Source organism: Candidatus Borrelia fainii (assembly GCF_027925085.1).
In the GTDB taxonomy this organism is placed as follows: Bacteria; Spirochaetota; Spirochaetia; order Borreliales; family Borreliaceae; genus Borrelia; species Borrelia turicatae.
In genome coordinates this window covers 634,384-692,054 of sequence record NZ_AP027070.1, presented here as the reverse complement: position 1 = coordinate 692,054, position 57,671 = coordinate 634,384, and the positions used below count along the sequence as shown (strand labels likewise).

Annotated in this window: 57 protein-coding genes and 1 pseudogene (2 of these 58 only partly in view); 8 read left to right on the top strand and 50 right to left on the bottom strand. The window is 29.6% G+C overall.

The window, feature by feature from the left end; genetic code table 11:
* Both leuS and QMG63_RS03190 read left to right on the top strand, forming a co-directional pair.
* Positions 1 to 538, top strand: partial view of a leucine--tRNA ligase gene (leuS, locus tag QMG63_RS03195; RefSeq protein WP_281861665.1) — the final stretch only. Its footprint begins 1,991 nt before the window's first position; the window shows 538 of its 2,529 coding nt (coding positions 1,992-2,529); its start codon lies off the left edge, out of view; it ends in the stop codon at positions 536 to 538.
* Between the two features lie 10 nt (positions 539 to 548).
* A complete protein-coding gene (locus QMG63_RS03190) occupies positions 549 to 2,825 on the top strand; it encodes an efflux RND transporter permease subunit (protein WP_281861664.1) in 2,277 nt (758 codons plus the stop codon).
* 29 nt (positions 2,826 to 2,854) lie between these two features.
* On the opposite strand, the gene lon is transcribed toward QMG63_RS03190, so the two are convergent.
* Entirely contained in the window at positions 2,855 to 5,302 is a 2,448-nt protein-coding gene (lon, locus tag QMG63_RS03185; RefSeq protein WP_281861662.1) for an endopeptidase La, read from the bottom strand.
* A 67-nt stretch (positions 5,303 to 5,369) separates the two neighbouring features.
* On the opposite strand from lon, the gene QMG63_RS03180 reads away from it, so the two are divergent.
* From QMG63_RS03180 to rpsU, 4 genes are read left to right on the top strand one after another with little or no spacing between them, the layout of a single operon-like run.
* Entirely contained in the window at positions 5,370 to 6,056 is a 687-nt protein-coding gene (locus tag QMG63_RS03180) for a hypothetical protein (RefSeq protein WP_281861661.1), read from the top strand.
* A gap of 22 nt (positions 6,057 to 6,078) precedes the next feature.
* Positions 6,079 to 8,187 (top strand): single-stranded-DNA-specific exonuclease RecJ, encoded by a 2,109-nt coding sequence (recJ, locus tag QMG63_RS03175; RefSeq protein ID WP_281861659.1) that lies wholly within the window; start codon positions 6,079 to 6,081, stop codon positions 8,185 to 8,187.
* A gap of 5 nt (positions 8,188 to 8,192) precedes the next feature.
* Entirely contained in the window at positions 8,193 to 9,131 is a 939-nt protein-coding gene (locus QMG63_RS03170) for a M23 family metallopeptidase (protein WP_281861638.1), read from the top strand.
* Positions 9,132 to 9,150: 19 nt separating this feature from the next.
* On the top strand, positions 9,151 to 9,363 hold the full coding sequence (gene rpsU / locus QMG63_RS03165; protein WP_281861636.1) for a 30S ribosomal protein S21: 213 nt from the start codon (positions 9,151 to 9,153) through the stop codon (positions 9,361 to 9,363).
* A gap of 36 nt (positions 9,364 to 9,399) precedes the next feature.
* Here the strand turns inward: rpsU and QMG63_RS03160 are convergent, their stop codons facing one another.
* The 4 genes from QMG63_RS03160 to QMG63_RS03145 are packed head-to-tail and all read right to left on the bottom strand — an operon-like array spanning position 9,400 to position 15,902.
* On the bottom strand, positions 9,400 to 11,757 hold the full coding sequence (locus QMG63_RS03160) for a DNA translocase FtsK (RefSeq protein WP_281861634.1): 2,358 nt from the start codon (positions 11,755 to 11,757) through the stop codon (positions 9,400 to 9,402).
* A gap of 13 nt (positions 11,758 to 11,770) precedes the next feature.
* Positions 11,771 to 12,565, bottom strand: coding sequence for an undecaprenyl-diphosphate phosphatase (locus QMG63_RS03155; protein ID WP_281861631.1), 795 nt, complete (start codon positions 12,563 to 12,565; stop codon positions 11,771 to 11,773).
* Between the two features lie 15 nt (positions 12,566 to 12,580).
* Positions 12,581 to 14,764, bottom strand: a complete 2,184-nt coding sequence (locus tag QMG63_RS03150; RefSeq protein ID WP_425592801.1) for a flagellar assembly lytic transglycosylase — start codon at positions 14,762 to 14,764, stop codon at positions 12,581 to 12,583.
* Positions 14,703 to 15,902 (bottom strand): hypothetical protein, encoded by a 1,200-nt coding sequence (locus QMG63_RS03145; protein WP_281861629.1) that lies wholly within the window; start codon positions 15,900 to 15,902, stop codon positions 14,703 to 14,705. Before QMG63_RS03145 ends, QMG63_RS03150 begins: the two co-directional genes overlap by 62 nt.
* A gap of 189 nt (positions 15,903 to 16,091) precedes the next feature.
* Between QMG63_RS03145 and QMG63_RS03140 the strand changes: the two genes are divergently transcribed.
* Positions 16,092 to 17,462, top strand: coding sequence for a tetratricopeptide repeat protein (locus QMG63_RS03140; protein ID WP_281861627.1), 1,371 nt, complete (start codon positions 16,092 to 16,094; stop codon positions 17,460 to 17,462).
* A gap of 5 nt (positions 17,463 to 17,467) precedes the next feature.
* On the opposite strand, the gene QMG63_RS03135 is transcribed toward QMG63_RS03140, so the two are convergent.
* Positions 17,468 to 18,721 (bottom strand): peptidoglycan DD-metalloendopeptidase family protein, encoded by a 1,254-nt coding sequence (locus QMG63_RS03135; RefSeq protein ID WP_281861625.1) that lies wholly within the window; start codon positions 18,719 to 18,721, stop codon positions 17,468 to 17,470.
* A gap of 64 nt (positions 18,722 to 18,785) precedes the next feature.
* Here QMG63_RS03135 and lepB point away from each other — a divergent pair, with 64 nt between their 5' ends.
* Positions 18,786 to 19,289, top strand: coding sequence for a signal peptidase I (gene lepB, locus QMG63_RS03130; RefSeq protein ID WP_345741255.1), 504 nt, complete (start codon positions 18,786 to 18,788; stop codon positions 19,287 to 19,289).
* Between the two features lie 46 nt (positions 19,290 to 19,335).
* Here the strand turns inward: lepB and QMG63_RS03125 are convergent, their stop codons facing one another.
* From QMG63_RS03125 to QMG63_RS02910, 44 genes and pseudogenes are all read right to left on the bottom strand, one after another.
* Entirely contained in the window at positions 19,336 to 20,844 is a 1,509-nt protein-coding gene (locus QMG63_RS03125; RefSeq protein WP_281861621.1) for an Hsp70 family protein, read from the bottom strand.
* Positions 20,786 to 21,341, bottom strand: a pseudogene (locus tag QMG63_RS03120) (DUF6115 domain-containing protein). The gene QMG63_RS03125 and the pseudogene QMG63_RS03120 overlap by 59 nt, the downstream one beginning before the upstream one ends.
* Positions 21,342 to 21,362: 21 nt before the next feature.
* Entirely contained in the window at positions 21,363 to 21,674 is a 312-nt protein-coding gene (locus QMG63_RS03115) for a hypothetical protein (RefSeq protein WP_281861619.1), read from the bottom strand.
* 24 nt (positions 21,675 to 21,698) lie between these two features.
* A complete protein-coding gene (locus tag QMG63_RS03110) occupies positions 21,699 to 23,597 on the bottom strand; it encodes a FapA family protein (RefSeq protein WP_281861617.1) in 1,899 nt (632 codons plus the stop codon).
* A gap of 2 nt (positions 23,598 to 23,599) precedes the next feature.
* A complete protein-coding gene (locus QMG63_RS03105; protein ID WP_281861616.1) occupies positions 23,600 to 24,091 on the bottom strand; it encodes a hypothetical protein in 492 nt (163 codons plus the stop codon).
* Between the two features lie 5 nt (positions 24,092 to 24,096).
* Positions 24,097 to 24,984, bottom strand: coding sequence for a MinD/ParA family protein (locus QMG63_RS03100; protein ID WP_281862100.1), 888 nt, complete (start codon positions 24,982 to 24,984; stop codon positions 24,097 to 24,099).
* A 12-nt stretch (positions 24,985 to 24,996) separates the two neighbouring features.
* Entirely contained in the window at positions 24,997 to 26,163 is a 1,167-nt protein-coding gene (gene flhF, locus QMG63_RS03095; RefSeq protein WP_281862098.1) for a flagellar biosynthesis GTPase FlhF, read from the bottom strand.
* Positions 26,164 to 26,167: 4 nt separating this feature from the next.
* The gene (gene flhA / locus QMG63_RS03090) at positions 26,168 to 28,258 is read right to left on the bottom strand and encodes a flagellar biosynthesis protein FlhA (RefSeq protein WP_281861614.1); all 2,091 of its coding nucleotides are present in this window, start codon (positions 28,256 to 28,258) and stop codon (positions 26,168 to 26,170) included.
* A 9-nt stretch (positions 28,259 to 28,267) separates the two neighbouring features.
* The gene (gene flhB / locus QMG63_RS03085; protein WP_281861612.1) at positions 28,268 to 29,389 is read right to left on the bottom strand and encodes a flagellar biosynthesis protein FlhB; all 1,122 of its coding nucleotides are present in this window, start codon (positions 29,387 to 29,389) and stop codon (positions 28,268 to 28,270) included.
* Positions 29,386 to 30,174, bottom strand: coding sequence for a flagellar biosynthetic protein FliR (gene fliR / locus QMG63_RS03080; protein ID WP_281861610.1), 789 nt, complete (start codon positions 30,172 to 30,174; stop codon positions 29,386 to 29,388). Before fliR ends, flhB begins: the two co-directional genes overlap by 4 nt.
* Positions 30,175 to 30,189: 15 nt before the next feature.
* Positions 30,190 to 30,453 (bottom strand): flagellar biosynthesis protein FliQ, encoded by a 264-nt coding sequence (gene fliQ, locus QMG63_RS03075; RefSeq protein ID WP_011772231.1) that lies wholly within the window; start codon positions 30,451 to 30,453, stop codon positions 30,190 to 30,192.
* Between the two features lie 9 nt (positions 30,454 to 30,462).
* Positions 30,463 to 31,227, bottom strand: coding sequence for a flagellar type III secretion system pore protein FliP (gene fliP, locus QMG63_RS03070; protein WP_281861607.1), 765 nt, complete (start codon positions 31,225 to 31,227; stop codon positions 30,463 to 30,465).
* 9 nt (positions 31,228 to 31,236) lie between these two features.
* Positions 31,237 to 31,881, bottom strand: a complete 645-nt coding sequence (locus QMG63_RS03065) for a flagellar biosynthesis protein FliZ (RefSeq protein ID WP_281861605.1) — start codon at positions 31,879 to 31,881, stop codon at positions 31,237 to 31,239.
* Positions 31,874 to 32,218, bottom strand: a complete 345-nt coding sequence (gene fliN, locus QMG63_RS03060) for a flagellar motor switch protein FliN (protein WP_281861603.1) — start codon at positions 32,216 to 32,218, stop codon at positions 31,874 to 31,876. Before fliN ends, QMG63_RS03065 begins: the two co-directional genes overlap by 8 nt.
* A gap of 49 nt (positions 32,219 to 32,267) precedes the next feature.
* On the bottom strand, positions 32,268 to 33,326 hold the full coding sequence (gene fliM, locus QMG63_RS03055; protein WP_281861601.1) for a flagellar motor switch protein FliM: 1,059 nt from the start codon (positions 33,324 to 33,326) through the stop codon (positions 32,268 to 32,270).
* 19 nt (positions 33,327 to 33,345) lie between these two features.
* On the bottom strand, positions 33,346 to 33,879 hold the full coding sequence (gene fliL / locus QMG63_RS03050; protein ID WP_281861599.1) for a flagellar basal body-associated protein FliL: 534 nt from the start codon (positions 33,877 to 33,879) through the stop codon (positions 33,346 to 33,348).
* Positions 33,880 to 33,920: 41 nt separating this feature from the next.
* Positions 33,921 to 34,706 carry a flagellar motor protein MotB gene (motB, locus tag QMG63_RS03045; RefSeq protein ID WP_281861598.1) on the bottom strand — a complete coding sequence of 262 codons (786 nt, stop codon included), beginning with the start codon at positions 34,704 to 34,706 and terminating at the stop codon, positions 33,921 to 33,923.
* The gene (locus tag QMG63_RS03040) at positions 34,706 to 35,491 is read right to left on the bottom strand and encodes a motility protein A (protein ID WP_281861596.1); all 786 of its coding nucleotides are present in this window, start codon (positions 35,489 to 35,491) and stop codon (positions 34,706 to 34,708) included. The genes motB and QMG63_RS03040 overlap by 1 nt, the downstream gene beginning before the upstream one ends.
* Positions 35,488 to 35,709 (bottom strand): flagellar FlbD family protein, encoded by a 222-nt coding sequence (locus QMG63_RS03035; RefSeq protein ID WP_281861595.1) that lies wholly within the window; start codon positions 35,707 to 35,709, stop codon positions 35,488 to 35,490. Before QMG63_RS03035 ends, QMG63_RS03040 begins: the two co-directional genes overlap by 4 nt.
* A 16-nt stretch (positions 35,710 to 35,725) precedes the next feature.
* Positions 35,726 to 37,054 carry a flagellar hook protein FlgE gene (gene flgE, locus QMG63_RS03030; RefSeq protein WP_281861593.1) on the bottom strand — a complete coding sequence of 443 codons (1,329 nt, stop codon included), beginning with the start codon at positions 37,052 to 37,054 and terminating at the stop codon, positions 35,726 to 35,728.
* A gap of 4 nt (positions 37,055 to 37,058) precedes the next feature.
* Positions 37,059 to 37,493, bottom strand: coding sequence for a flagellar hook assembly protein FlgD (flgD, locus tag QMG63_RS03025; RefSeq protein ID WP_281861591.1), 435 nt, complete (start codon positions 37,491 to 37,493; stop codon positions 37,059 to 37,061).
* A 12-nt stretch (positions 37,494 to 37,505) separates the two neighbouring features.
* Positions 37,506 to 38,675, bottom strand: coding sequence for a flagellar hook-length control protein FliK (locus QMG63_RS03020; RefSeq protein WP_281861589.1), 1,170 nt, complete (start codon positions 38,673 to 38,675; stop codon positions 37,506 to 37,508).
* 3 nt (positions 38,676 to 38,678) lie between these two features.
* Positions 38,679 to 39,293: a periplasmic-type flagellar collar protein FlbB gene (locus QMG63_RS03015; RefSeq protein ID WP_281861587.1), complete on the bottom strand. Its 615-nt coding sequence runs from the start codon at positions 39,291 to 39,293 to the stop codon at positions 38,679 to 38,681.
* Entirely contained in the window at positions 39,290 to 39,718 is a 429-nt protein-coding gene (locus QMG63_RS03010) for a flagellar protein FlbA (protein ID WP_281861584.1), read from the bottom strand. Before QMG63_RS03010 ends, QMG63_RS03015 begins: the two co-directional genes overlap by 4 nt.
* On the bottom strand, positions 39,715 to 41,022 hold the full coding sequence (locus QMG63_RS03005) for a FliI/YscN family ATPase (protein ID WP_281861583.1): 1,308 nt from the start codon (positions 41,020 to 41,022) through the stop codon (positions 39,715 to 39,717). Before QMG63_RS03005 ends, QMG63_RS03010 begins: the two co-directional genes overlap by 4 nt.
* Before the next feature lie 16 nt (positions 41,023 to 41,038).
* Complete coding sequence (gene fliH, locus QMG63_RS03000) at positions 41,039 to 41,959, bottom strand: flagellar assembly protein FliH (protein WP_281861581.1); 921 nt, start codon at positions 41,957 to 41,959, stop codon at positions 41,039 to 41,041.
* 14 nt (positions 41,960 to 41,973) lie between these two features.
* Positions 41,974 to 43,008: a flagellar motor switch protein FliG gene (gene fliG, locus QMG63_RS02995; RefSeq protein WP_281861579.1), complete on the bottom strand. Its 1,035-nt coding sequence runs from the start codon at positions 43,006 to 43,008 to the stop codon at positions 41,974 to 41,976.
* Positions 43,009 to 43,023: 15 nt separating this feature from the next.
* On the bottom strand, positions 43,024 to 44,730 hold the full coding sequence (gene fliF / locus QMG63_RS02990; RefSeq protein ID WP_281861577.1) for a flagellar basal-body MS-ring/collar protein FliF: 1,707 nt from the start codon (positions 44,728 to 44,730) through the stop codon (positions 43,024 to 43,026).
* A 13-nt stretch (positions 44,731 to 44,743) separates the two neighbouring features.
* Complete coding sequence (fliE, locus tag QMG63_RS02985) at positions 44,744 to 45,073, bottom strand: flagellar hook-basal body complex protein FliE (protein WP_281861576.1); 330 nt, start codon at positions 45,071 to 45,073, stop codon at positions 44,744 to 44,746.
* Between the two features lie 15 nt (positions 45,074 to 45,088).
* Positions 45,089 to 45,547, bottom strand: a complete 459-nt coding sequence (gene flgC / locus QMG63_RS02980; RefSeq protein ID WP_281861574.1) for a flagellar basal body rod protein FlgC — start codon at positions 45,545 to 45,547, stop codon at positions 45,089 to 45,091.
* 25 nt (positions 45,548 to 45,572) lie between these two features.
* Positions 45,573 to 45,980, bottom strand: a complete 408-nt coding sequence (gene flgB, locus QMG63_RS02975; RefSeq protein WP_281861572.1) for a flagellar basal body rod protein FlgB — start codon at positions 45,978 to 45,980, stop codon at positions 45,573 to 45,575.
* Between the two features lie 33 nt (positions 45,981 to 46,013).
* Positions 46,014 to 47,366, bottom strand: a complete 1,353-nt coding sequence (hslU, locus tag QMG63_RS02970; RefSeq protein WP_281861570.1) for an ATP-dependent protease ATPase subunit HslU — start codon at positions 47,364 to 47,366, stop codon at positions 46,014 to 46,016.
* Positions 47,366 to 47,908, bottom strand: a complete 543-nt coding sequence (hslV, locus tag QMG63_RS02965) for an ATP-dependent protease subunit HslV (RefSeq protein ID WP_281861568.1) — start codon at positions 47,906 to 47,908, stop codon at positions 47,366 to 47,368. The genes hslU and hslV overlap by 1 nt, the downstream gene beginning before the upstream one ends.
* 11 nt (positions 47,909 to 47,919) lie before the next feature.
* Positions 47,920 to 48,864 (bottom strand): DNA-processing protein DprA, encoded by a 945-nt coding sequence (gene dprA / locus QMG63_RS02960; protein WP_281861566.1) that lies wholly within the window; start codon positions 48,862 to 48,864, stop codon positions 47,920 to 47,922.
* 5 nt (positions 48,865 to 48,869) lie between these two features.
* Positions 48,870 to 49,559: a tetratricopeptide repeat protein gene (locus QMG63_RS02955; RefSeq protein WP_281861565.1), complete on the bottom strand. Its 690-nt coding sequence runs from the start codon at positions 49,557 to 49,559 to the stop codon at positions 48,870 to 48,872.
* Positions 49,560 to 50,756, bottom strand: coding sequence for a cell division protein FtsZ (ftsZ, locus tag QMG63_RS02950; RefSeq protein ID WP_281861563.1), 1,197 nt, complete (start codon positions 50,754 to 50,756; stop codon positions 49,560 to 49,562).
* Between the two features lie 20 nt (positions 50,757 to 50,776).
* Positions 50,777 to 52,018 carry a cell division protein FtsA gene (gene ftsA, locus QMG63_RS02945; protein WP_247065476.1) on the bottom strand — a complete coding sequence of 414 codons (1,242 nt, stop codon included), beginning with the start codon at positions 52,016 to 52,018 and terminating at the stop codon, positions 50,777 to 50,779.
* Positions 52,018 to 52,761 carry a cell division protein FtsQ/DivIB gene (locus QMG63_RS02940; RefSeq protein ID WP_281861561.1) on the bottom strand — a complete coding sequence of 248 codons (744 nt, stop codon included), beginning with the start codon at positions 52,759 to 52,761 and terminating at the stop codon, positions 52,018 to 52,020. The genes ftsA and QMG63_RS02940 overlap by 1 nt, the downstream gene beginning before the upstream one ends.
* 39 nt (positions 52,762 to 52,800) lie before the next feature.
* Entirely contained in the window at positions 52,801 to 53,895 is a 1,095-nt protein-coding gene (ftsW, locus tag QMG63_RS02935; RefSeq protein WP_281862096.1) for a putative lipid II flippase FtsW, read from the bottom strand.
* A gap of 16 nt (positions 53,896 to 53,911) precedes the next feature.
* Complete coding sequence (gene mraY / locus QMG63_RS02930) at positions 53,912 to 54,967, bottom strand: phospho-N-acetylmuramoyl-pentapeptide-transferase (RefSeq protein ID WP_281861559.1); 1,056 nt, start codon at positions 54,965 to 54,967, stop codon at positions 53,912 to 53,914.
* Between the two features lie 17 nt (positions 54,968 to 54,984).
* Positions 54,985 to 56,376 carry a UDP-N-acetylmuramoyl-tripeptide--D-alanyl-D-alanine ligase gene (murF, locus tag QMG63_RS02925; RefSeq protein ID WP_281861557.1) on the bottom strand — a complete coding sequence of 464 codons (1,392 nt, stop codon included), beginning with the start codon at positions 56,374 to 56,376 and terminating at the stop codon, positions 54,985 to 54,987.
* 18 nt (positions 56,377 to 56,394) lie between these two features.
* Positions 56,395 to 56,676: a hypothetical protein gene (locus tag QMG63_RS02920; protein ID WP_281861555.1), complete on the bottom strand. Its 282-nt coding sequence runs from the start codon at positions 56,674 to 56,676 to the stop codon at positions 56,395 to 56,397.
* Positions 56,669 to 57,562, bottom strand: coding sequence for a 16S rRNA (cytosine(1402)-N(4))-methyltransferase RsmH (gene rsmH / locus QMG63_RS02915; protein ID WP_281861553.1), 894 nt, complete (start codon positions 57,560 to 57,562; stop codon positions 56,669 to 56,671). The genes QMG63_RS02920 and rsmH overlap by 8 nt, the downstream gene beginning before the upstream one ends.
* Positions 57,555 to 57,671, bottom strand: partial view of a hypothetical protein gene (locus QMG63_RS02910; RefSeq protein ID WP_281861551.1) — the 3' end only. It continues 714 nt past the right edge of the window; only the last 117 of its 831 coding nucleotides appear in the window; its start codon lies beyond the right edge, outside the window; it ends in the stop codon at positions 57,555 to 57,557. Before QMG63_RS02910 ends, rsmH begins: the two co-directional genes overlap by 8 nt.

Sequence of the window (57,671 nt, the reverse complement as noted above, 5' to 3'; positions counted from 1 at the left end):
TGGAATTTTTAGATTCTTAAACAAAATATGGACTATTAAAAACAAAGAACTAACAAAAGAATCAGCATCAAAAGAAATCATATCCGAACTTCACAAAACAATAAAAAAAGTAACAGAAGATATAGAAAATTTAAATTTTAATACTGCAATTTCATCATTGATGATATTTATAAATGAACTTTTAAAACATGATAAAAATTATTTGGAAATTTTCAAACCCCTAACCATTATCCTATCACCATTTGCGCCTCATCTAGGAGAAGAACTATGGGAGTATATGGGCAACAAACCTAGTATATTCAAAAACGCAAAATGGCCAAAATACGATCCAACTCTCATTATTGATAATACAAGAGAGATTGTACTACAAGTTAACGGAAAAATTAAAGACAAAATTATATTAAACAAAGGCATAAATGAGGACACTCTTAAAGAGATTGCACTTAAAAATCACAAAATCATGCAAAATATACAAAATAAGCAAATAATAAAGATCATTACGGTCAAAGATAAACTTATAAATATAGTAACAAGATAACGAGGCAAAAATGGATTTGGAAACCCTAAGCATTAAATACAGAGTTTTTATATTAATAATATTTACATTAATAACAATTTATTTAGGATTTTTCCTAAAAAACATAAAATTCGATTCCAATATTTTAAAACTTATCCCAAAAACAGAAAAAATAATAGACATAGACAAAAGTAATTCTCTCTTATCAACAATAGTTATGTTTAAAGACAAAAAAAGTATTTTTAATAAAGAAACCTTTGGAAAAATTAATAAAGTAGCAAATGATATAACTAAAATACTCAAAGTAACACCCAACTCTGTTACAAGTATATTCACTTACTTTCCACAATTTAAAAAAGATGTATATACAGATGAAGATATAACTGAAATAAGAAATAAAGTAAATGAATCATCATTCATAAAAAATATATTCTTAAATAAGAATGAAACTTTAATATACTTTATAGTCATATCAACAACAGATGACAAAACAAATTTTAGCCGAAGTTTAAAGAATGAACTTGAAGAAATGGAAGCGGTAATTAAAAGATATGAGACTGATGATCTTAAACTTTACTTAACAGGGGATCTTATAGTAAGGGAAAAAATACTTAACTACATGGCTGACGATTTTAAATTGTTAGGTCCACTTGCTACCCTTATAGTAATTTTATCACTCTATTTTATTGTAAAGAATGTATTGGGAGCAATAATTCCTGTACTTATTGCAACATTTGCACTAATTTGGACATTTGGAATTAAAAGCATTGTTATGTCCCCCATTACTGTTCCAGAAACAACAATGATAGTTCTCCTTATTTCAATTGGATGTGCTAATGCTGTACATATAATAAATGGAATATCAAAGAGAATTAAAAACGAGCCTTTCACTAAAAAGACAATAATAACTACAATTAAAACTCTAAGAACACCAATAATTTTAACTTCTCTTACAACAGCTTTCGGATTTTTATCATTAACAAGCTCTTCAATTCAGGCATACAAAACAATGGGAATTTTCATGTCAACAGGAGTTATTATTGCAATGCTTATGTCCTTATTAGTGCTTCCTGGAATACTAACCTATATACCATTTAAATATAAAAACAAAGAGAACAAAAATGCAAAAAACGATTTTCTTGAAAAACTTTCACTGATAAACCAAACAGTTATACAATGGATATTAAATAATAAATATCTCTCATCTATCATAACCTTAATTATTTTATTAATCTCAATTATAGGTCTTTTTAAAATAGAAATTAACTTTGACGAAAAAGATTATTTTAAAGAAAATACAAGTGTCAAACAAACACTCAATTTAATGAAAAAAGAAATAGGGGGAACATCCATCATTAAAATTGAAATTAATGGGACTACTGGTGAATTCAAAAATGAAAAAAATATAAAAAATTTGGATTTAATTACAGACAATTTGGACAAATTTACTAAAAAAACCCAAGCCAGTTCAATAAATGGAATTATAAGACTGATGAATTTCAAATTCAAAAAAGAAAATCCAAAAGAATATAGACTTCCTGAAAATCAAGCTATTTTAAATAAATTAATACTATTAATTAGTAGAAGCAATTCTATTAAGAACATGACTAAGATGTACATTAATGATGATTGGTCTCAAATATCAATTATTGTAAGAACTGACCAAAATTCAACTGAAGAAATCAAAAATTTTGCCAACTATGCAAGCAATTTGATTGAAAAATACATGCCAGGACATGAATATAAATTCTCAGGAGCGTATGACAAAATATTAATATCTAAAACTATGGTGGTAGAACAAGTTACAAATATTATTACAACACTAAGTGCAATAACAATATTGCTAATGTTATTCTTCAAATCCATTAAAACCGGAATAATAATTGTAATCCCAGTAGCATGGTCAATATTTTTAAATTTTGCCGTAATGAAACTTTTTGGAATAACACTAAATCCTGCAACAGCAACAATTGCATCCGTTAGTATGGGTATAGGAGTAGATTACTCCATTCATTTCTTTAATGCATTTATATTAAATTATCAAACAACTAAAGATTATAAAAAAGCTTTAATTAAATCAATTCCCAACGTATTTAATGGAATATTTGCAAATTCAATATCAGTAGGAATAGGATTTTTAACATTAATATTTTCTACTTATAAAATAATCGCAACACTTGGCGCAATCATAGCCTTTACAATGTTAACAACATCTCTTGCATCATTAACACTACTTCCATTACTAATTTACCTATTTAAACCCACAGTAAAAATACTAAAGACAACAAATGAAACATTAACAGAATGAAATAATTCTGCTCAAAAAATAGTAAAATTCTAAAATAATAATTTAATAACTTCTTTCATATTATCTACAAGATGAAAATTTATGCCATTCTTGATGTTAATAGGAATATCATCAAGATCCACTTTATTTGATTTAGGAATAATAACATGCTCAATACCACTTCGTTTAGCAGCAATTATTTTCGCTCTCAATCCCCCAATAGCCATTACATTACCTGTTAATGATAACTCTCCAGTCATAGCCAAATGAGGTCTTACCACTTTATTAAGAGCTAAAGATATAAAAGCACTAGCAATAGTAATTCCAGCCGAAGGTCCATCCTTTGGTATAGCCCCTTCTGGAATATGCAAATGAATCATATATTTTTCAAAAAAAGACTTATTTAACTTAAGCTCATTACTAATGCTATTTACATAAGTAAACGCAATATTTGCAGACTCCTTCATTACATCTCCAAGTCTACCTGTTAACTTAATACCAGGGGACTTAGACTCAGTTTTCACAGTTTCAATTACTAAAGTTGATCCACCATAATTAGTCCACGCAAGACCCATTACCATACCTGGAGACATGACTTTATTTAAAAATTCTTCTTTTCTAAATACAGGAATACCAATATATTCTTCCAAATTTTCCTTAGAAATTTGGTATGCTTTAACAGACTTATCTTCAATAAGCTTTCTTGCAACTTTTCTAACAATTTGTTTTAAATATTTTTCAAAATTCCTAAGTCCATTATCTCTTGCATATTCCCTAGCAATTTGAACAAGGGCTGAACCTTGAAATTTTAAGGAATCTTTATTAACACCATTTTCATTTAAGACCTTTGGTATTAAATACTTTCTTGCTATCTCTATCTTTTCATCATCAACATATCCTGAAAGCTGAATTATCTCCATTCTATTTAATAAAGGAGTAGGTATTGTCTCAAGAGAATTGGCTGTCAAAATAAAGAATATATTAGAAATATCAAAAGGCAAATCAAGATAATGATCTCTAAAATTAATATTTTGCTCAGGATCTAAAACCTCAAGAAGAGCTGAGAATGGATCTCCATAATTAGATGCTGAAACCTTATCAATTTCATCTATTAAAAAAACAGGAGAGTTGGTCTTTGTAATTCTTAGCCCTTGGATAATTTTCCCAGGTAATGCTCCAACATAAGTTCTTCTATGCCCTTTAATCTCTGACTCATCTTTCATACCACCTACAGAAAATCTAAAAAATTTTGTTTTAAGAACTTCAGCAATAGCTGCTCCTATCGAAGTTTTACCAACTCCAGGAGGTCCAACTAAAAGCATAATAGCTCCTTTTTGAGATTTTCTTAATTTAAGAACAGAAATATATTCAATAATTCTATCTTTAACTTCTCTCATACCATAATGCGTCTTATCTAAAATTTTTTCTGCCCTTTGCAAATTAAATTTATCAAAATTAATTTTAGATTCTCCCCAAGGAAGGTTAGTAATAAGTTCAAGATAATTTCTAACCACAATATACTCAGATGAATGCTTTTCAAGAAATGAAAATTTTTCAAGTTCCCTCTCAACTGCTTCTAAAGCTTCTCCTTTTAAAGCTAAAGAGTCGATCTTGGCTTTAAGCTTTAAAAATTCATTACTCTTTTCATCTCCTACACCAAGTTCAGCCTTAATAGCTTTAAGTTGTTCCTTTAAAAAAAATTCTTTTTGCTGTTTTTCTAACTTTTCCTGAATGCCTTTAGCAATTTTATTTTGAATCTCAATTAAATTTAATTCTTCATAAATCAATTCCAAGACCTTTTTAAGCCTATCCTTAACACTTAAAGTTTCAAGCACTTCTTGATGAGCATCTTTTGAAGATGAAAGCATTCCTGCAACAACATCACATAATCTACCCTTATCTTCAATGTTAACCATATTTAATTGAAATTCAGGCATCTTTCTATGTGAGAATATTTCTTTAGTTCTAAGCAAAATACTACCATAAACCGCCTTTGACTGAATATCATCTTTTTTAATCGGAATTTGCTTTAAATACTCAACTTCAATTATTGGAAAATCTTCATTAAGAACAACCTTGACAAACTTCACTCTATCAATAGTTGAAACAAAAATATTATATCCACCATCAGGAAGATTAATTTTTTTAACTATTTTAGCAGTAATACCAACAGAATAAATATCCTTTTTATAATTGATAATCAATTTATCATTCTTACTTTTTGATTTTTCTAAAAATTTATCACGTAATACAAATAAGGAGATAATGCCATTACCTTTAATCACATAATCAACAGCCTTCATATCAGTATCAGAGACTATAACAATTGGAATAAACATACCTGGAAACACAGGATGTGATGGTACCGCAATTAAAGGTAATCTCACAGGTTTATCAAAATGCGGCAAAATGCCCCCAGAGTTTTTTGAACGCTTCTTTCCCTTAGAAACAGTATTTTTTACTTCTTCCATAGAATATCCAATCTCCTTAAGCTTCATTATAACAAAAGAAAATTTTTCTGAGAATTTATTTAACAATGAATTCTTTTATTATACAATAGTTATAATGCGGTTTAATAAAGTTAATGCTATCATAACAAATTTATATCACAAAAAAAGTTATTCTCTATTAAACCTATTTCATCCAAAAGGAATTATTCACACAATAATTTATAATTCTACTATAAAAAAATTTAAATCAAACATCAATAACCTAGTAAAGGCCAATTTTGAGATAGTCAAAGAAAATAATTTATGCAAAATAATAGAAGTTAATGATGAAGAATTTATAATGCAAGATTTAATCTATGAAAAACTAATAATTATTTATCTTTGGGTCAAGCTTATTAATTTAAGCTTTGATAATGGAGAATGCTTTAAGTTATTTACCGAATCAACAAAGATACTAAACACCGCAAGCTTAGAAAAAGCACAATTAATTGACTTACAATACAAGATAAGATTTTTAATAATAAAGGGATTTTTATACTTATCAAAAGTATGTTTTCAATGTAATAAACAAATAAACAAACATTACTACTATGATATCCACATTAACGGATTTAATTGCATAAATTGCACAAGTAATCAAAATAACTATATTAATACAGGTAGTTTTAAATATTTAGAATATACAACTCAAAAAAACATCAAAGAAACCTTAAATGTAAATTTAATCAGTAAGTCAAAAGAACTTATCAAAAGTATGATCAAAAATAAGATCAATACAGAATTTGAACAAACGCTACTTTAAATAAAGCAAACTGGAATAAGACATGAAAATTTGGGAAAAAAAAGAAACTGACATCAAAAAAGAAAATATAATCAATATTGCAAAAAAATATAATATTAGTCTTCTTGAAGCAACACTGCTACTTAGAAGAGAAATTAAAGAAGAAGACTTTTTATTTTTTATTGAAAGTAGCGTAAATTTAATGCACAATCCATTTCTATTAAAAAATATAAACAAATTCATTTACAGAATGAATAAAGCCATTACAGAAAAAGAAAATATATTAATCTTTGGGGACAAAGATGCCGATGGAATCACAGCTACAATAATAATGTATGAAACCCTTAAAGACTTTGGAATCGATGTAACCTATAAAATACCCTCTAATGGAGAATTCTATGGCCTTACAAAAGAGATCATTGATAAGGCATTTGAAGATAAAATATCAATAATAATTACCGTTGATTGTGGAATTTCTAACATTGAAGAAGTAAATTATGCAAGATCAAAAAACATAGAAGTAATAATTACAGATCATCATCTTCCAAACAAAGACATTGACATAGAAAATATAATTATTGACCCTCATTTAAAAGGTGACCTTTCTCCATTTAAAGAAATAGCTGGATGTTATGTCAGTTTTAAAGCATGTCTTGCGCTATACCTCTCCACTACCAATCTTTATAATAAAAACATAGTATTTTTATTCCTAGAAAGATTAAATAATAATATTACACTTCATGCAATAGAAATAAACAACTACATTTTTAAAAAGTATATAACTCTAGAAAGCAATAATGACTTACAAATCAATATCAATAAATTAGAAGAATTCTCACAAAATAAATACATAATTGTATTTAATAAAGATGAACAGAATAAACTTCTAAATGAATTCTTTAATCAAAAAATCGATATTGAAACAACTGATATTAGTGAAAATTTTGTCAAAAAATATCCTAAATTCGCTAAAAAAACACTAAAAGAACTTATGCAAATTATCAAATATTTTAAATATAGAGAAATTAATATTAAAGAAAAACTATATTATATATTTTATAACATAATACTTGAAATAAATAAAGATTTACTAAAAAACTGCCTTAAGAGACTTAAATTTGTCGCAATAGGAACTATTGCTGATAATATGCCAATTATTAATGAAAATCGAATAGTTGTAAGAGAAGGACTTAAAGAAATCGCACTAAGAGAAAACATATCCATTAATTATCTATTAAAAGAGGTCAATATACTAACAAAACCAATGATCACTGCAACAGATATTGCGTTTAAAATTGCCCCAATATTAAATTCAACAGGAAGACTTGAAAAAGCAGATATTACAATTCAATTTTTATTAACCGAAGATATTAATCAAATAGAAAATAAGTTTAAAGAAATTAAAAACATAAATATTTTAAGAAAACGCAAAGAAGATATATCTTGGAATACACATAATGATAATATTATTTTCAAAAATGATAAATTCATAGTATGTTATGACAAACATACTCCAAAAGGAATTAGTTCTCGAATGGCAACAAGACTTTCTACTTATTATCAAAAAGTTGCTGTTTTCTTAACAAAACAAGAAAATATAATTAAAGGATCCATAAGATCAAACAATAAAGTAAATTCAAAAGAATTAATTTCAATGATACCAAACTCTTTAATAATAAATTCTGGAGGACACAAAGCCGCTGCCGGATTTACTCTTTATGAGAGTGTATTAAATGAATTTATAAAAGAACTTGAAAACGCCCTTGAAAAGATAGAATACAAAGAATTATATGAAGATTCAATACTCATAGATGCGATTATACCTAAAGACTTTAATAAAAAAGAACTTTTTAAAATAGTAAACTTATTTGAACCTTACGGACATGGTTTTAGAGAATTTGTTTTTATGATGGAAAACGTATATATTCAAGACCTAAGAACAATTGATAAAAATGGAAATTCAAAACATATAAGCATGAAAATCAAAAACAATAAAGATTATTATAAAGCTATCTACTTTAATGGAACTCAAAGTATCCAAAAACTCGGTATCAAAGATGGCCAAAATATAGACATAATATGTACAATTAATGAAGATCTTTATAATCAAAACGATAAAATTTTAAAAATTATTGATATCAAAAAGAGATAAAATTAGTGCTTAATACCAAAAGCCTTTTGTTTACATTCATAACAGGATTACTTAACATCAATGCAATAAATAATGATACCATAAAAAGTTACTATAAAAAAGAAACTTTCCAGGGAGATAATATTTACTTTGCAAGCAACAAAAATTTCAAAAAACTATCTCTTCTAGGTACAAATCAAAAACCTATTTTAAGTGCATCTCCTTTTAAATTCAACGTAGGAAACAGAGAATACCATATAGCACTAATAGGAATTACACCAATGATCAAAGAAGGAAAAAGGAAAATTAAAATAGAATTTGAACATAAAACATACATAAAAGAAATAGAGATAAAAAAACTCAAATTTAAAAAAACAACAGTCAAGCTTAATAAAAACAAATCCAAGCTTATTAAAAGTCAACAATCACCTAAAGAGAAAAAACAAGCTCTCACATTATGGAATATAATTGGCAATATAGGAGATACAACAATTTATCACTACGATACATTGGTTTATCCAATCAAAGATCAATACAAAATAACTAGTTCTTACGGAGAACAAAGAATTTATATGCAAGACAATAAAAAAATATCAAACCACAAAATACATAATGGAAAAGATTATGCCCCACTTAAGAGAGAAAAAACACCTATTTTCGCAGCTGGTAGAGGCAAAGTAGTATTCGCAAGAGATAGAAAAATTACTGGTAAAACCGTAATAATTCAACATTTACCAGGAGTATTTACAATTTATTTACATCTCTCAAAATTTGGAGTTAAAGAGAATGTAATAGTAAATACAGGTGAATACATTGGTCATGTTGGCAACACAGGAATTTCAACAGGACCTCATCTACATTTTGAAGTTAGAATTAATGGGGTTGCAGTAAACCCAGATTTTTTCTTAGAACAAATGCTTATTGACAAAAATCAAATAATCAATAACACTAAAAGGATAGAGTAAAAACAAGGGGGTGATTTTTTTGATAACTGTCAATGTTGACAAAAATGAAGGCTTAGAAAAAGCACTAAAACGTTTCAAAAGAATGATTGAAAAAGAAGCAATAATTAGAGAATGGAAAAGAAGAGAATACTATGAAAAACCATCCACCATTCGAGTTAAAAAAGAAAAAGCATTCAAAAGAAAACAAGCAAAAAAAGTAAGAAAGTTAAAACAAAAAATCGGGAAACAATAAAATAGGGATATTCATATTGAATGTCCTTTTTAATATCTAAATAAACACATCTCGTGGTTTTGAGCCATTTACAGGACCTATATATCCCATCTCTTCCATAAGCTCAATAATTCGTGCAGCTCTATTATATCCTATCTTTAAACGCCTCTGTAGATAAGACGCAGACGCTTTTTTCGTAGAACGAATAATTTCAAGAGCTTCCTCAAACATGGGCTCATCTGAAGGATTTAGAACCACAGTATCAGCTCTTACAACACTATCAATAAATATTTCATCATCAATATAATTCGGGGTACCAAATTTTTTCACTTCTTCAACTAATCTACAAACTTCTTTTTCATTCAAAAATCCACCTTGAATCCTTTGAGGAAAAGGTGTAGTAGGACTAACATAAAGCATATCACCCTTTCCTAAAAGTTTTTCAGCACCTGATGCTCCAAGAATTATTCTTGAGTCCATAGAACTAGCAACCATAAAAGAAATCCTTGAAGGAAAATTAGCCTTTATTACCCCCGTAATAACATCAACAGATGGTCTTTGAGTAGCAAGAACTAAATGCATTCCAACAGCCCTAGCCATAGCTGCAAGCCTAGAAATCAAATTTTCTAAATCCTTTCTGCAAGAAAGAATCAAATCTGCAAATTCATCAATAATGATTACCAAATAAGGTAATGGGGCTTCATTTAACTCCTCTTCCAGTATTTTTTTATTATAAGCATTAATATCTCTTACAAGAAAATTATCAAGAAGAACATATCTTCTCTCCATCTCATCAAGACACCAACGAAGAGCTTCCAAGGCTCTATTTACATCAGTAATAACCGGGGTTAACAAATGTGGAATATCATTAAAAAGCTTAAGCTCAACCACTTTAGGATCTATTAGTACAAGCCTAACATCATCTGGAGATTTTGAAAAAATAATTGAAGCAATCAGCGAATTCACACAAACCGATTTTCCAGCTCCAGTAGCACCTGCTATTAAAAGATGAGGAGCATTGATAAGATCAAAAACAACATTACTTCCATTAATTTCTTTACCAAGTGCAAAAGGCACTTTAAAATCACTTTGAAACTCTTTACTATTTATTATTTCTGAGATCAAAATAAATTTTCGTCTTTTATTAGGAATTTCAATCCCAACAGCTTCTTTACCAGGGATTGGTGCAATAATTCTAACCCGAACCGCTGCAAGCCTTAAGGCAATATTATCAGATATAGAAGTTATTCTTGAAAGCTTAATACCTTTATCAGGACGAACAGCATACATTGTAACAACGGGTCCTTTAATAACATCAATAAGCTTAGCATTAATATTAAATTCTTTAAAAGTTTCCTGTAAAATCATCGATTGTTTTTGAATTTCTCGATCATATTCAACATCTTCAGTTTCACTTTTAGGTTCTCTTTGATCAAAAACAGAAATATCTATTAAGTAATTATCACTACCCTCACCTACTAGTAAGTTTCCATAATCAATCTTAACAAGATTACTTATTATGCCCTTATGCCTTATATCACTAACCTTAATTTTCCCACTAGACACTAACTTATTATCCTCAAATTCTGTTAATACTTTATACTTAGAATCATCTGTAATATTTAGATCATACTGGTTTAGATCACACTGAGAATCTTGAAACGATTGCTCTTCCGATAAGTTGTCATCACTTGTCCCTGATTGACAAAAAATGGTTTTATCTAGATTAACATCTAAAGGTTTATTAGGTTTTCTTAAAAAGGTTTTAAAAGACCATAAAGCCTGATATTCTTCATCATTAATGATATTATCTTCCTTATCAAAAGTCTTAGCTGCATCCAAATTACCATCACAATCTTTATACACTTTAATATTTTTTTTAATTTTTAGGATACTTAAAAACGGTAAAAAAGCAAACATACTTTCAAACAAAATTTTCAACTTAAAAACTATAAAATGAAAAGTATTTAAAATAAAGCTAGCATCCTTAAAAAAAATATAATTTAAGTAAATCCAAATAACAAGTTCCAAAACTAAAATAAGAAAAACAAAAAAATTGCCAAGCATAATCCCAAAATTACTCAAAAACCAATTAATAAAATTAGAACCCTCAAGATCAGAATTAATTCTTAACCAAAATGTCAGTGTAAAAAATAAAATAACCGTATAATTCCAATTAAATACAAATTTCTTGTTAAACATATTTTTTCGATAAACATACCAATTTACAAGCGGATAAAGTATTAGATAAAATGATAAAAATGAAAAAGTATTTAGAAGCATATGACCTATGAGATTAAAAACAAAAAACACGAATATATTTCCTACAGGGGTTAAAGCAACAAAAAGCGAGAATGATATAACAGCCAACATAAAAAAAAACAAAAAATGGAAATAATGATAAAAATTTTTCATACCTCTATTAAAATCAAAAAAGGAAATAAACTAAACTTGCAAGTATAATTAAATAAACCGAAAAATAATAAAGTTTACTATCCTTAAGCATTTTAACAAACAAACTAATTGAAAATAATCCAACCATAAAAGCAACAAAGGCCCCCAAGTTTATCTCAAAAACACTAAAAAGCATATCTGATTCAAATAACTCCTTATACTTTAAAAGTAAACTTCCAAAAACAATAGGAATCAAAGATAAGAACGAAATCTCAAATGACTCTAACCTGTTAAACCCAAGCAAAACTGAAGCAAAAATTGTAATTCCTGAACGAGAAATACCCGGCATAACTCCAATTCCTTGCATAGTCCCAATTAAACATCCTGCAATCAAGATATTTTTTTTAAAATCAAAAACTAAAATCTTAGATTCAAGCAAAAACAATAAAATACTTGTCAAAATAAAATTAACTAAAACCAAATCAAGAGTAAATAACTCCTTAAAATTTTCTATAAAAATTCCAACAAATGCTGTAATAAGAGTAATTATTAATATGAGTAATATTAATCTCAACTTTGCAAAATCCAACTTGGTAGTCTTTCTTAAAACAAATTTTACCAAAACTACCACAAGTTCTAATATTCGTTTGCGATAATAAATTATTACAACCAAAACAGTTGCAAAGTGCAAATAAATATCAAATACAATCGGAAGATCAATATGCATAAACTTTTTTAAAAGCAACAAATGCCCTGAACTAGATATAGGCAAAAATTCAGAAATTCCTTGAACAAAGCCTAAAATCACAACTCTTAAAACATTTTCCATACAGTTCTCAATAACCTAAAAACTTTTGGGGAATTTACCCATAATATATTCTATAATAAAATCCATTCCTTTACTCTCATATAAAGCATCATACAACACACAATAAACCAATATCTTCTTAACGTAATTTCTAGTTTGCCCAAAAGGAATTGCTTCAATGAAAAGCTCCTTAGGTAAATGCCCATAATCTCTCTCCCATTTACGCACATTTCCAATGCCACCATTATAGGATGCAAGCGCTTTATATACCTCTCCGATCATTTTTATCCTTTTACTTAAATAATAAGTTCCTATAATAACATTATCTTTTGGTTGTTTCAAATCATAATCATAATATTTAATTTCTCTAGAAACATCAACTGATGTTAAAGGCATAATCTGCATAAGTCCAATAGCACCAGGCTTAGACACAGCATTTCCTTTAAAACTACTCTCAGCCCTTATTAAAGAAAACACAAGACTGGGCTCAAGTTTCCGTCTCTTTGACCAATACCTAATTAAATCATTATACAAACACGGATAGAGACGCTTATAATCACCTCTATTTAAAGCCGAGCTATCTTGTCTTACAAGATAGTTAATAGCAAGTGTAGATTCATAATAATATTCATGCCTTACAAGTTCATCGTAAAGATTACGGTAAAAATTGGGAGAAAACCTATAACCATTATTAAAATCACTAGCAACAAAAGCACTAACATAAGAATGCAGATTAAATTTTAAAAACCCTTCTAAAAACCTTTCATAATCAGACTGATCATAATGAATATTTAAATCATTTCCAAAAAAATCATTAATACTTTGATTCAACAAATATTTGCTCATAAATGAGGCATAGGATATCCGATTATACTTAATAGAAAAATTCAAAAGTTCGTTATACTCATTTCTTGACTTAGGAGCAATAAATTTATGATGTATAAGCCTTGCATTAATAAAGGCAAGTTTAGATAAAACAGCACTATCAATAATATTTTGACCATTATGATAAAGTGCATATAAATTATCATAATCCTTAAGTTGCACAGCCTCTAGAATATATTCATTTAATACCTTAATAAAGCCAAGATTATTCCTATCCTTATTTGTATAAAATCTAGCTACATTTTGAGCAAAATAATTTCTTGTATTCTGCAGAAATATTAAATTGCCAAAAATTTCATTAAGTATGTCTAACCTATAAGGTTCATTCTCAAGAGAAGTATTTTCTAAATATTTAACTATAATAAAAAACCCTATGTCTTTTTTTAATCTTAAATTAATAAGTCCTAAATAATAATCCTTATAAACACTAGTTAAACTACTAAAAAAAGACAACGCCTTGCTAATATAGCCTGAACCTAGAAAAGCTTTATAAACATCATTTAAAAATACAAAATTATTATAATATTTCTTAAAATCATCATTTAATATACTGATTGCGCCTTTTAAATCTCCATTAGCTACCAAGGATTTAAACTTAACAAGATTAAAAAACCCAGAACTTAAAAGACTGGATCTCTCTTCAAGAACAAGATAATCATGAGCCCTTACGTGTAAATATTCTGCTGGCAATTCTTCAAATAATTTACTGAAATAAATCAATGATGAATTAATATCAGAAGCATTAAAATAAAGCACTGCTTTAAATAAAAGATTTTCATTTTCTTGAGATTGTGCAAAATTCATCTTTTCAAGTTTATTTAAAACCAAAAGAGCTTCATCATTTTTTTTTTGCCAATAAAGGCTTTTAAAATATCCTAATATAATAAATTTATTATTATCATATCTTTTGTAAAGTTTGCGTCCAACAAGTTCAGCCTCAAAATATTCCTTTCTAGCATTATAATATTCAAGAAGCTTAATTCCAGCAAATTGAGATGCAATATCATTGCTACTCTTTATTGCCTTATACATATATTCCTTAAACTTTTCATCATATCCTATTTTTTTAAAAAGATAGGCAATATACACATAAGAATTTGAATCTATGCCAAAATATTCATCGAAATTTTTTCCCACATAGTCAAAATTCCATAACCAATTCAAATGACTTAAATCAAAATTATCAACATTCCTTTTAACTATATTGCTATTTAAAGACTCTTTTCCCAAAAAACAAGAAAATAAACTTAATAAGAACAAACAAATAATTTGCTTAAACATAATTACTGTTTTCACATTTAGTAATTTTTTCTTCTCTATAAAAAGGACAATCATAAATTGCAAAATTTCTATGATTTAATAATTTAGAAAAAATCAAAAACAATGAAAAAAATATCAAAAAAAATAAAGAAATAAGACTTAAATAAAGCATAGAAGTTTGCATCAAACCTTCTTCCGAATCTAAATCCAATGAACTCTCTTCAATATCTGTAGCAAAATCCTCCTTACCAAAATCCAAAGCAACATCATCAAGTTCAAGCTCCCCCGATCCATTATCAAGATCGGTAATAATGTCCTCAACGTTCCAATTATCAGAATAAGAATCTTGAAGAGTATAAACATTAACACTCTTAAAATCAGTGTCCTCATCTTCAACTAATTTAACAACATTAGCAGCAGAATTATTAAAGGCATCATTTGAATCACTAATATCAACAGAAACGTTATCTAAATCGAAAACATCTCGACTAACAGTATCTTTATCATCAAGGACGTGTTCTTCAATTTCATTCCCTCCATCAATATTATTCTCAAACCCATCTCCTGTAAGCCCAAAATCAAAATTTTCTAAATTAATATCAGAATCAGAATCAAAATTTTCACTTACCAATGTACCATTATCTGGATTTAAAGAATCCGATAATAAATTAAAATTATTCTCATTACTAAAAAGCTTTTCGTCTGCAGACAAATTTTGGGAATTAGGTAAATCATTAAAATTATCCAAATTACCATCTAAAGAATCATACTGCCGCCCAGCAACACTGCCAAATTCTTCAACAAATTCCTCTTTACGCTCTACACCACTAAAACCAACGGGCAAATCACTCGACTTAGCACTACTCTCTAAATCATTAATTTTTTCTGAACCTACAGCAAAATTAATTAAACTTAAATCAAACTTAGATTTATTTACAATTCCATCACACTCACCATAAACATAAAGCATCATAGAATCTATTTTGAAATAAACATTTATATCAACACTCTCTTTCCTAAGATTATCTAAGAAAAAAGACCCAATAATAACAGAATTAGAAAAGTCATCATGCTCACTAACATAAAAATCCAATCTTACATTAGTTTCATCTGCAATTTTACCTAATACCACTCTCTTTACATCAGCATCATCCAAACTTAAAACTGAAAAATATTCATCATTAGACAGCCTTATGGCTAAAAACCCTTTCAAGAATTCCAACCTTTTTGTTCTTTTGTAAAAAACAAATTTATATATAATTAAACTATAACAATAATATAATATAATTAATACTATGTTCAACTTACAAGTAATCTTTTATTCAACAGAAAAAATACTCAAAGGCTATAAACTACTGTTTTATATGATATTACTAAATATGACTTTTTAGGAGAAGTTAGGGTGCTACCATTATTCATAATACTTTCTTCAGCTGCAATATCTTTTTTGATATTTTTATTCTTCAAAATTGCAATATCAAACACAAAAATAAGAAAAAAAGGCAAACATAATAAAACAAAAAAATTAACAGACAAAGCTGCAAACATATTAAAAACAAATCCAAACGAAATAAATGCTTTACAAACTCTAAACGATTATTATTATTCCAATAAAGACTTTGAAAATGGTATTAAATATGCCAGAAAATTATGCCAACTTATAGAAGAAAATCCTACAAATCAAGAAATAGATTCTTTTAAGGCTTTTTTAAGTTACGGGTTTTATAATCTTGAGATAAATTTTAACACAGAAGCATTGACATTCCTTAAAAAGGCATACCTTATGAAAAAAAATGATGTAGATGCAAATTACTACCTTGGAATAGCCTTCCTAAAAAATGCACATTATAAAGAAGCACTACATTATCTTACAAAGATATATAAATTTGATAAAAACAATAAGGATGCCTTAAAATATATAGGAATAATACTTTTTCATACGGAAAACTATACTAAAGCTGTTGGAATATTTAACAGCATAAGCAAATATATACAAAATGACGTAGATGCTCTATTAGCATATGCTCAATCTCTATCTCAATTAAATCAGGACCGGCTTGCATTTTCAATTGCAAACAAAATAAAAAACAAAGATGGAAGGATATATGAAGCTCTTTTAATTGAATCTGAGATTAATTCAAAAAACCACAACTTAGCAAAATTAGAAGATAACATTAAAGAAATGATGAAAATCAAACCCGATTTACCAATAAAAACATTTCTTAAACTATTTTATAAACTAGGAGAGATGTATATAGAACATGAAAACTACAAAAAAGCAACTGAAGCCTTTACTCGAGTTGAAAGGATCGATCCACACTATCAAAAAATTACTGAAAAATTAGAATTTAGTAAAAGACTGAATGAAAATTTAGCATTAAGAATATATCTTAGAAGCCCAAAAGAAAAGTTTGATAATTTAGCTAATGCAATTATTCTTAAACTCTATAAAAACAAGTTTCAAATAAGAGATAAAAAGATAAATGAAATAACCTCACAATTTATAGACATAAATTTTCAACTATCAAATAATCAATGGGAAGAAAATTTAATAGTCCGATTTGTAAGAACAGATCAAAAAAATTTCGGAGAATTATTCCTAAAAGACCTTATTGCAAAGACTAAAGAGAACAAATTAAAAGGACTCTGTATTGCACCAGCTACATTTTCTGATAAAGCCAAACAAATCATTGAAGGTAGATTAATCGACCTTATAGAAGGAAAGAAACTAATACAAATATTAAAAACATTGGATATATCAAAATATATATAGAGTCACTACCTGAGATATTTCATAGGATTCCCCGTTTTTCCATCTTTAAAAATAGTAAAATGTAAATGATTGCCCGTGCTATACCCTGTACTTCCCATACGTCCTATTATTTGTCCTCTTGAAACCCTCTGTCCAACTTTCACCGCAAAAGAACCTAAATGAGCATAAAGAGTCTGAAAACCATTATTATGAGAAATGATAATATATTTTCCATATCCTCCAACACTAAAGCCAGCTGTTACCACAATACCTTCTTTTGTTGCAAAAATAGGTGTATTAGCTACATTTGCAATATCAATTCCATTGTGAAAACTAATAATCTTGGTAAAAGGATCAGGACGATAGCCATAACCTGAAGTAATAATGCCTTGAGTTGGAAATAAAAAAGTCTCTCCTAAAGCATTTCTAAGTAATTTTTTGGCCATTCTTCCTCCAGGAATAAACAATTTTTGACCTAAATACAAAACCTCATTATCAAGATTATTAGCATCAAGAATATCTACTTTGGGAATCTTATATTTTTTTGCAATTGATGAGAGAGAATCACTTTTCTCAACAGTATAAAGAACGCCTTTCATATTAGGCACATTAATAATAAAATTAGGCCTGATGCTCCTTACATCTTTAATATCATTATAAGAAATTAGAGTCTCACTCGTTATGCTATATCTAGCTGCAATATGAGAAAGTGTTTCTCCAGGATTAATTTTATGTTTAACGACCTTTAAAACAAAAGGTTTCCTTACAGTTGCCTCATAATTATTTGTATCCACTCCAAATAGATGATTATTGATCTGACTTAAATTTTGATCGCTATAATATAAAAAGGTATCAATAAAATAATCCTTGGGAAAACTCATCTTACTTAGAAAAATGTACGAACCATAATATGAAAAAATATTCAAGTAAAAGACTAATATTAAAACAAAAATTATAGCATTAAATCTAAAAATAAAACTATAAGTTAAATTAATATCATAATCATTAATCATTTTAAGTCGAATCTTATTATAAGAAGATCGACACTCATAATTATCAATAATTACCATCTTACCAAATAAAGTCAAAAATAATAACTTAATTACATCTAAAAGTTTTTTTGGAATATTGATAAAACGAAAAAATTTTTTCCGTTTTTTTCTATGAAAGTTACGAATATTACCAAAATCTCTCAATTCAAAATCACCTTTAATAGCTCTATCAAATAAAAAATTTCTATTTCTTTTTAATACATTTTGATCCTTTTTTGGTATAATCATAATATGACTCATTATACACTAGAAATTTCAATTTGCTAAAAGATCTCAATTGGAAATTAAAAAAATGACCAAAACTTATAAACAAGTATTAATACCCATTATACTGGCTTTATTATTAATGATATTAACCATCAAAATATTCCTGTCTTTTCATTTAGTCAAAGGCTCTTCAATGTCACCAAAAATTTTAGAGAAACACTGGATAATCAATAACAAACTAGCTTATGGAATAAGACTAAAGAACAGCAAAACATATATTGTGTTATGGAGTTTGCCTAAAAAAAACGAAATGGTGCTTATTAAAGACCCTATAACAAATAAAATTTCCATTAAAAAAATTTTTGCCATACCAGGCGAAAAATTTACAAAGCTGCCACAAAATGTAATATCTATACATAATTTAAACTTTAATATAAATAAGGAACATCTAAAAAATTTAGAAAATATATATATCCCAAAAGATTATTACCTGGTAATAGGAGAAAACAGAAAAGTTTCCCTTGATTCAAGAAAATATGGCTTTATAAATATCAATGATATTATTGGAAAAATAATATACTACCTGTAAAAAAACTTATAATAAAAAAATTAATATCTCAAATTCAAATAAATGTTTAAGTCAATTCAATACTGTCTTCTAACACCCCACTAGATCTCATGTCTTTTAATGAAGCAAGAACACCTTCGTTTTCAAAATCACTATTAAAAGAAGAACTTGTCATTCTTATTTGAATTGATTTAGAAGCATGCGTATCTAAATCTTTTGCAGAAATGTTTAAGATACCACTTTCATCCAAACTAAAAAGTATCTCTATCTTTGGAACACCTCTTAAAGCCTTTTGTATATTACAAAAAAAGAATCTGCCTATAGAATAATTCAAAGATGCTTTCTTATACTCACCTTGAAGGACATGTATCTCAATCTCTTCCTGATAATCATTAGTTGTTGTAAAGATTTTTCGCTCACAAACCGGTAATAAAGTATTTCTCTTAATTAACGTAAAAAATCCATCATTACAAGTCTCAATGCCAAGAGAATAAGGCGTTACATCTTTAAAATCAATAAGAGTACTATTATTCGAAAGACTAAAAGCATGAATGCCCGCACCATTTGCAACAACTTCATCTTGATTTAAAGAATCCAATACTTCGATTTTAGGAAAAATTTCCTTCAATCTCTCTTTAACTAAAGGAATTCTTGTTGAACCTCCTGAGAGTATTATTTTTGAAATACGTTCAAGATCAACACCTGAATCGGCAATACACTCATTTGTAAGACCAATAGTTTTATCTATAAATTCCTTAATCATAGAATTAAAATCATCTCTCTTAAGTTTATAATTCAAATGCTTGCCATCAAGAAAAGGTAAAACAATACTAACCTCATCCATAATAGATAAACTTTTTTTAGCTTCTTCAATTTTGTCTCTTATCTGTTCAAGAATAACAATATCATCTAAATTAATATCAGGATATTCTTCCTTAAAACTGGTTAAGACATGTCTTTCTATAACTTCATTAAAATTATTTCCGCCAAGTTTATTCTCGCCCTTAATTGCAAGAACAGTATAAGTATCATTTTGTTTTTCTAAAAGAGTAACATCAAAAGTTCCACCACCAAGGTCATAAACAAGAAATAATCCATCTATTTGTTTTTCAAAAGCATAAGATAAAGCAGCTGCTGTTGGTTCATTAAGTATTGCACGACATTTTAATCCCGCAAGATTTGCAGCTTCTATAACACCTCTTCTTTGAACTTCAGAAAAATAAGCAGGAACAGTTATTACAACATCACAAATCTTTGTACCTAAAAATTTCTCAGCATTCATCTTCACATTTAAAAGTAAATAAGAAGCAATATCCTCAGCTCTATATGTATTATTACCCAGTTTGTAAGAGGTTTCGGTACCTATATCAATTTTAAAGTTATAAAAAGTCTTATCTGGGTTTACCAATATTTGATGTCTAGCAATACTACCAACAATAACACCAGAATCTGTAAAAGACACAATAGAAGGTGTCATTCTCTCACCTCTATCATTTAATATAACCCTAGAATTAGCATCAAAATAAGACGCTACAGTATTTGTAGTCCCAAGATCTATGCCTATCCATTTTTCCATCAAGTACCCCTATGAATTGAAACAATTAATTCAATTTCACCCAAATCCAATTTCAACTTTTTAGCAATCACGTCTAAAGACATTCCTTGATCATAAAGCGAAATAACTTGTTGGCGAATATTATATCCTTCCTTGATTATATTTTTCTCAATAGTAGGTATTGAATAATCTAAATTACTCTTATAAATACTACTATCCCCTTTCATGCTAAAATTACTATTTCCCATTGAAATCGAATGAGCATTAAACCCCAATAGTCTTTGATCAAATATTTCTATCCTCTCATCAACTTCCTTAATAATTCTATTTAAGCTTTCAATCTTTATCTCAATAATATTTATATTTCTATCAGTTGCTTGATTAATTTCAATAATAGTTTTATCTACCTCACTCCTAAATTTCTTAAGTATACTATTAGATTTGATTTTCAAACTAATATAAACATGAAAATATATAAAAATAAATATAATCAAAATAAAACAAAAAACAATAAACATACAGAATGTCCTACACTTAAACTATCGCTTAATATCAATGTTTCTTCCAATTTTTGGATCATGAAAATTAATATCATATATGCCAGATGAAGTTTTCTCACCAGTCTTAACCTTTGACCTTGTAATAAAATTGACATTACTATCCGCAATCTCATCAGCCGGATATATACTATTTATTTCAGAATCAACATGATAACTCTTGCTTTGATTTAAACTCAGATTTTCATTTTCTCTTATCTTCTTCTTCCTTAAATCTTCATTTGAAATTTCACTAGCCTTAAAAGCACCTTGTGTAATTATTTTTACAACTTCAGATGAACCATTAATATCCATAAAGCTCCTCCTACAATTTGCAAACTATTTAGATTTAAAAGGAACATAAGCTAACATTTTAATAATATTGTCATCCTCTACAAAAGTAATATTATGATAATCTCTTGGAAGTTCATAATAAGCATCTTTAATATATAACTTAACGCCAGTATAAGCTATGTACTCAACAAAAATTTTGCCATCAATCTTACTATTTTCAAGTGCATCTTGTAAACTTTCTTGCTTATCTTTTACCATCTTTATTTCCAAAATTAAAATATCTCGCTCATTAATAAGCTCATTACAACTGTCAATTTTTAAAGATTTCTCAGCCTTATCAACAGTAAGTTGAATGTTCTTCTTTAAAGTAGAGATATCTTTTATTAAAACTTCCAACCTCTTCTCAATCTTTACAAGATATTCAGTAAATTTAGATAGCAAAACTTTTATTTCAGGATCACATCCAACACAAATAGAAGTTTCAGCATTACCCTCAGATCCAATAGAATATGCTCGAACCTCTTCTCTTGCACGAACATCAGAACCAACTATCTTAGATTTTTTTCCAATGCAGAGAACTTTCTTTGTACAAGAAACAAAAGAATTGACAATTCCTCTTACAACTTCAATATCGCCTTCACATCGTACATTAACATTTTCTAAAAATTTGGACTTAATAGACTTCTTTGCATAAATCTCTGAACCACCCTTTCCATTAGCCCCACTGCGAAGAACAATAGAACCATCTGTTCTCAAATTACACCTACCAACAAGTCCATTGACTTCTATTCCACTCTTAGCCATAACATTATATCCATCTAAAACACTCCCCTTAACAAGCACCATACCATTATTTACTATATTTCCAGTACCAGGTCCAACATCACCCTCAACAACATAAACATCATGCACAGAAATAATACCATTTGCAATAGATATATATCCGTCACATCCTGCAATAATCTTATTTCCTTCCATGAAAGTATTATCTCCCAAAATCAAATCCAGCTCTCGACCATTCTCTGCTCTTAATATCTTTCCAAAAACAGTATACCCTTCAATACCCTCTGATAAGGGAATAATTTCTGCCAATTCATCTCCTCCATTAACATTTCTAAACTCATTACCTACAACACCATACTCATCTGAAGACTTACTCTTAGCAACAAAATTAATATAAGCATCTCTTCCCTTAACAGGATTTACTCCCCTTGCCATCTCAACTGGTTCACCATAAAAAGGATAATCTACAAATTCTTTTATTTTATTCTTAAGAAATGCTCGTTCTGATACTCCATATTTTTTAAGAATACTATAAATATCTTTTTCCAAAACTTCAGCACCATTAGGTCCAGGAACAGTAAATTCAACAGTTACTGACATTGAATCTTCTGATATATGAACCATCATAGTCACACTCTCAAAAAGATCGGCCTTAAAATCAGATACTTGTTCATACTTACCATTGGCATCCTCAATAACCGATCTAACAAAATTTTCATCCAAATCTTTGATATTACTATATGAAGCAAATTTATCCATTACATCTTTAAACTTAACAACACTCCCATCTCCTTGAGCAGGAGTAACCTTCAAAAATACCCCCTTGGCAGTTTTCCTGATAAAAAATTTCCCATCAAGAGGCGCAACTTCTTCAAATTCACTTTGTGAACTTAAAACATCAGTAACACCAAACTTTGAATAAGAATTCTTATAAGCAACTATTTTCCATTTTTTCTTACCATATCCAAATAGTCCACTATTTCCACGTACCAAGACCTCATAATTTAAGTCTTTATAAGGAACTGAAAGTTCTAAAGAAGCATCATTTAAAGCCTCTTCAAGTGTATCTGATTCCACCTCTATTAAATTAATACGATATTCTCTTTCTAAATAATTCTTAATTTTATTCCTAAAATCGGCAAAATCGCTAATCTTAGCCATAATTATTCCTTTTTATTAATCAAAGTCTTAATAGTCTCAGCAACAATTTTTGGATCAGTATTCTCAACATGTGAAATTTGATCCAATAACTTACTATTTAATTTACTCTCTTTAACAATTGTATCATATTTACTCATACTCAATTTTTCTGAAAGACTATAATTGTCATTATCACCTCTTTTATTATTATCAAGAGGGATATTTTTAGAAAAAGAGTTACCGTCATCTGTTTCAGGCTTACAGTTACTATTCTTATCAATGTCCTTTTCCCTTGTATCATTACGCAAACTATCATCTTTAAAAAGATCATACAAATATTTCTTGTATACAAATTCAAGTAAAAGTCCAATACAGAAAAAAACTATAAACTGAAAAACCGCTCTAAACAATACTGTAATAAAAGGCACTCGAGCAAAAACGCCAAGAATTACCGCAAGAACAAATGCAAACGCACTAAATAATAAAACATACTTGCGTCTCTTAGTAAATAACATATTACCTATCCCATCCCAAAAAATTTAGATATAAAACCTATGACACCTCTTCTTTTTTTATTATCAAAAGTAATTTCTTCAAGAGCAGCCATAATAGAATCAAGACAATAACTAGCCTTACTATTGGGATTTAATAAAATAAAAGGTCTTTGTTTAAAAACAGAATTTTTAATATTTTGATCTTCATAAACATATCCTAAATAATCAATATTTAAATTCAAAAACTGACTTGATATATCAATAACTTTTTTAGCCACTACTTTTCCCTCACTTACATTAGCCACTCTATTGACAACCAGTCTTAAATTTTTTAAATTTTCCATTTTATGAGATAAAACTTTGATTATACCATAAGCATCCGTTATAGAAGTAGGTTCTGGTGTTGTAACAATAACTACATCATCACTAGAAAACAAAAACGAAATAACCTGTCTTGAAATTCCAGCACTAGTATCTATTATTACTATGTCATATTCATAAACTTTTAATAACTCCTTTATAAACTGATTCATCTCAGTTTCTGACAAATCTAAAAGTTCTGTTGTCCCAGAAGCACCAGCTAAAAGATCAATATTATATTCTGTTTTTGTTATTACATCCTTAATACCTCGCCCTTGCATAATCATGTGATAAATATTGTACTTTGGAATGACTCCAAGCAGAATATTAATGTTAGCCATACCAATATCTGCATCAAAAACTAAAACTTTTTTACCAAGATTTGCATACTTAAGAGCAAGACCAACAGCAATATTACTTTTGCCAACACCACCTTTTCCACTAGTAACGGAAATAAATCTTGTTCTATTATTTTGAATTTTATCATCAATAACAAAACTAGCCCTATTATTCAATCTCATAATATCACGTAAACTTTGAGCCTGATCTTTTATCATATATTATCCTTAATAATAAGATTTACCTTTTAGTTTTCGAATAAATTCAATATCATCACTTATTCTATATCCATTTATTTTTTTGATAAAGGTAAGCGGTTCTGCAATACTAATATTATGAGGAACAATTTGCCCATCAGTAACATAAGAAACTTCTTTTCTCATTTCATGAATTAAACTTATTAAATTACCAACACACGTTGTCTCATCTAACTTTGTAAAAATCACGGTTTTATAGCTAAAGGGAGAAAATTGATGAAATATTTCTTTAATATCTGCCGTCTTTGTAGTAGAGCTTACAGCCAAATGAAATTCAGCATCACGACCACAAGCATTAAGAAGTTCCTTCATCTCAGCAAGCTTCATAAAATCTTTAGGACTCTTACCAATTGTATCAATAAGAACAAGATCAAAATCCTTTGACTGTGTAATCTCTTCTCTTAAATCTTTAAAAGATTCAATCGCCTTAACAGGAATCCCCATAATATCACCATATGTTTGAATTTGTTTCTTAGCTCCTATACGATAGTTATCAATGGTAATAATCTTAATATTCAAACTCTTATCATCACTATTAATTCCATAAATCGCTGCAAGTTTTGCAATAGTAGTAGTCTTCCCAACACCCGTTGGTCCAACTAAAATAAAAATTCTTTTCTTAAGATTATCAATAATAGAACCTGAACATTTAATAGTCTTAGCAATGTATATTATAACACTGTCTTTAATTTTATCATAATCATCAAGATCTGATAAACTAAACTCTCTCTTAATAAAATTATTAATATCTTTAATGTAACTTTCAGAAAAATCATTATTACGTAAAATATCTTCTATTTTTAAAATTGTTGGATGATTAATTTCTTCCTTTTTATGTGCAAGTTCATTTTTAAGAGATTTAACTTCCTTAATTACATCCTCAATTGAAGAACTCTCTTCTTTTTTAATGCTTTGAAGAATTTTACGCTTCTCCTCTTCGACATTTATTTGCTGCTGTCCAATGTCATATCTAACATAACCTGAAACTTCAATCCAATCTCTACTAAATAAGCCAAATATTCCTCCATGAGCTATTGTCTTATAAGTCATCACTCTAGCATTTTTTCCATATTTCTTCTTAACAGTTTCTATGACCTCATTATAGGTTGGACCTCTTTCTGTAAAATACTGAACCATAATACTACTCTTCAACCTCTACTGTTTTAAGCACATTAACTTTAACATTTTTAGGAACCTCTAAAACAGATATAACAACAATATCTGGAAGTTCCCTACTGGTTAAGACCCTTATTATAGGTCGTGCAGATTCACTAGATAGTATAACGGGATAATATCCTTGTGATTGAACCTCATTTACAAGTCTAAAAAGTTCATAAATAAATTTAGTTTTTAAATTTGGATCAAGAGAACTTATAAGATCGTTATTGGTCTCAAATCGTGAATCAATTATTTTTTGCTCAAATTCTGGATTTATTGTTATCACATTAAGTTCTAAATTAGAATTTAAATATCCACTAACTATTTGCCTTCCAATTGCTTGTCTACATTTTTCAATTAAAAAAAATGTATCTTTAGTAATACTCGTAAAGTCTGCTATTGTTTCAAAAATTGTAACTAAATTACGTATTGAGACTTGTTCTTTTAAAAGACCTTGTAATACTCTTTGAATCTCTCCCACTGAAAAATCCTTTAAAACTTCTTCAACAATAGCTCCATAATCTTTTTTAAAGATATCAAGAATATTTTGAATATCTTGACGTGTCAAAATCTCACAAGCATGCCTCTTAATAAGCTCAGTTATATGAGTAGCAATAATTGAAGGAGGATCAACTACAGTATAACCCAATTTTTCAGCAATTTCCCTCCCATTATCATTTACCCAAAGAGATGGGAGTCCAAATGAAGGATCTTTTGTAAGATCTCCTTCAATACCAGAATCAGATCCCACATTTATAACCAAAAACTTACCCAACTTAATTTCCCCATGTCCAATTTCTACTCCCCTAAGCTTAAATGAATACTCATTTGGTTCAAGTCGCATATTATCCACTATTCTAATCTTAGGCACAACTATTCCTAATTCAATAGCAATTTCACGACGTATTTTCACAATACGATCAAGAAGTTCTGAAGTCTTTGAATCATCAACTATTGGAACAAGATTATATCCAATCTCTAAAGTCAATGGATCTAGTGGCACTACAGGAGAAATTTCCTTATCAGCATAACTTAATATTTGCTCTTCGGCTTTTTGTTTTTCATTAAGTTCTCTATTCCTATCTAAGTTAGACAGTGAATAAGCTAAAAAGGCTATCAACACACCTAAAAGAATGAGTATTAAAGTAGGAAACCCTGGAAGAAATGCCAAAAATAATAAAAACCCAGATACAATCCAATAAATTCCTGAATAGGAAGTAAATTGTTCAATAATTTCTACTCCAAAACTATTTTTTGATATCGATCTAGTAACAATAAGTCCTGTTGCTGTTGAAATTAACAATGCTGGAAGCTGAGAAACAAGTCCATCTCCAACAGTCAAAGATACGTAATTATTAACCGCATCGCTAAAACTAAGTCCTTGAAGAGTAACCCCTATTATAAGTCCCCCAAGAATATTTATAAGCGTTATTAAAAATCCAACCTTCACATTGCCTGATACAAATTTAGAAGCACCATCCATAGCACCATAAAAATTTACTTCAGCCTGCAAATCATTTTTCTGCCTTGTAGCTTCCTCTTCTGTTAAATTTCCAGAACTATAGGCAGAATCAATAGCCATCTGTTTTCCAGGAAGAGCATCAAGAGCAAAACGAGCGGCCACTTCAGCAACTCTTGTAGCACCCTTAGTGATAACAATAAATTGAACTGCAATTATAATAAGAAATATTATAAAACCAACAAAGAGACCTTGAGTTCCAGAAGTTCCAACAACAAATGTTCCAAAGGCCCTTATCATTTGACCATCGAAATTCATTCCTTTTATCAAAATTAATCTAGTAGAAGAAATATTTAAAACAAGACCAAAAATGGTCATCACAAGTAAAAGTGTTGGGAAAACTGAAAAATCAAGTGAACGTTTGGAATAAAGGACAATAAGCATAACTAAAAGACTTATTACCAAATTAACTGCAATCAAAGCATCTAAAATAAATGCAGGAAGAGGCAAAATAAAACTAGCAACAACAAGTATTAAGCCAACTGAAACTACCAAGTCCGCTTTATTATTAAGTCCAAAATATACTAATAAAGAATTTTTTCTTGCATCCAACAAACTTAACCTCTAATTAAATTTTTTAGCAATAGAATACACTTTCACAAGAATTTTAGAAACAATTTCCCAATATTCTCTTGGAATTTCTTCATTAACATCAACATTAGCATAAAGATTCCTTGCAAGGGACTTATTTTCCATCACAGGAATATTATTCTCTCTGGCAATTTGTTTAATTACAAATGCAATTTCATCTTGCCCTTTTGCAAGCACCTTTGGTGCTAACATAGTATTACTATCCCACTTAATAGCAACAGCAAAATGTTCCGGATTAGTAATTACTACATCCGCTTGAGGAACCGTTACTTTTAAATTAGCATTCAAAATTTCTCTCATTCGCTCCCGCATTCTAGAACGAAGCAGAGGATCTCCTTCCATTTCTTTTCTCTCTTGCTTTACCTCTTCTTTTGTCATTTTCAAATTTTCAATATAACGAGTTCTTTGAAAGAGATAATCCAATATACTAATACCCATCAATACTATTATTGAAAAAAAACATATTCTGTAAGCAAGACTTAATATAACAGAAATACCATCTTCAAGACTATATTCAAACATTCTTGAGATTTTACCTATATTGCTTCTTAGCATTATATAATATATAAAAGATATTATAGCAACTTTTGATAAACTTTTAAACAAATTAAAAAAAGCATCGAATGAACCAAAAGAATTTTTAATCCACTTTGAAAAATTTGGATTTACTCTATCCCACTTGGGAACTACAGGTTTAAAGGTTATCAAAAAGCCAACTTGCACAACGTTAATTAAAAAAACAACTATAAACGATATCAAAAGAAATATAATCACATATCCAAGCATCGATCTAATATATGCAAAACCCAATGAATAAATACTAATCGACATTATCTCTGGAAGCTTACCAGCTTGCCACTTAAAAACATCCATTAATTCGTAAGAAAAATAAGATAACATAAAGAAAAACACAGAAAACAATATGAAAAGAGTAACTGCCACATTAATTTCGGTTGATTTTAATACTTGCCCCTCTTCTCTTGCTTTTTGTTTTTTCTGTTCAGTAGGAAGTTCAGTTCTACCCTCATCCTCTGAGGCAAAAAAATTAAGAGGTATATACCAATTTTTACTTAAAAATTCATTTCTAGTATTCATTTTAAGGTCTCAGAAAATAAATTTAAAGCATTCATCATAGATTCTAAAGCAAGTTCAATTACTCTCTTAACAGACATCACCAAACTTGGAAAACCAATATATAAAATAATTAATCCCAATACTAACGAAACTGCAAAACTAATCATTAATAAATTAATCTGGGGAGTGGTCTTTGAAAGTATACCTAAAATTAAATATAAAAGTAAAAGAACCCCTAATATTGGAAGAGAAATTATCAAAGCTTTTTCAAAAAGAATAGCAAAAGAATAAAACATCAACTTAATAAATTCATAATTTTTTATATTAACCATATTTTCAACTCTAACATTTAAAACAGAATCATGCACTCCAATCATAAAGAAACGCAACAAAACATTATTTGATAAAAATAAAAGTAAAAAAAGACAAGTAAATAATTGAGATATTACCAAATTATCTTCTTCTGCAAAAACATCGAAAATATTTGCATAAGCAAGACCCATCTGATTTGAGAAAAAAAATCCAAGCAAATGAAAAACACTAAAAATTATGCTTACAAAAAAAGCCTGAATAAGACCTAAAATGGCTTCTCCTGCTAATATCAATGTAAATGCAATCAAATTATCTAAAGGGTAAACAATATTTATCTTATCTACAACAATAATAGACAAAATTAAAGCAAAGAAAAAATTTAAATAACTCATTCTTATAGTTGCAAAAAAAGGTGAAAACCTTAGAAAAAGAAAAATTCTAACAAACACAGGCAAGATCACAAAAGACTTTAAAACTAAAAAATTCATATTCATACTTTAATCCATACATTATATATTTTGTATTTGACTAAAAACCATAAAAGCAAAAAGCATAAGCTTTTTTAAAATCCAAGGACCAAATATAACAAGAGTTAAAAGTATTATAATAATCTTGGGAATAAAACTAAGTGTTTGATCTTGAATAGATGTAACAGCTTGAAAAATTGAAATTAAAAGACCAACTATAAGAGCTGTAATCAACATTGGTGCTGAGAGAATAATAATATTCTCAATGGAAATTCTAATTAAATAAATAATTTGTCCTGTTGTCATCTAAATCCTTCACATAAAGCTTTTCACAAGCCCACTAGTAATCAAAGTCCAACCATCTACCATTACAAAAAGCATAAGTTTGAATGGTAAAGATATCATTACAGGCGGCAACATTATCATTCCCATTGCCATTAAAACAGCAGCTACAATAATGTCTATTACTATGAATGGTAAAAATATTAAAATGCCCATTTTAAAAGCAACTTTCAGTTCGTGCAAAACAAAAGATGCAATAAGAACATGAGTAGGAACTTCACTAAAATTATTAGGCTTGGGGTAATTACTAATACTCATAAACAATCTAATCTCTTCATGCTTACTATTAGACATTTGCTTATACATAAAATTTCTAAGAGGAGCAATTCCCCTATCATAAAATTCATTAAAACCTATTTTTGAATCCTGAAGAGGCAAATATGCTTCTTTATATATTATGTTAAAAGTTGGCCACATAGTAAAAAGAGTTAAAAATAAAGCTAATCCCATTATTACCTGATTAGGTGGTGATTGTTGAAGTGATAATGCCCTTCTAATAAAATCTAATACTATTGCTATCCTTAAAAAAGAAGTCATTAAAACTAAGAAAGCTGGAGAAAGAGTTATTATAGTTAATATCAATAACAGTTGCAAAGGAAAAATTATTCCACCGCCAATAGAATTCACAAGATCAACAAACGGAAAATTTAAACCAGTAGTAGTTTGCAAAGATTTAGTTTGAGCAAATGCAAAATTTATGACTCCAAGAAATAAGAAAAAACTTAATTTTTTACTCAAATTTAACCTCTAAAATTTTTTCAGCCTATCTTGTTTGCTTTTTAAAGAAGTCTCAATATCGTTCTCCAATGCCGTATACTCAGTCTCATCAAACAATAACTCATCTTTTTTGTTCTTACGCAATACTTTATTAAAAATTGACTTAAATGTAGTTACATCACTAAGATTTTTAGCTTTATCAAGCTCAAATTTTAAATTATCTAGTTCTTTACCCTGTTTAATCTCTCTTAGCAAAATAGAAGAATTACTTGATACTAAAAATACATAAACATTATCTAGTATACTGATAACCCTTACAGAATTTTTATTGTCTATTTTATAAAAAGCAAGCTCTCTTATAAAATCTGATTTATAAGCATTTTTAACTTTTTTATGACTTAGAATCATTTTTTTGAACAAAAAGATACAAATAAGAAAAAAAAGAAAGAACAGAAATATAGTAACTAAATCTGAAATATTGAAAAGAGATATATTTTGTATATCTTTATTATTCAAATTAGCCTTATCACCCTCAAATATCGGTAAATTAACCTCACTCTCTAAGCTAGAAGAAAAAACATCTAAATCAACTTCATTTTCCTGTGCAAACAAATTTTTGAAAAAAAATATAAAAAAAATTAAAAACACAAACTTAAATAAAGTTAATTTACTCATTTTTGATTTTAATTATTTCGGTAATTCTAACACCAAAATTTTCATCAATTACAACAACCTCTCCTTTAGCTATCACTTTACCATTTACCAAAATATCTACAGGTTCACCAGCAAGTTTATCAAGTGTAATAATCGTCCCCTCAGACATGCCAAGTATATCTTTTATTTTACGCTCAGTTCTACCAAGTTCAACAGTAACTTGCATAGAAACATCCATCAAAAGACCAAAATTACTAGGATCAACACCTTCAGGCAAAGTATCAATTAAATCAGGAAGTTTAACACCCTTTATCTCAGGTTTTTCTTCACCAATATTACTCTTATCATCTATAGCCATTAATTCACCTCTTTACTAAACTTATTAACGCATTTAAACTTTTAAAAACCTATTCAACCTCTTCAGTGAGCTCTTTTAACAAATCAAAATCCTCTACTTCACCAACTTTTTCTGTAACCTGAACTGAAATCTTATTTCCAACAAGACCCATTCTGCACTTAAATTTTTTTTTAGTCCCTACCTTTAAGATCAAATCTTTATCTATTGGAGAATTTTCAAAATTAAGAACATCACCTTTTGCTAAGGATAATATTTCTCTTACCTTTAATTTAACCTCTCCAATTTCAGCCACTAAAAGCATATCTGTATTTTCAAGCTTTTCTCTAAGGATGTCAAGATTTTCACTAGTAGTGCCCACACCAATTAAAGAATGCCAATATCTTGTTGAAAGCTTAGATACAATAGGCTCTATTGTAATATAAGGCAAACAAAAATTCATAAGCCCTTCAACTTTACCTATCTTAACTTCAAGAGTTACTAAAATAACCATTTCTGTTGGAGGAACTATTTGCGCAAATTGAGGATTAACCTCTATGTGCCCAAAACGAGGCCTAAGATCGACTACCTGCGACCAAGCTTCTCTCATATTAGCAAGTATACGGATAATAACACTTTCCATGACAGACTGTTCTATTTCTGTTAAATCCCTACTCTTATCCTTAATAGTATCTCCATCTCCTCCAAAAAGTCTATCAACTATTGCAAACGCAATGGTTGGATCAACCTCAAAAATAGCAGAACCCTTAAGAGGATCCATATTAATTATTGCTAAAGTAGTAGGATTTGGAATAGATCTAATAAACTCTTCATAGGTCAACTGATCAACTGAGGCTACATGCACATGAACCATCTTCCTCAAAAGTGCTGAGAGTGAAGTTGTAGTATACCTTGCAAATGCTTCATGAAAACTTGATACTGTCCTTACTTGTTCTTTTGAAAATTTGTCTGGTCTTTTAAAATCATAAACTTTAATTTTCTGTTTCTTGCCCATAGAACTAGATATGATATTAGAAAGTGAATCATCTGATGATAAATTATCAGATGAATTAATAGATTCTAAAAGACTGTCTATATCATCTTGTGATAATGCTCCTGGATTACCTGCCATTCAAAATTCCTTTTAAAACTCACATATCAAAAATATCAATTTGTGTTAATGCTATTTCTTTTATTTCACCATTTCGAAGAATACTATTAATTCTAGCCTTAATTTCCGCCTTAATCTGACTTTCGTTCTTTATCTCTTGTCCTGTTCTTTGGCTAAAATATTCTCTAATAATATCTTTTAACCGCACTTTCTGTCTTCCAAGTTCACTTAAAATATTTACATTATTCTCAGCATAACCTAATGCAAGTTTTATGACAAAAGTCTTTGGAGGAGTATCTTGAGTAGTTCCCCTAATTTCATCTATGCTTTCATACCATATAAGCATAGGGGGTTTCCCCAAATATTCATTAGAAAAAATTGGGAAATTATTAGGTGCTCCACTTTGACTTACTACCATCTTAGAAACAAAATAAGCAACTATTATCATGATAACAACAGTAAATAGTCCTATAGCTAACATTTGCAAAATTTTTATTATAACATCAGGTAGAAATCCCATTCTCTTATTATTCGCACCACCTACGTCAATACTACCATCATCTCTTTCAGGCATATTACCTCCTATAAATTTCCTCTTTCATTACTAAAACATTATTATTGATTAATACCTTTAGTAGAACTCAAAGAAGCATCACTAGTAATCAAAATATCTATTCTTCTATTATAAGCTCTACCTTCAGGAGTATCATCTGTGGCAACCGGTCTACTTCCCGCAAATCCAGACACCTCAAATTTACTCTCAATGCTTTGGATCTTAGACTGATCGGTGTAATTCAAAATCTGCTCTAACATATTTACTGCTCTTGCCGATGAAAGCTCCCAATTGCTTTTCCAAATTCCATTTATATTAACATCAACATTGTCTGTATGTCCTTCGATTTTAAAATTATACCCTTGATTATCCAAAAAACCAATAAAAGAAGCTATCTTTTGTATAGTTTCCCTATTATCATCAAGCTTAACCTCAGCACTAGCTGAATCAAAAAAAGCATCGGCTAAAAGAGATACAACAACACCTTGTTCATAATGCCTCACAATAACCTTATTAGACTGAATTTTTTCAATAAATTCAATAATAAACTTATTTTTAGATCTCTGAGAAGATTGCTTATTTTTCCCAGTAGAGGGTAAATACATAAAACTATTACTCAAATAAGAAAGCTTATTAATATCTAAGGTCTTACCGCCCTTAAAAAATCCGGAACCTGTAAACGAAGCTGACATTATTTTTATTATATTTTCTTTGAAAAGAATATCATTTAATGAAAACATAGTAACAAAAAAAACAAGTAACAAGGTAACCATGTCTCCATACGTTAACATATACTCAGGAGCACCTTCTTCACACTTTAAACGTTTTTTCCTATTTCTCAATGACATCACTCGCCCCCAAAAATACCGCTTCCAAGCTGACTCCTATCTTTAGGAGTTAAAAACGTTACCAATTTTTGTTCTAAAATTCTAGGGTTATCCCCTGCCTGAATTGATAAAATACCCTCAACGATCATCGTCTTAATTGATGCTTCCTCAATATCTATAGATTCTAATTTAATTTGAATAGGAAGCAACATTAAATTTGCCATTATTGTACCATAAAGAGTTGTAATAAGAGCAACAGCCATAGAAGAACCAAGAGCTGATTTGTCTTCTAAATTTCCAAGAAGAGCTATAAGCCCAATAAGCGTACCTGTCATCCCAAAAGCAGGAGCAAGTTTCCCCCAAGTTCCAAAAAGATCAGCACCAATCTTATGTCTCTCTTGCATTTGATCAAGTTCAAGATAAAGCATAGTTCTAATTATCTCAGGATCAGCACCATCAACGACAAGTCTCATTCCAGACTTAAAAAAAGGATCATTGATTTGCTCAAGTTCATCATCAAGAGATAAAAGCCCTTCTTTTCTGGCTTTTTCTGAAAGTTCAACTAAAGTCTTTATAATGGGAACTTTACCAAAAGAACTCTTTTTAAAGAAAAATCCTAAATATGTAGGAATTTTTTTTACAGTGGGAATTTCTGAGGAAGCCACAAGTGCAGAAAAAGAACCAACAACCGTAATAAACACAGAACTTAAATCCCAAAAAACCCCTAATCCTGTAGGAGTAAATGCCATAGAAATTAAAATAGCACCAAATCCAACGCCCCATCCAACTATACTAGCTAAATTCATAGCTCAACTCCCTTATTCTCTTGTGTAATTCTGTCTAACAAAGCAATCTCTCTCCTATGCATCTTGATTTTATCCACAACCTCTACTATATCTTCTTTTACAATCAATTTTTTACCATTCATAAGAAGAATCGTAGTATCAGGATTAGCTTCAATACTCTCAATATGACAAGGATTTAAATAATACCCATCGCCATTAAGTTTAGTTACATAAATCATAAACTAAAACAAAAAATTAATTCTTAAGTCTTACAAGCTCTTGTAATAACTGATCCGAAGTGGTTATAGTTTTAGCATTAGCCTGAAAACCTCTTTGAGTAACTATCATATCTGTAAATTGTTCAGCAAGATCAACATTAGCCATTTCTAAAACTCCTGCTCTAATAGTACCAAGGCCTGCCAAACCAGTTTCACCTATCTTAGCCTGACCTGAATTACTTGTCTCAATAAAATTAGTATCACCTACCTTTGCAAGTCCCCCAGGATTAACAAATGAAGCAAGCGCAATTTTGCCAATATCTCGCCTAATACCATTTGAATAAACTCCCATTATTATGCCATTTTGATCTATTTCATAGTTTTCCATATATCCCATACCATATCCATCTTGAATAATAGCCTTTGTAGTACTTGCATCAGCAAATTGCGTAATTGAATCAGTATAACTACCAACAGTACCAAGTCTAAGATTAATAGTTTGCTGCTCACCAACTTCTCCAGTGTTAGCATTCACAACACCAAAAGTTACAGGAAATTCAAGCAAATCACCAGGCTGACCTGCCTGACCATTTAAAGAAAGCAATGCTCCTTCATTATTAAAGCCTATTGTAAAATTGGAATTTGTCTCTCCATTTACTAAAACTGTAGTGTTCCATAAATTAGGAGTAGTTGTATCCTTTACAACTCTAAGTTCAACAACACTAGTATTTCCAAAATTATCATAAATAGTCTTATTAACAACCCAAGTACCACGAGCAACATCCACTTCACTTGCACCTTCCCCAATTATAGGTAATCTTTTATCAAGATTACAAGCAAAAGTAATGTGTTCAGTAGCCTTAGCACCTTCTTTATCTCCAATAGGAATAACTAAATCTTCAACATCAGCAGATGTATTAATAACCTGTTCGCCCCCAATAGACTTTGCCATCCAACCTTGAATTCTCATACCATTTGCAGGATTTACAAGATGCCTATTAGAATCAACATCAAATGCACCAGCTCTTGTATAAAAAGAATTATTACCATCTCTTAAAATAAAAAAACCATTACCACTAATTCCAAGATCAGAAGCTTTTTGGGTGCTTTGAAAAGATCCTTGAGTATGAATAGTATCAATAGTAGCAACACCCATTCCAAGACCAACTTGTTTTGGATTAACACCTCCACGCCCATCAGTAGGACGAGACGCACCAGAAATACTTTGAGATATCATATCTTGAAAATTAACTCTTCCTTTCTTAAAACCAATAGTATTAACATTGGCAATGTTATTACCAACAACATCCATTCTTGTTTGATGATTCTGAAGACCAGAAACACCAGAATATAAAGACCTCATCATATAATTACTCCTCTAATCCTACTGACAAAATATTATTATAAATATAATACTTGCCATCAATCATAATTTGTGGAACTATTCCTGTTTTAATATTTGTAACTTTACCCTTAATAATCTCTCCATCAACATGTTCAAATTCAACTATTTTTCCCAATAAATCCAAATCTTTATTTATACCAAGAACAGATGAAAGACTCTCAAAAGATTTACTCATATTTGTCATTTGTTCAAGAGCTGAAAATTGTGCCATTTGAGCAATAAATTCTTTATCTTTCATTGGATCTGTAGGATCTTGATATTTAAGTTGAGTAATAAGTAGTTTCAAAAAATCATCCCGACCAAGATTATTACCCTTAACACCTCTTTGTACCTTAGAATTAGATATTTCCTTAGTTCGGCCTATACCGACTAAATTGTCAATATGATCAATTGTACTCATCTATCCTCCATTTTAAACAATAAAATTAATACTTTTTTCTAAATCACCAGAAATCTCAATATTATCCTCAATTTTAAAGATATTATTCTTATTCAAAGAAGATGATTGACTCTCAACATCTTCCTCAAAATTACTAGAAAAAAACCCAGAACCACTACCTGCAAGAGAAAGATTTAAACTAGTATTAAAACCATTATCATTTAACATTTTACTGATTGAATACATATTTTGCTCAAAAAGAGTCCTAACATTATGATTATCAACTATAATCTTACCTAATAAATTATTATTAGAATCAAGATTTAAATTAATTCTTATACTACCAAGTCTTTTAGGCTTTAAAATCAGCCTAATTTCCCCTGTATCATTCGATTTTAACACAATTTTGGCCTTATTCACAATATTATGATTTATTTTTAAATTCCATTCTGACATTAAATTATCAGTAATATGATCAATAAAAGATCCTTTAACAGGTTTTGTATTAAAACTAGAAAGATCACCTATAGATTCTGCCAATCCATCAAACGTTTCTTTAAGACCATATTTGCCAATATAATTTCCACCATCAATTAACCTAACCCTAGAACCTGAACTAAGAAATTCCTTAACACTATCATTTTTTTTAAAATTTTTAACATCAATAGCAATAACATCTTTTTCCCTATCTCTCTTTACAACATTCAAATCTCTATGATTAGAATTAAAATCAACACTTAAAATATCAAAATTAAAAAGAGAATTTACATTGCCAAACAAAATATTAAGATCAGACAAAACTTTTTCAAAAATTTTTAATATTTCTACTTTGTCACTAAGTTCAGAATCAAAAGACAAACTCTCACTTAAAACTTTCAGACTTTCAAAATCAAATAAATTATTCACCTTTTTTACTAAAGATTTTAAATTAGACACGAAACCGTTATCACTAAATTTTTCAAAGGCAAAGGGATTTTTTAAAGAGATATTCTTAAAATCCTTACTTACAAGGCCATTACTTTTTAAAAATTTTACAAATTCTAGTATTGAATCCCTAAACTTAGACAAATTTTGAATCTCTAAAGAAATAAGATCTGAAAAAACACCCTTTTTAGCCTGACTAAAAATACCACCTACATTTACAAAATTAAAATCCTTGTTTAGACTTGGCAAACTAACAATAGTCTTACTTAAATTATTCATGCATCACTCCAATGAACTAACAGACATTTTTCTAATTAGTACAGCGGCCTTCTTAGAATCCATAAGAGACAACCAATAAGGAACAATAGACACCCGTCCCTCTTTTTTAGCAATATCTTCCACCTTACGCATATAATATATTGCAATCTCATCATTAAGTTCTTCAAGCCTCTTAACAGCATCCTTTGGTGGCATATTAATTAAATATAAAGCAGCCTGAGCAAAATTTGCGTCTTCATCTTTATATTTATTGACAATATCATCAATTACTTTCTGTTTCAGATCTAAATCTTTTTGCTTTTGATTAAGTTCGGCTTCTAATTTATTCAAACTATCTTCTCTCTTTTTCAATTCTTCTCTCAATTTTTCAACTTGTTGACCTTTAATATAAATCGCTTCTTTTTCCTTTATCATTCTAATCTCTTCAAGACTAATATGTGTATATTCAAGCGGCTGAGCATCTCCCTTAAAAAGCAAAGACCTAATATACACAGGCAAGTAATCTCTAGTTTGATATATGCCAAATAAATCGATCAAAAAAAATGAAAACACTAAGAAAAAAATAACCAAAAACAACCACAAAACAAATCTAAGTAAAAATAACAAGAAATCATTCATTGATTATTCCCTAATTTTTTACAAATTCTATAACTAACATATTCATCTAAAAACAAGCTTTCGCCTTTTACTTTTTCTTTAATTATAATATCATCTAAAGTTTTTATTAATATGTCAACCTTTTTTTCTTCTCCATATTTCTTCAAATAAATATCATGATACTTATCATACTCATGCTTAAGCTTTTCAAGCTTTTTCAACTCTTTCCCTTTTATATAAGTCAAATAATCCAAATAATTTCCTTTCGAAAAAACATCCATATTGTTTAATTTATTTAAACCTTCAGACATTCCTTCTAGAAATTCTTCTATTTTTGAAATCTTATTATTTACATTCACTAAATCGTTTTCGCTGAACTTCCTATCATAAGCCCTAATACTCAATATTTTTTCGAAAATTTTTTTCTTAAAAATTAAATCATTCAAGCTAATATTTCTCTCAATTCACTATCCAAATTTTCAAAATCAAACTCCTCTTGTATTCCTTGAGACAAAAAATCAATAATTTTTGGATATTTTGCAACTGCCAAATCAACTTCTTTATTAGAACCTTTAATATAAATTCCCGTCTTAATTAAATCTTCATAACTTTTATAAATTGATAATAAATTCCTAATCTTAGATATCAATTTTTGTTTCTCAAAATTTACTATTCTATGAAGAGATCTTGAAGTAGAACTTAAAATATTTACAGAAGGATAAATCCCTCTATCAAATAAATCTCTATCCAAAATAATGTGTCCATCTAAAACAGCTTTCATATTATCAGCTATTGGTTCTGTAAAATCATCACCCTCAACAAGCACAGTATAAAACCCTGTAATACTACCCTTAGAATTAAGTCCTGAACGCTCAAGCAAAATAGGAATTTCTACAAAAACAGAAGGGGGATATCCTTTAGTAGCAGGTGGCTCTCCCATAGAAAGACTAATTTCTCTTTTAGCATTTGCAAATCTTGTAATTGAATCAAACAGTAACATAACATCCATCCCACGATCTCTAAAATATTCAGCTATTAATGTTGCAGTATAAGCCCCTTTATATCTTGAAATAGGAGATGCATCAGAGGTTGAAACAATCAAAACACTTTTCTTAAAACATTCTTCTCCAAGATCATAATTAATAAACTCATTAAGCTCACGGCCTCTCTCACCAATAAATGCAATAACATTAACATCTGCCTTAGAATTTTTAGCAATCATACCAAGCAAAGTAGACTTACCAACACCCGCACCTGAGAAAATACCTACACGTTGCCCCTTTGCGACTGGTAAAAACCCATCAAGAACTTTAACACCAGTAACTATTTGCTCAGAAAAAACACCTCTACTTAAAGGATTAATACTACTAAAACTTAATTCTTTATAAAAATTACCAAAAAATTGCCCTTTATTATCAATAGGCCTACCAAGAGAATCAATCACCCTACCAAGTAATTCATCACTAAGATTAATCTGAAGCTTCTTACCTAAAGAGCAAACTTTATCGCCAATCTCAATTCCATCAAATCCTTCATAAGCCATAAGGTTAACAAAAGATCCATTTAAACCTAAAACTTCAGCATATATTTTTTTACCACTTCTCTGTTCAATTGAACATAAATCACCAATACCACATTTTGGGCCCAAACTTTCTACCAAAAGTCCTTTAATCTTCCTTACTTTACCAATAAGAGATATAGGCTCAACATCATCCAATATTTTTGAATAACCTTCAAAAAAGGTGTCCATCAATATTCCTTAATCTCTAAAATATAGAAGAAAAATTTTTAAATTTCTCCTCTATTCTATCCAGTTGGGATGAAATTCGTGCATCTATTTCCCCAAAATCAGTCTCAATAATACATCCTCCCTTTCCTATGTTAACGTCTTCAACAACTTCTAAGTTTTTTATAAAATCAAATTTAGAAATAAACTCATGTTTTTGATGACTCACAACATCTATATCATCAAGATTAACACGAATAACAATATTTGTTTTGCTTTTTACTTTCTTTAAAGCTTCATTTACATTTTCTATAACAACATCTTTCTGAGAATCTATAATTTTTTTAACCACCTTAACTGCAATCTGCATGACAAGATTCATTATGTGTTCCCCTGAAGATTCAAGTATCTCCTTTCTCTTTGCAATCAAAGAAGATATTATATTATTTAATTTTCCTAATATTTTATCATAATCTTCACGACCCTTATTAAACCCTGCATCATACCCTTCATTTCTTCCTCTTGCCATTTCCGTTTCAAGTTCCCTTTTTAATCGCGCTTCATGTTCTTTAACTATTTTTTCAATTTCTAAATTGGACTCTTGCTCAATCGCTCCTTTTTTGTTATCCGCTTCCTTTTGCAAAGCTTCAGCTCTCTCACTAGCCAAACTTACTATTTTGTTAGCCTGTTCTTTAGCTTCTTCAAGAATCTTAAAACATTCAGCATCTATTTCCTTTTTAGCAAGCTCATGTTCACGTTCAATTTCCTCTTGAAGTTTTGCTCTTTGATTTATTAAGTCTTCAAGCTCATTGCGAAGCTTAATGCTACGACTATTTATGTCACTAAGTTCATTTTCTTTTCTCTTAATTTCCAACGATTTAAAAATAGGATTTGTAATCTCAACAAACTCTAACTTTACTGCATTTACAACTTCTTTTGATTTATATAAAACCTTAGGCAAATACAACTCCTTCCTCAGACAAGTACATCTTCTTCACCACCCCTTGAGATTACTATTTCACCCTGCTCTTCTAATTTTCTAATAAGAGAAACAATTTTTTGCTGAGCTTCCTCAACATCTTTACGTCTAGTAGGCCCTAAAAATTCCATATCTTCCTTAAGCATTCCAGCAGCCCTCTTAGACATATTTTTAAAAATCTTATCTTGAACAGATGCATCAACTGATTTTAAAGCTTTTGCTAACTCCTGACCATCTATTTCTCTTAAAATTCTCTGTATTGATCTATCATCAAGAAGAACAATATCTTCAAATACAAACATTTTCTTTTTAATTTCCTCTGCAAGTTCAGGATCCTCTTCTTCAAGGGATTCAATAATAAATTTCTCTGTCTTTCGATCGGCCATGTTAATTATTTCAACAACATTATCAACACCTCCAGCTGAAGTATAGTCCTCTGAAGATAAAGAAGCCAACTTTTTCTCAAGCACTCTTTCAACTTCTCTTACCACTTCAGGAGAAGTTCTATCCATCAATGCAATTCTTCTTGCAACATTAGTTTGAATTTCAGTAGGAAGGCTAGAGAGAATAAATGAAGCTTTTTGAGGATCAAGATACGAAAGTATTAAAGCAATTGTCTGTGGATGTTCTTGTTGAATAAAGTTTAAAATATTAGCAGGATCTGCTCTTCTAACAAATTCAAAAGGCCTTGATTGCAAAGCAGAACCTAAATTATTAATAATATCTACTGCTTTTTGAGTACCAAGGGATTTCTCAAGAAGCTCCCTAGCATAATCTATTCCACCCTTTTGAATAAATTCTTGAGCCATCATTAACTCTTTAAATTCTAAGAGAACACTATCTTTAAGATCCGAGGTAACAACATCAAGTCTTGCTATTTCAAAAGTTAAAGATTCTATCTCCTCTTGAGATAAATATTTAAATATTTTAGATGAAATTTCAGAACCTATTGAAACTAATAAAATAGCGGCTTTCTGTTTTCCCGTTAAAGTAGAAATACCTAATATCTCTTTTTCTTTTTGCTCTTCCATATAGATTATTACCCTTTATACATTCTTCACAATCCATGTTCTAATAAGCTTAGCAACATCTTCTGGTTTCTCTCTAGCTAAAAGTTCAGCATTACTTTGAAGTTCATCCTCTTCTCTAATTCCACCAACAACATCATCAACACCAATATCATTGCTATCCATTAATGCTTGCTGACGTCTTAAATGTGCTTGCCTTGAAAACTCTTCTTCTTTAAGGCGTCTTCTTCTCTCAAGTTCTCTAGACACAATGAAAAATATCGTAAATATTAATATCAACAATGCAAATATTATACTTACTGTAAAAATAAGAAACTTAAATTTTTCAGTTGAAAAATAATCTTCATCTATCTTTCTAAATTCATTCACTCGATCAAAGGCAACATTCCTAATGGCAATTGAATCCCCCCTCTCCGGCTTATACTCAAAAGAACTCTGTAAAACATCTGTAATATTTTTTAAAGCTTCATCAGAAATAGGCTTATATTCCCTTTTACGCATGCCATTTTCTATAATAAAATTTCCAGACTCATCATAAACAAAATCCCAAACACCATCTATAAAAATACCAAGAGAAATCCCTGCAATTCTAGCAGGCTCCTTTTCGTTTAAAGATTTTTTCTCATTAAGAGCAACATTCTTTATTTCTTTAAACTCATTTGACTTACCGATAATATCACTTAAATCTCGGTACTCAGGAGGAGTATTACCTTCTTGACCAGGTGGCCCCCATGGACTATAACCTTGTCCCTCGTATTCTCTTTTATGCACTTGTGAAGAAAGCAATGTAGAATCACTAACTTTCCTTGTGTTATAAGAAACTCTTGGATCCTGGGGCTCAATCTCAATAGGAGCATACTCTTTAGATTCCGTAGTTTGACGAGAAGTATCAAGTGTCACATTAACTCTTGCAATCATAAATCTATCAACAGATAAAACCTTACTTAAAGCGGAATTAATTTCATCTCGAAGCATAGTTTCATATTTTAATTTAAGCTTTCTTTCCTTTTCAGCCAAATCAATCCTATCAACGCCATCTAAATTAGAAAAATCATTTAAAATAGTCCCTTTATTATCAACAATAGCAATATTATCCGATTCAAGACCCTCAATAGCATATTGAATCAGCTTAACAAGTCCTTCCACCTTTTTACGATTAGTCACAATATCAGAACCAGGCTTAGGAGTAATTCTAACAGACGCTTTAACTGCTTCCTGTGATTCTTTAAAAAGAGCCTTTTCTGGCATCACAAGATTAATACTAACAGCATCAACATCATCAAGAGCTACAATATGCTGTTCAACAGCTCTTGTAATCGATCTCCGAAGATTAACATTTCTCTCAAAATCCGTAATGGTCCATCTATCAATATCAAAAAGAGACCAAGGATCCATATGCATAGGAATAAGCTCTTCTCTTACAAGAATTGCTCTCATTTTTTTTGAAATATTTTCATCACTTAAGTAAATTTTTCCATCAGCAGCAACAATATATTCAACACTTTCTCTATCCAATCTTTGCACTATTCTATCTAACAAGTACTGCTCTTTAATACCAACACCAAAAAGAGCAACACCTTGTTTTTTAGTAGAAAATCCTATTAAAAAAATAAATGCTAAAATTATGAATAAAGCAATAACACCAAAAGCCACTTTTTGAACCATACTGGCCTTTTTGAAATTCTTATTTACTGATGCAAAAAACTTAGTAATAAAATTGTTCAAACCGAATAGCTCCTTAACGAATATTAATTACATCTTGATAAGCCTTTATGCTTCTTTCAACAACAGCCTTTGTAATACTTAAATTCATATTAGCTTTAGCCATTGCTATTGTAATATCATGCACATCCACACTATTTGATTGCAAAATAGCTTGTTGAGACATTCTAAACACATCCAATTGGCTATTATTCACATCAGATATTAAATTAAAGAACAAATCTTTGAAAGATTCTGCCTTTACCTCACGTTTAAAGTCAAAACCAGAAAAACTTTTATCAAAATGCAAAGGATTTTTACGAACTAAATAAACATTATTATCTGTAAAAAAAGAATCTACTTCCATTGCTCACAAACCTCCTTAATTCTGCAGTATTGATAATGCACTCCTAAACATTGCTTTGCTACTATTAATGACAGTAGAATTTGCTTCATAAGCGCGAGAAGCAGATATCATATCCACCATCTCTTCAACTACATTCACATTAGAAAATTCCACATAACCCTTGAGATCACCAGATTTTATTGCATCAGGATGAGTTGGATCATACTTTAATTTAAAAGGGGACTTGTCTTTTTCAATACCAGAAACCCTTACACCTTGACCAACTCCATTATCAAGATAATCAGGAACAAAAGGACCCTTCCAATACGGACTTACAACCCTTGGAGAAAAAATTATCCTCTGTCTTCTATAAGAGCCCCCCTCAGAAGTTCTAGTAGTCTCCACATTAGCAATATTATTTGCAATAACATCTAGTCTCAATCTTTGAGCTGTCAAACCCGTTGAAGCAGTATTAATACTTGAAAATAATCCCATATATAATATTCCTTGAGGTTATAACTTATTTTATTACAATATTTACACTTTTAAAATGATGGGCTTGAATATTTGTAAACAAACCATACATCATTTGATTCTGAGAAAGATTTTTCATCTCAGAATCAATATCAACATTATTACCATTATTATTGAGAGTAGAAAGATAATCAAGCATCCTGCGAGGTTTAACATCTAAATATCCCAACTCTTTAAAACCATTCAAGTGTTTACTATTACCCCTTATTAAAGATAAATTATTTGTTCCTTCATTGAAAATTGCTCGTTCAAGCTCAGACTCAAAAGTGACATTACTTCTCTTAAAATTTGGAGTATCTACATTTGCAACATTATCAGCTATAACACTTTGTCTCAAACTAAGCACATCCAAATATCTATGTGCTAAATCAATTGACCTATCAAAAATATTCAAGCTCACATCCTCTATATCACAAAACACTTTTTACTATATTATATAATAAGTTAAGTCTTTTTGTTCGTTAATTTTTATTTTTTCATTAACATAGTCCAAGTTTATTTCAAATTTTTTTAACTTGCTACCGGGTGCTTCAAAAAAAAGATCGGTAAGAATCTTTTCCATAACTCCATGCAACCTTCTTGCTCCAAGATTTTCTCCTTCATAATTCATATCAAAGGCAAATTCAGCAATTCTATCAATCGCTTCTTCACTAAATGTCAAAGTCAAATTATAAACCTTAAACATTGCAATGTACTGTTTTATTAAAGAGTTTTTAGTGTGTTTTAAAATATTTTTGAAATCATTTACACTTAAACTTTTAAGTTCAACCTTAATTGGAAACCTACCTTGAAGTTCTGGTATTAAATCAGATGGCTTTGATAAATTAAAAGCACCTGCAGCAATAAACAAAATATGAGAAGTATCTACTATCCCATATTTTGTATTAACCTTAGATCCCTCAACAATTGGCAAAATATCTCTTTGAACTCCTTCTCTAGATATATCATTTCCTGTTCTATTCTTAGTAACTATCTTATCGATCTCATCAATAAAAACAATTCCCATATTTTCAACTCTTGATTTGGCAACCTCTACAATATTCTCATAATCCACTAACTTTTCAAGCTCTTCAGATATAATTATTTCCCTGGCTTTTTTTATTTTTAATTCCCGTCTCTTCTTCCTATCAAATATATTATTAATCAATCCTCCAACACTCATATCAATCTCTTCTAAATTACTACCAGAAAATATTTCGATAGTAGAAATGGGCATTTTTCCTGAAACATAAATATCAATAAGATTATCATCAATATCCCCACTTCTTAATTGTTTCCTAAACTTATTTCTTAATTTATCACGAATTTTTCTTTCTTCTTCACTTGTATTACCATTCTCAGAACTCTCAGAAGTTTTCAAAAGCTTGTCAATTATTCTCTCCTCAGCACGCCTGTTTGCCTCTTCACGAACAGAATCATACATCTCTTCTCTTACCATATTCACCGCAATACTCATCAAATCACGAATCATAGACTCAACATCACGACCCACATAACCTACCTCGGTATATTTTGTAGCTTCAACTTTAATAAAAGGAGCCTTAATAAACTTTGAAAGCCTTCTTGCAATCTCAGTTTTACCAATTCCAGTTGAACCAACCATAATAATGTTTTTAGGCATGACATCATCTCTTATTTCCTTGGGAAGCTTAGATCTTATATATCTATTAACAAGAGCAATTGAAACCAATTTCTTAGCCTCAACTTGTCCTATTATATATTTATCTAGTTCTGCAACAATATCTTTAGGTACTATATTTTGATTTTCAGTCTTATCCATCAACTAATCTCCTCAATCACGATATTTGAATTTGTATATATACAAACTCTTGCTGCTACCTTTAAAGATTTAAAAGCAATATCAGCAGCACTTAATTTTTTATTTTCCATATAAGCAAGCGCAGCTGAATATGCATAATTTCCTCCACTACCAATCGAAATCACATCTTCTTCAGGCTCAATAACATCTCCAGTACCTGAAATTAATAAAATATTTTCAGAATCAGCTACGAGCATCATTGCTTCAAGTTTATGAAGTATTTTGTCAGACCTCCAATCTTTTGCAATCTCTACAGCAGCTCTCTTAATATCAATAATTCCATCTTCTCTAGCTTTAACCTTTTCTTCAAACTTCTCAAAAAGAGTAATAGCATCAGAAGTTGAACCTGCAAATCCCGCTAAAATTTTTCCATTAAGCAATTTTCTTATTTTAATAGCATTGGATTTTAAAACAGTATATCCAAAAGTCACTTGTCCATCTGCTGCTACTACAGTTTTACCACCTCTTCTTATTGCAATAACTGTAGTTCCTTTAAAACTCATGATGTCCCCCCCTATTTAGATATTTCATTCAATAACTCATTAATAAGCATACTCGATGTATCCTTGCATACACAACAGACCTTTGAGTCATCACTAATTTCAGGCTCATTATACTGAACATTTAGTATCTTATAAAGATCTGACACCGATTTTATCTCTTGAGCTCCAGAATCATATAAAATTTTAGAACCATCACCAGAATAATCAATATTATAAACATAAACATCAAGACCCAAATCAAGTCCAAGCTCAGCAGTAATTAAAGCTCCTGATTTCTTTGGTGCACAAGTAATAAAAATAACATCTGAAAGACCAGCTACTATTCTATTTCTCTTTGCAAAAAAGTAATTTTGTATCTTCTCATAAGGCAAAGTTTCAGTAAGAACACCTCCACCATTTTCTAAAAGGCAAGCAACATATTTTCTATTTTGCTTTGGATAAATATTATCAATATCTGTTGCAATAACTGCATATGTTCTTTTTTTCTCATTTATTGCACCAAGATGCGCTGCGATATCAGCTCCTATTGCAAATCCAGATATTATCTCCACATGATTCTTAGCAAGATGAGACGACAACTCTTTAACTTTACTGGCCAACACTCTACTAATTTGTCTTGAACCAACAACAGCCCAAGACAAAGAATTAGGATCTGGAAGATTACCTTTATAATAAATAGCAAACGGAGGATTATAAATCCTCTTAAGCTTTAAAGGATAATCCTTAGATCCAAGAACAGCAATTCTTGAACTTGTTTTATTAATAATTTTTTGTTGCATCTCTATTAATTTTAAATCTGGAAGTTTATAGTCTCTCCTAAAAACCCTAGATAAATAATTAGAAATATCTCTTAAACTTAATTTACAAAGACAACTTAAATCAAAATCATTAAAAATCCTAAGTTTCTCTTCACCCTTTAAAAATCTTAAATTATCAACATAAAGCAATTTAAACATAAAAGTTACTTAAAATTATTCATTATTTTATCAACTCCATCTATTTGCTCTTGAGTTAAGGCTTTATCCTTTGCCTTCTTGTAAAACAACAAAGCATTATCAAAATCACCAAGAGAATAATAGTTTGCACCCCTCAGCATAAAAAATTCAAAATAACTCTCTCCCATAGACTCAAGTCTACTTAAATATCCTTTAGCTTCCAACTGTTTATCAAGGTCATAAACATACATAGTAGAGAGAGCAAAAATCGCCTCTTTAAAATCATCTTTAATAAAGATTGATTTTAAAAAAGAATCTTCAGCAAGAATAAAATATTCACGAACCTTTTCTTTGGTTTCAAACCCCTTAGCTAAATTATAAGAAGAAACTCCTATATAAAAATGAGATAAATGATTATTAGGACCATATTCCAAATTTTTATTAAAATACTCAATAGCAGGTCCATATTGACCAAACCTAATAAGCTCAAGTCCAATCAAACTAAAAAATCTAGCCTTTTTATCAATTGAATTTATTATTTTTAAAATATTTTGCTCTTCTTTATCAATAAATTCCTTATAAACCTCAATTTTTTCTAATGAACCACCACCTGCTATCTCTATCTCTCTTATTCTAAGTCCAAGATTTACTTTTTCCTTAGATTCATCTCCACAAGAAATAATTAAAAACAAAAATATTAGTATCCATCTTTTCATTCAATTATCGCTATTTTTTTTATTTAAATTTCTAAGAAATGTAGGAACATCAATATCATCTTCAAAATAATTAACATTTTTTGACTTCGCTATAAAATTATCATTCGCCTCATAAACATTCCCTGAAGCATCTTGACTACCTGACATCAAACTATCAAATTCTTTTGAACTTAAAGTATTATTTTCAACAACACCAGATAAATCTTTCTGTTTTTTGGAAGAAAAACCAGTCGCAACAACTGTAACATAAATCTCATCATCAAGATTTGAATTAATTGCATGCCCATATATTACGGTAGCCTCATCATCAACACTAGCCGTAATAATCCCCATAATTTCTTCAAGTTCAAGCAATGAAAAATCTTCACCTCCGGTTATATTAACAAGAAGCCCTTTAGATCCTTCTATTCTAATCTCCTCAAGCAAAGGATTACTAATAGCAGAAGTAGCCGCATCAACAGCCCTATTTTCACCCTTACCATAACCAATACCCATCAAAGCATCACCTTGTCCTTGCATAATGCTTTTAACATCAGCAAAATCAATATTAACTTCGCCATGCTCAATAATAAGACCTGCGATTCCCTGCACACCCATCCTTAAAACATCATCAGCCCTTTTGAAGGCATCCTTAATAGTAGTTCGCTTATCAACAACAGTCAAAAGTTTTTGATTTGGAATAATGATTAAAGTATCAACAGATTTTCTTAAATTATTTATTCCTTGTTCAGCAAGCCGCATCTTCTTAGGGCCTTCAAATTTAAAAGGTTTAGTAACAACTCCAACAGTTAAAATTCCAAGTTCTTTAGCCACTTGAGCAATAACAGGTGCAGCTCCTGTTCCAGTTCCTCCGCCCATTCCAGCAGTAATAAATACCATGTCAGCACCCGCTAGATGATTTTTAATAATATCAATATCTTCTTCTGCAGCAGCTTGTCCAATCTCAGGCCTCCCACCAGCCCCAAGACCTGAAGTAACTTTAGCACCAAGCGCAATCTTTATTGGAGCAATAGAAGTTTGAAGAGCTTGAAGATCAGTATTTGCTACAATAAACTCAACATCTCTTACTCCATATTCAATCATACGATTGACAGCGTTACTACCGCCACCGCCTGCACCAATTACTTTAAGAACTGTAGGATTTGTAGCAGAATCAAACCTTTTTGAATGACTATCAATAATATTATAATCTTTCATTAAACTTCCTCCATGACTGGTCAAAACCATTCCTTCAAAAACCAACCTTTCAATTTTGAAGATATTTTACTTTGTCTCTTAGATTTATTATTTCCCTTCTTTAATTTATTGAATTTTTGCTGTTCATGCTTATAAAGAACAAGACCAAGAGCTGAGGAAAATTTAGGACCAATATACTCCTCTCCAACTCCATTAATATTCATTGGGAATCCTATTCTTGATGGATATTTAAATATTTCTTCTGTTAAATTAGAAATACCAGGAAACAAAGAGCCTCCCCCAGTTAAAACAATTCCTCCATTAATCTTATTATAAAGCCCTCTCTTCATTATTTCAGCTTTTATCATCTCAAAGATCTCACTTAATCTTGAATTAATTATTATAGCCAATTCTTTTCGACTTTTCTCTTGAGGCGGCCTGGTTCCAAGATTAGGAATAATAACACTTTCCACTTGACTCTCAAGAGCAGAAATATGAGCAACACCAGCCGTTATTTTAATATTTTCAGCAATATCTTCAGGTACTTTCCACACTTGTGCAATATCAAGAGTAACTCTATTTGCACCTATAGGAATTACTCCGGTATAATAAGGAGAACCATCAACATAAAGAATTATGTCTGTTGTACCTTTACCCATGTCAACAAACAAAACCCCCATTTCCCTCTCTTCCTTAGATAAAGTAGCATAAGATGAAGCCAAACTTCCAAGCACAATTTCATCAACAGAAAACCCAGCACGATTCACACACCTAACTAAATTCTGACTTGAAGAACTAGATCCAGTAATAATATGCACTTCACCCTCAAGGCGAATTCCCATCATATCTATTGGATTTTTTATATGAGGAATTCCATCCACAATAAATTCCTGAGGAATTACATGTAAAATTTCTCTATCCATCGGAATCACGATTGCCTTAGCAGCCTCAATAACACGCTCAACATCTTCATTATCAATCTCTCTGGTTTTTGAATTTATTGCAACAACCCCACGAGAATTAGTACCCTCAATACTACTACCTGACATAGACACAGAAAGAGCGGCAATATCACACCCAGAAATAAGTTCAGCAGCTTCAATAGAACTAGAAATTGAATCGAGTGCAGCTTCAATATTTATAAGAACACCTTTCCTAACCCCTCTTGATACACTAGTGCCTATTCCAACTATTTCCAACTGATTATTTAAGTTTACCTCAGCTACAACAGTACAAATCTTTGAAGTTCCAACATCTAATCCCACTATCAAATCCCTAGACACTAATCTTCTCCTAACAAAATGATATTACCGCTTCTTAAATCAACAGTATCAGACCTTCCCTTAAGCAAATCAGATATCAAGAATACCTTATGCATTACACTTATTAAATCCATATCCGTTGTTATTAATATCTTATTATATATATTTTTTATATACAAAAAAATCTTGTAATCATAAAAATTCAACTTCAAAAAATTAATTTCCGATATTAAATTATACAAAGTATTTTGATTTATTTTAACATAGTTAAGGTTCTTTATAATAGAAAGCATTCTATCTTCTAAAAAATCGCCAACTTCATTACCATTTAAATTTAATCCACTAACTATAGGTAAATCATAAATTAAATTTTTACACTTTTCCAAAATTAAACCGTCTGAAGCAATAAAATAATAAATAAAACCGCCATCAACATTTTCATAAGCAGTAACGATAGGAACTCTTCTCTCAATATTAATGCTAATTGTATTAGGAAATTTAAGTTTTACCGTCACATTTTTTACCCTTAGATCTCTCATAATATTTTTCTCATAAACATTAACATCAGCATCATAATAATAAGTATTAGGCTTAATTCCTGAAATACTCAATATCTCTTCCTTAGAAATATGAATACTATCATTAAAACTAATGTATCTGATTAGAAAATAAGGAGAAATAAAAATAATAAAAACAATCTCAAGTAGTATAAGAGAAATTATTACATAAATATATATAATCAAAAATTTTTTATAAATCAACATAAATTTAAGCTTAAATTATCATTTTGATAAAACTTCAAACTATTCACCCTCAACATCTCTAGAAACATTTGCAATAAGTCCAGAAAGAGCCATTGTAACAACAATAGAAGAACCACCTGATGAAAAAAATGGTAAATTTATACCTGTAGGCGGTAAAAGACCAATTGCAATTAAAATATTCATGATGCTTTGAAGAAAAATTGTAAGACTTGCAATAAACGCAATAAAAAATCTAAATCTGGTTTTAGCAAAAAGGGCAACAAAATACCCAAGATAGAACAATAAAAAAAATAATACAATAGCAAGACAAATCCCAAAAAACCCTAACTCCTCTCCAAGCACAGAAAAAATAAAATCAGAATTAGCCTCTGGAAGTTTGCCAAGCTTTACCTCACCCATTCCAAGCCCTCTCCCCCCAAGACCACCACTCTTAAAAGCATTAAGTGATGCAATTATTTGATATCCTTTTCCCAAAGGATCATCATAAGGATCTAAAAATGCAAAAATTCTAGCAACTCTGTAAGGTTCAAATATTAAAAAAAGCATAGCAATTGGAATAAAAGTAAATAAAATAACAAAAACATATCCCAATGACATTCCAGAAACAAATAAAACAATAAAAAAAAGCATAGCAAAATAAATAGCCGTTGAATAATCATTTTGCAAAATTATGAGCAACCAAAAAATACCAAAAATTAACATTGGCTTTAACCAATAAGAAATATTATTATCTGACTTTAATCTAAATCTACTCAAATAACTCGCAAGATAAATCGTAAAAGATACCTTAAAAATCTCTGAAGGCTGAATACTAACGCCTTTTAAAAATATCCACCTTTGTGTTCCTGAAACACTAGGGGAGAAAAAAGTTGCCAAAACCAATGTAAAAGTTACAAGCAATATAATAGAAACAATTTTTTTTAAAAAATCTAAAGAAATCCTTTCAAAGACAAAAAATACAACAAAACTTAAAAAAAGATATTTAAGACGCATTAAGAATAAAAAATTAGGGTCTCCTGTAAGTTCTAGACTTAAAAAAAATGAAGATGTATAAAATACAACAAGACCATAAGCAATAAGAGACCATAAAACAAGTAAATAACATTTTCTAATAGAGGTTCTCTCTACAAACATAAATATCAATTTAAACTCATCTAATCTTAAGAGTGCTTAAAGCAATTATAGCAAATATTAAACCTATTATCCAAAATCTAATAACAACCTGCATTTCAGACCACCCAAGCTCCTCAAAATGATGATGCAGTGGTGCCATTTTAAAAACCCTTTTCTTAGTCTGCTTATAAACTACAACTTGAACAATTACAGATAAAGTTTCAACCACAAAAACCCCTGCAAGAATTGCAAAAAGAATCTCACTCTTTAAAATTAAAGCTGTCATCCCAAGAACCGCCCCGATTGAAAGACTACCAGTATCACCCATCATTATTTTAGCAGGATACGCATTAAACCACAAAAATCCAAAACTACCGCCAAGTAAAGCTCCAAGAAATACTACAAGTTCTTCAGTACCTTTAATATTTGGAATATTTAAATAAGATGCAAAATCTACTCTACTTGTAAGATATGCAATTATTACTAGAGCTCCTGTTACAACAATACTAAGTCCAATAGCAAGTCCATCAAGTCCATCTGTCAAATTAAAAGAATTAGATGCAGATATTAAAACAAACATCCCAAATGGAATATATAAAACTCCTAAATCTAATTTAAGAGACTTAAAAAAAGGGAAATAAATTATACTAACATGCTCATCACCAAAATAATAAAGCATAGTAACTGAAATACAAGAAAACAATATTTGCCCATAAATCTTAAATCGAGGATTAAGCCCATCTGAATTTTTTCTCTTTATTTTTAGCAAATCATCCATAAATCCTAAGCAAGCAAAACTAATCATGACAAAAAGTATAATTAAAAAGTAAATATTCCAAAAATCAATCCAGAAAAATAAAGAAACTAAAACACAAAAAAAAATAAAAATGCCTCCCATAGTAGGAATTCCTATCTTTTCACTTAAATGGCGTTGTGGTCCATCTTTCCTTAAGATTTGATCTAGTTTTAGTTTTTTAAGTCTTAAAATAATAAATGGACCAAAAATTAATGCAAGCAAAAATGCAAAAATAGTAGCATAAGCGGTTCTAAAAGTAATATATTTCAACAATCTAAGTCCTAAAAGACAAAACATATCCCCCCCATTAGTCCTTAAAGATAATCAAGAACCCTTTCAAGTCTATTTGACCTTGACCCTTTAATAGCAATAAAACACTCAGATTCCAAATTCTTCAAAAAATAGTCAATAAAATTTTCAAAATTACTAAAATAAAATAAATTATTTAGGGTTAAGTTTTCAAATTTTTTTACTTCTTGAAATTCTTCACCAATTAAAAAACCTTTATCAAAATTCATTAAAACAACTTCCCTAATCGCCGTTTTATGTGCCTCATACGCAAATTTTCCAAGTTCTTTAAAAGCACCAAGAATAATAAATTTTTTACCCTTTATCTCAAGATCCAAAATCATCTCCTTTAAAGCCATAAATGAACCTAAATTACCATTATAAGAATCATTCAAAACCAAATAATCCTTTATTCTTAAAAGCTCTGCCCTACCTTTTTGAAAATCAGCATTCAATAAACCATTACGAATCTCATTTTCACTAAGGCCAAGCAACAAAGCTAAATTAATACAAGATATTGCATTGAAAATATTATGCTGACCTGGTAATAAAATCGAATAATCAAACCCTTTATAAGTAAAATCATAAAAAAATTTATCATTTACAAATGCAAATGATCTAATTTGAAGACTATAAAAATCAAAATAAAAAATATTAATCCCTGGATTAATAGATTTAGCCATTATTCTTAAATGTAAATGATAAGGACAATTCTCATTTAAAATTACTATCTGAGTACTCTTAGTCATGATTTTACCCTTCTCAGCAGTAACAACCTCTAGATCTTCAAAAGCTTGCATATGAGCATAACTTATATTTGTTACAATAACAATTTCGGGATTTAATATTTCAGCAAGAAGGTTCATCTCTCCAACATAGCTAATCCCCACTTCAAAAACAGCATACTCCTCATTTCCTTCAGTTCTCAAAATACTCAAAGGCAACCCAATATCCGAATTTAAATTTCCCCAAGTTTTGCAAGTTTTATATCTCTCTGACAATATGCTGTAAAGCATCTCTTTTGTTGTAGTCTTTCCATTACTACCAGTAATAGCTATCCTCTTAAAACTTGTTCTTTTAATAAAATGTGATGCTAAGTTTTGAAGGAAAACAACCACATTACTAGTAAGCAAAAAAACCAAATTTTCATCTCTGTTTAAATATTCAATACACAAACTCTCACAATCTTTAGAGCACACAAAACATTTAACACCCATATCAATTAAATATTCGACAAAAGAAAATCCATCCACTCTATCACCTTTACATGCAAAATAAAGACTAGCACTACTATTTTTAGCATTAATTTCACGACTATCAAGCGAATAAAATGATACAATCTTTTGCATACTACTTGCATAACCAACAAATTTAATATCCTTTAGAGAATCTAAAATGTCTTCAATTTTTATATGCACTAAAAACCCTCATAAAGCCTATCGTTTAATAACATTTATATCCTTATTATCCTTTTTTTCTAAATTCAAATAATCTTTACTAAGCTCTTCTATCCTATCAATACTTTGAAGTTCATATATTACGGTTAACAACCTAAGATTTTCATCAATAATATTACTTTGTTCATTATTTAAATCTTCAAACTCACGCAACTTTACAACATATCTAAAATTAAGATAAATATTTAAGCATATTATAATTGTTAATATCAAAATCAATAAAAAGTATAATTTAACTTCAATTTTTCCCATTTTACTCATATAATTTTTTGATGACTCTAAGCTTAGCACTTCTTGATGCATTATTAAATCTCTTCTCTTCAAAGGTTGGAATTATAGGCTTTTTAGTAAGTATACAATATTGTTCCTTGCTTAAACCTTTAAAAAACTCTTTTACAATTTTATCTTCCAATGAATGAAATGTAACAATAGCCAAGACGCCATTCTTTGATAAGCTTTCTACCCATAATGGCAAGCTTCGCTTTAAACGAAAAAGTTCATCATTAACATAAATTCTTAACGCTTGAAAAGTTTTAGTTGCAGGATTTATTTTAAGCTTTATCCTAGGATAGGCTTTGCTAACTATATTCTGCAGCTCTCTTGAAGTTTCTATTTTCTTAATTTTTCTATATTCTAAGATAGATTTAACAATTCTTCTAGAATAACGTTCACCACTTAATTCATAGATTAAATTTTCAAGTCTTTTTTTGTCAAAAGCATTGACAACATCATAAGCACTAAGACCTCCAGCACCAGGATTCAGCCTCATATCTAACCTTTCATCTTCAAAAAAAGAAAATCCCCTACCACTCATTTTGTAATGAAACATGGAAATACCAAGATCAGCTAAAATAAAATTGATTTTACTACTTAAAGGATATTCACTAAAGAAATCATCAAACCAAGCATTAAAATATGAAATTTTCCCCTTAAATTCTATAAGAAACTCTTTTGCCCTATTTAAAACAATGTCATCCCTCTCAATCCCAATCACATTTATGTTTTGATACTTCTTAAGCACTGCACTTGAGTGCCCACCTTCCCCAAGAGTACAATCAACAAAAACAAACCCATCATTTATATTTGATGCCTCTAAAAGATTAATAATTTCATCAAGAAGTACAGGTACATGAAAAATATTACCCATTAAGTGTAAACCTATAAATTAAACTATTTTCGGTATTATAAACATCTCCATATTTGATCTTAATTTCGTTATGACCGCTAATAAACTCAAGATTATTTATCTGAATGTT

Excerpts from the sequence above, each read along its gene's own strand:
- QMG63_RS03190 (WP_281861664.1), top strand. The coding sequence starts at position 549 with ATGGATTTGGAAACCCTAAGCATTAAATACAGAGTTTTTATATTAATA.
- lon (WP_281861662.1), bottom strand. The coding sequence starts at position 5,302 with ATGAAGCTTAAGGAGATTGGATATTCTATGGAAGAAGTAAAAAATACT.
- QMG63_RS03180 (WP_281861661.1), top strand. The coding sequence starts at position 5,370 with ATGCGGTTTAATAAAGTTAATGCTATCATAACAAATTTATATCACAAA.
- recJ (WP_281861659.1), top strand. The coding sequence starts at position 6,079 with ATGAAAATTTGGGAAAAAAAAGAAACTGACATCAAAAAAGAAAATATA.
- QMG63_RS03160 (WP_281861634.1), bottom strand. The coding sequence starts at position 11,757 with ATGAAAAATTTTTATCATTATTTCCATTTTTTGTTTTTTTTTATGTTG.
- QMG63_RS03155 (WP_281861631.1), bottom strand. The coding sequence starts at position 12,565 with ATGGAAAATGTTTTAAGAGTTGTGATTTTAGGCTTTGTTCAAGGAATT.
- QMG63_RS03150 (WP_425592801.1), bottom strand. The coding sequence starts at position 14,764 with ATGATTGTCCTTTTTATAGAGAAGAAAAAATTACTAAATGTGAAAACA.
- QMG63_RS03135 (WP_281861625.1), bottom strand. The coding sequence starts at position 18,721 with ATGATTATACCAAAAAAGGATCAAAATGTATTAAAAAGAAATAGAAAT.
- lepB (WP_345741255.1), top strand. The coding sequence starts at position 18,786 with ATGACCAAAACTTATAAACAAGTATTAATACCCATTATACTGGCTTTA.
- QMG63_RS03125 (WP_281861621.1), bottom strand. The coding sequence starts at position 20,844 with ATGGAAAAATGGATAGGCATAGATCTTGGGACTACAAATACTGTAGCG.
- QMG63_RS03115 (WP_281861619.1), bottom strand. The coding sequence starts at position 21,674 with ATGGATATTAATGGTTCATCTGAAGTTGTAAAAATAATTACACAAGGT.
- QMG63_RS03110 (WP_281861617.1), bottom strand. The coding sequence starts at position 23,597 with ATGGCTAAGATTAGCGATTTTGCCGATTTTAGGAATAAAATTAAGAAT.
- QMG63_RS03105 (WP_281861616.1), bottom strand. The coding sequence starts at position 24,091 with ATGTTATTTACTAAGAGACGCAAGTATGTTTTATTATTTAGTGCGTTT.
- flhF (WP_281862098.1), bottom strand. The coding sequence starts at position 26,163 with ATGGTTCAGTATTTTACAGAAAGAGGTCCAACCTATAATGAGGTCATA.
- flhB (WP_281861612.1), bottom strand. The coding sequence starts at position 29,389 with ATGAATACTAGAAATGAATTTTTAAGTAAAAATTGGTATATACCTCTT.
- fliR (WP_281861610.1), bottom strand. The coding sequence starts at position 30,174 with ATGAATATGAATTTTTTAGTTTTAAAGTCTTTTGTGATCTTGCCTGTG.
- fliQ (WP_011772231.1), bottom strand. The coding sequence starts at position 30,453 with ATGACAACAGGACAAATTATTTATTTAATTAGAATTTCCATTGAGAAT.
- QMG63_RS03065 (WP_281861605.1), bottom strand. The coding sequence starts at position 31,881 with ATGAGTAAATTAACTTTATTTAAGTTTGTGTTTTTAATTTTTTTTATA.
- fliN (WP_281861603.1), bottom strand. The coding sequence starts at position 32,218 with ATGGCTATAGATGATAAGAGTAATATTGGTGAAGAAAAACCTGAGATA.
- fliM (WP_281861601.1), bottom strand. The coding sequence starts at position 33,326 with ATGGCAGGTAATCCAGGAGCATTATCACAAGATGATATAGACAGTCTT.
- fliL (WP_281861599.1), bottom strand. The coding sequence starts at position 33,879 with ATGCCTGAAAGAGATGATGGTAGTATTGACGTAGGTGGTGCGAATAAT.
- motB (WP_281861598.1), bottom strand. The coding sequence starts at position 34,706 with ATGTCATTGAGAAATAGGAAAAAACGTTTAAAGTGTGAAGAAGGTGCT.
- QMG63_RS03040 (WP_281861596.1), bottom strand. The coding sequence starts at position 35,491 with ATGAATTTAGCTAGTATAGTTGGATGGGGCGTTGGATTTGGTGCTATT.
- QMG63_RS03035 (WP_281861595.1), bottom strand. The coding sequence starts at position 35,709 with ATGATTTATGTAACTAAACTTAATGGCGATGGGTATTATTTAAATCCT.
- flgE (WP_281861593.1), bottom strand. The coding sequence starts at position 37,054 with ATGATGAGGTCTTTATATTCTGGTGTTTCTGGTCTTCAGAATCATCAA.
- flgD (WP_281861591.1), bottom strand. The coding sequence starts at position 37,493 with ATGAGTACAATTGATCATATTGACAATTTAGTCGGTATAGGCCGAACT.
- QMG63_RS03020 (WP_281861589.1), bottom strand. The coding sequence starts at position 38,675 with ATGAATAATTTAAGTAAGACTATTGTTAGTTTGCCAAGTCTAAACAAG.
- QMG63_RS03015 (WP_281861587.1), bottom strand. The coding sequence starts at position 39,293 with ATGAATGATTTCTTGTTATTTTTACTTAGATTTGTTTTGTGGTTGTTT.
- QMG63_RS03005 (WP_281861583.1), bottom strand. The coding sequence starts at position 41,022 with ATGGACACCTTTTTTGAAGGTTATTCAAAAATATTGGATGATGTTGAG.
- fliG (WP_281861579.1), bottom strand. The coding sequence starts at position 43,008 with ATGGAAGAGCAAAAAGAAAAAGAGATATTAGGTATTTCTACTTTAACG.
- fliE (WP_281861576.1), bottom strand. The coding sequence starts at position 45,073 with ATGGAAGTAGATTCTTTTTTTACAGATAATAATGTTTATTTAGTTCGT.
- flgC (WP_281861574.1), bottom strand. The coding sequence starts at position 45,547 with ATGGGATTATTTTCAAGTATTAATACTGCTTCAACGGGTTTGACAGCT.
- hslU (WP_281861570.1), bottom strand. The coding sequence starts at position 47,366 with ATGGATAAGACTGAAAATCAAAATATAGTACCTAAAGATATTGTTGCA.
- hslV (WP_281861568.1), bottom strand. The coding sequence starts at position 47,908 with ATGAGTTTTAAAGGAACTACAGTTATTGCAATAAGAAGAGGTGGTAAA.
- dprA (WP_281861566.1), bottom strand. The coding sequence starts at position 48,864 with ATGTTTAAATTGCTTTATGTTGATAATTTAAGATTTTTAAAGGGTGAA.
- QMG63_RS02955 (WP_281861565.1), bottom strand. The coding sequence starts at position 49,559 with ATGAAAAGATGGATACTAATATTTTTGTTTTTAATTATTTCTTGTGGA.
- ftsZ (WP_281861563.1), bottom strand. The coding sequence starts at position 50,756 with ATGAAAGATTATAATATTATTGATAGTCATTCAAAAAGGTTTGATTCT.
- QMG63_RS02940 (WP_281861561.1), bottom strand. The coding sequence starts at position 52,761 with ATGTTGATTTATAAAAAATTTTTGATTATATATATTTATGTAATAATT.
- ftsW (WP_281862096.1), bottom strand. The coding sequence starts at position 53,895 with ATGTTTGTAGAGAGAACCTCTATTAGAAAATGTTATTTACTTGTTTTA.
- mraY (WP_281861559.1), bottom strand. The coding sequence starts at position 54,967 with ATGTTTTGTCTTTTAGGACTTAGATTGTTGAAATATATTACTTTTAGA.
- QMG63_RS02920 (WP_281861555.1), bottom strand. The coding sequence starts at position 56,676 with ATGAGTAAAATGGGAAAAATTGAAGTTAAATTATACTTTTTATTGATT.
- rsmH (WP_281861553.1), bottom strand. The coding sequence starts at position 57,562 with ATGGGTAATATTTTTCATGTACCTGTACTTCTTGATGAAATTATTAAT.